Origin of the sequence: Nocardioides lianchengensis, assembly GCF_900101465.1 — a bacterium.
GTDB lineage: Bacteria > Actinomycetota > Actinomycetes > Propionibacteriales > Nocardioidaceae > Nocardioides > Nocardioides lianchengensis.
Genome location: NZ_FMZM01000001.1, coordinates 111,353 through 163,864, shown reverse-complemented (window position 1 = coordinate 163,864; position 52,512 = coordinate 111,353). Strand labels below are relative to the sequence as shown.

The following is a 52,512-nucleotide window of genomic DNA, read 5'->3' as shown; positions in this document are numbered from 1 at the left end:
CTGGGATCTGGGCAACGTCCTGATCGACTGGCAGCCGGCCGCGGCGATCGCGGCCGGCGTCGGCGCGGCGGAGGCGGCGCGCTTCCTGGCCGCCGACGACTTCGACTTCCTGGCCTACAACCACGTCCAGGACGCCGGTGGCCGCTGGGCCGACGCGGAGGCCTCGGTCGCCCGGACCCACCCGCACTGGGCCGCGCACGCGCGGGCCTACCGCGAGCACTTCCCGCTCTCGCTGGTCGGCGAGGTGGCGGGCACGGTCGACGTCGTACGCGCCCTGCACGCGGCGGGCGTCCCCCAGTGGGGGCTGACCAACTGGTCCGACGAGCTCTGGCCGCACGCGCCGGCGATGTTCGACTTCCTGGCCCTGCTCGACGGCATCGTCGTCTCCGGCACCGAGGGCGTCGCCAAGCCCGACCCGCGGGTCTTCGCCATCGTCGGCGAGCGCGCCAGCCTGCCGCTCGGCAACCTGGTCTTCGTCGACGACCGGGCCGACAACGTCGCCGCCGCGACCGCGCTCGGCATGCACGGCTTCCTCTTCACCGACGCCGTCGCGCTCCGCGCCGCACTGACCGCCCGCGGCCTGCCGGTCTGAGCCGCCCCGGGTCGCCCGAAGGGTCGCCCGCCGGCCGCCCACGATCGGCGCAATTGCGCTGGTTACGGGCCGGTAGCCGACCTACTCACCCGTAACCGGCGCATTTGCGCTGTTCGTGGGCTCGGGCCGGGGCAGGGCGGGCGATCAGCTCCGCCGCAGCACGACCCGTCGTACGTCGCGGGCGCCGCGGGCGGGGGTGACCACGACGTCGACCACCCGGGCGGTACGGCGCTTGCGGAAGGCCTTGCGACCCTTCTTGGTCAGCTTCACCGTCACGACCGTGACCGTGCCGGCGCGCAGCGCGGTCTTGCCCTGGGCGAGGACCGTGCGGCCGGAGCGCAGGACGACCGTCCCGGTGCCCGGCATGGACGAGACGACGCGGACGACGGCGACCTTGGCGGTCGCCCCGGCGGCGGCCAGGGCGGTGGCAGTGACGGCGCCGGGCTGGACGCTCATCGAGACCGAGGCGCTGTTGTTGGCCGGATTGGCGTCCTCGGAGGTCGAGGTGACCGTGGCGGTGTTGTCGACGACCACCGGGAGGTCGTGGCCGCGGACCTCCGGACCCGGCCGGTCGCCGAGGCACTCCAGATCGAGGAGCACCTGCTGGGCGCTGCCCGTGGTGTTGAGCAGCCGGAAGGCGCGGGCCTTCAGCCGCGGGTCGTTACCGAGGTGGACGACGCCGGCGGGCAGCGACCAGGTCGCGGTGATGCCCTTGGCCAGGTCGGAGCAGATGACCTGCTCCTCGACGACGGCGCCCGGCGGGACGGTGACGGTCCGGGCGACGTGCTGCAGCACCAGGTCGTGCCTGTGGCCGTCGGCCGCGGACACCTCGCGCCGCAGGCAGCGCATCGACGGGACGACGGTGGTCGCGTCGTCGAGGTCGAAGACGAACCGCCAGCCGGTCGCGCCCACGGGCTCGGACCCCGACCAGCGCGGAGCGTCGCCGGTGGTCGTGTAGCCCGGGACGATCGGGACGGTGCCGGTCGGGCAGGACAGGGTGGCGGTGCGCCGCCCCGCGGCCCAGGAGTACGACGCCGTCACGGGGTTGGTGTCCGCGTCCAGCGCGTGACGGTGGCCCTGGGTGACCTCGGTCGTCGGCGGCAGGCAGACGACGAACGCCTTGGCCTGGGCGCGGCCGGTGGCGTCGTTGCGCACGACCGCCTTCCAGGTGCCGAGGCCGGTGGACTCCTGACGCAGCACCCGGACGTCGGTGAGGGCGCCGGTGCCCTGGTCGACGTGGTCGACGCGGAGCTGGCCGTCACTGAGGATCGCGCCGGCCCTCGGGCAGCCGACCGACACCGTCCTCGTCTCCCCCGGCTCCAGGTCGACCTGCCACTCGTGCTTGGTCGGGGTGAGCTCGTGCAGCGCCCAGCGGTCGTCCGGAGCGCCCGCTCCGGCGACGGGGTCCGCGGTCACGGCGACGCCGTACGACCGCGACGCTCCCGGGGCGAGGGTGCCCGCGGCGCAGGTGACGGTGCGGGCGGCGATCGTGCAGCCGCTCGGCAGGGACTCGAGCGTGACGCCGGCGGGCAGCACGTCGCGGACGACGACCCCCGTCGCGGCGGCGGCGCCGAGGTTGCGGGCGGTCAGCGTGTAGGTGACCTGGTCGCCGCCGCGCGGGCTGGCGGTCGACACGGTCTTGGCGACGGAGACGTCGGAGCGCTGCTCGGGCGCCTCCGGCTCGGTGGGCGTGGACGTCGTCCCGGGCAGGCAGACGGTGGCGGGCAGGAAGGCGACGTGGGTCTCGTTGGGCGAGCGGAACGACTTCGCCACGACCTGCCCGACGAGGACGCCGAGCTGCACGGTGACGTCCGCACGGGGCGCGATCACGTGACCTCCGAAGTCGGAGCCCACGTCGAAGCGGAGGCTGGTGGCCTCCGGGAAGTTCCAGATGAACGGCCCGCGGGCCCGGACCCCCGCCGTGGTCGGCTGCGCGCCGCCCGGCGTGAGGGTCATCTTGCTGGTGATGCTGACGGAGGCGCCACGGACGTTGACGAGCACCGCGGCACCGGTCGGGACGTCGTACGCGATGGTCTTCGCGGCGGTCAGCTCGGCCTGGGTGAGCGTGAAGACGTTGAGCTTCGGGTCGGAGCCGCGCAGCACGATGATCCGGTTGACGACGTCGCTCTGCTCGACGAGCGTGCCGGTGGCCGCGGCGGCGCCCCACTGGGTGGAGGCCGCGCGCAGCTGGGCGAAGGCGGTGGCGAAGTCGATCGGGTTGGCGCTGAGGTAGCTGCCGCCGCTGTTGTGGTTGACGCCCGACTTCGGGACGACGTACGCGCTGCCCTTGTTGAGGTTGAACCACTCGCCGTGGCTGCCCGCGACGACCAGGGTCGGGACGGTCTTGGCCACGGTCAGGTCGGACCCGACCGTCATGCCGGTCGGGAGGTTGCCGCCGTAGGCGACCGAGCCCTCCGACTCCGAGGTGCGGTGGCCGTCGCCCTCGACGAACTCGGTCCAGCCGGTGGCCTGGCCAAGCGGGTGGACCGTGTCCACGCAGGCCGTCCCGGCCGAGGCCGGCACCCCGGTCACGGTCACCGTCAGTCCGGCCAGCGCGAGTGCCAGCGCCGCCAGTGCGGCGACGCGGACGCGTGCGATCCCTCCCACGACACAACCCCCCCAGTTCTCGTCGTCACCGTGACCCTGGCAGGGCCGCGAGCGCGCACGGAAGGGCTGTGGAGGAGCCGTTACCGGCCTGTGGGCGGACTGGTGGTGCCCCGTGGACCGGTCAGTTCACGGAGCGTTCGCGCCCCTCCCAGTACGGCGCCCGCAGCTCGCGCTTGAGGATCTTGCCGGTGGGGTTGCGGGGCAGCAGGTCGAGGACGTCGACCGACTTGGGGCACTTGTAGTGGGCGAGATGCTCGCGGCACCACGCGATCAGCTCGTCCTCGGTGGCGGAGGTGTCGGGCTTGAGCGCGACCACGGCCTTCACCGACTCGCCCCAGCGGTCGTCGGGGACGCCGATGATCGCCACCTCCATGACCGCCGGGTGCTCGGCGAGCACCCGCTCGATCTCGGGGCTGTAGATGTTCTCGCCGCCGCTGATGATCATGTCCTTGAGCCGGTCCTCGACGAAGACGTAGCCGCCGTCGTCGACCTTGCCCATGTCGCCGGTGCGGAACCAGCCGCCGTCGACCAGCACCTGCGCGGTCTCCTCGGGCTTGCCCAGGAACCCCTTCATGACCTGCTTCGAGCGCAGCCAGATCTCGCCGTGCTCGCCGACCGGCAGGTCCTCCAGGGTGCCGGGGTCGACGATCCGGACCTCGACCCCCGGGATCGGCCGGCCGGCGGAGACCAGCCGCTCGGGGTGGTCGGGGTCGCGGTGGTCCTCGGGCATCAGGTGGGTGGCGACGCCGGCCACCTCGGTGAGACCGTAGACCTGCACGAAGTCGGTGTCGGGCCAGGCCTCCATCGCGGCGCGCAGCAGCGGGAGCGGCATGGGCGAGGCGCCGTACGTGTAGGTCTTCAGGGCCCCGAAGAGCCGGACGGCGTCCGGCCCGGCCTGCAGGACCTGCGCGAGCACGGCCGGCACCAGGAAGGTGCGGTTGGCACCGTTCAGGATGGCCCCGGCCAGCGAGGCCCCGTCGGGCTCGCGGGTCATCACGCTCGCGACACCGTCGTGCATGCCGAGCAGGACGTACGACGAGCCGCCGACGTGGAACAGCGGCATCGCCACCATCATCTTGTCGTCGGCGTCCAGGGTGAGGCCCTCGTGGGAGCAGACGGTGTGCTCGACCATGTTGGTGTGGGTGAGCATCACGCCCTTGGGCCGCCCGGTGGTGCCGGAGGAGTACATCACCAGGCACACGTCGTCGGGCTCGACGTCGGCCGACCGCCCGACCGGGGTCGCCGCCGCGAGGAAGGCCTCGTAGGCGTCGCCCTCGGCGCCGTCGGGGGTCACCTCGATGATCGTCTCGACCTGCGTGAGCCGGTCCCGGATCCTCTCGATCGCGGGCACCAGCTCGGTGCCGACCACCAGGACCCGGGCCCCGCTGTCGTTGACCGCGTAGTCGATCTCGTCGCCGGCGAGACGCCAGTTGATGATCGCGTTGGCCGCGCCGAGCGACCCGGCGCCGAGGCTGATCTCAACGCAGGCGGGGTGGTTCTTGTCGAGGAACGCGACCACGTCGCCGCGGCCGATCCCGAGCGCCTGCAGCCCGCCCGCGGCCCGTCGTACGCGGTCGTCCCACTCGCGCCAGGTCCAGGTGCGGCCGAGGTAGGTGAGGCACTCGGCGTCGGGGCGGGTCGCGGCCCAGTGGGCCACGCGGTCGTCGACGAAGCGGGCGACCGGCGCGGCGCCGAAGGGGGTGTGGGTGGCGGCGTCGACGGCCTCGGGGGCGGCAGTGGCGTTCATGCGCCGATGGTGACCCACATCACAGGCGGGGGCAAGGGCGCTTCTTCGCGGTCTTCCAGCCCGGTCTCAGCATCATCACAGGCTTCCTGGTCACAGTCATGGGTATGAACGACCGCCACCACGACGACACCCAGCCGGTCTACCCCGGCACCCCGCAGGACCCCGCGACCGACACCGCGAACCACCCCGTGTTCGGTCCCCCGCCGCCGCCCCCGTCCTTCCCGCCCCCCGGCGCGACCTCGGGCCCGGCGCAGACCGAGGTCCTGGTGCAGCAGCCGCCCCAGCGCGGCCGCAAGGGCTTCGCGGCCGCCGTCGTCGCCGCCGCGCTCGTCGTGGGTGGCGCCGCCGGTGTCGGGGGCGCGGCCGCCTGGTCGGCCTTCGACGACGAGCCCGCGAGCGGGACGGCGTCCCCGTCGGGCCGCACCACCTCGCAGGTCGTCGACACCCCGGACGGCCCGGCCGCCGACGGCTCGGTCGAGTCGGTCGCCTCCTCGGTGCTGCCCTCGGTCGTCAAGATCAACGTCAGCGGCTCCGACGGCGCCGGGTCCGGCTCGGGCATCATCCTGAGCTCCGACGGTCAGATCCTCACCAACAACCACGTCGCGTCGCTCGCCGGCGAGGGCGGCAAGATCTCGGTCTCGTTCAACGACGGGACCAAGGCCGACGCCGAGGTGGTCGGCACCGACGCGCTGACCGACCTCGCGGTGATCCAGGCCCAGGACGTCGACGGCCTCACGCCGGCCACCCTGGGGTCCTCCGACGAGCTCGCCGTGGGCGAGGGCGTCGTGGCCATCGGCTCGCCGTTCGGCCTCGACGCGACCGTCACCAGCGGCATCGTCAGCGCGCTCAACCGACCGGTGGACGTGGGCTCCGACGGCAACGGCAACACCACGGCGTACCCCGCCATCCAGACCGACGCCGCGATCAACCCCGGCAACAGCGGTGGCGCCCTGGTCGACATGAACGGCCACGTGGTCGGGATCAACTCCTCGATCCAGTCCACCGCCTCGTCGTCCAGCCAGGAGAGCGGCTCGATCGGCCTGGGCTTCGCCATCCCGATCGACGACGCGATGCCGATCGTCGAGCAGATCATCGACGGCGAGACCCCGACCCACGCCCGGCTGGGCATCACGGTCTCGAACGTCGGCGCCGAGCAGGGTCAGGGCGGCGGGCTCCCGCAGCAGCAGTCGGAGGCCACCGTCGAGGGCGCCGAGATCCAGGAGATCGGTGACGGCTCCGCAGCCGGCAAGGCCGGCCTCGAAGGCGGCGACGTCATCACCAAGGTGGACGACCAGCTGGTCTCCAGCTCCGACGACCTGATCGCCACCATCCGGTCCTACCGGCCCGGCGACACCGTCACCATCACCTTCCAGCGCGACGGGTCCGAGAAGACCGCCGAGCTGAAGCTGGACTCCGACGGCTCGACCTCGCGGTCCTGACGTCGGGCTCTCCGGGGGGAGAGATCGGACCCCGTCACCGGTACGCCGGTGGCGGGGTCCGTGGCATTTCGGGACCGTCCGGGAGCAGGTCTCAGAGCCGCTTCTGGAACTCCGCCAGCCGGGCGACCGGCACGAAGCCGAGCCGGTCGTTGACGCCGATCATGTGGTCGTTGACCTCGGCGTTGTAGGTGACGACCTTCGCCAGGCCGGGGTGGCTCTCCTGCAGCAGCCGCAGGTTCGCCACCTTCAGCGCGAGCCCCAGCCGGTGGCCGCGGTGGTCGGCGCGCACCAGGGTGCCCCACTGGTAGGCGCGGTCGGACTCGTGCACGGTGACGGCCAGGTCGGTGTAGGCGACCACCTCGCCGTCGGCCGTGAGCGCGACGGTGTTGATCTTGGTGCGCCCCTGCTGGGCGACCACGGCCTCGCCCTCGCGCACCGCTGTGGCACTGGCCGCCTCGGGCTCCACGTCGAGCTCGCCGGTCGGGGCCTCGGTCATCAGGGTCGACGTGAGGTCGGCCCAGCCCTGCAGCAGCTCGTCGGGCACCGGGCCCACCCAGGACCGGAGCGTGTACGACGCGTGGTGCGGCGCCGCCTCCGCGGCCAGCCGGTCGAGCAGCCCGTCGGCCACCGGCAGCGCGAGCTCCCGCTGCACGTCGCCCAGGGCGAGCGCGTAGCCGGCGGTCCGCGCGAAGTCCGGCCCGGGCGCGCCCGCGCCGTCGGCGCCGGCGTCGTAGGCAAAGGCGGCCTCGCCGCCGAGGATCGTGCGGCCGTGCTCGCGGGCGACCTGCTCGAGATGGGCGACCATCGCCGAGCCGTGGCCGCGGCGCCGGTGGGCGGGCAGCACGTGGACGCTGAGCTCCGCCCGGTCGAGGTTGTCGAGCAGCGGGACCCGCATCCAGCCGGTGGCCACGACCTCGCCGTCCACCACCCCGCTCCAGCCGGCGTGCCAGGCGCGGCTGGTGCGCTCGCGCAGGAGGACCCGCACCTCCTCCAGCTGCCAGACGACGGCGTGCTCGCCCATCCCGTGCGCCTGGGCGACGGCGTACACGTGGTGCCAGGCCTGCACCGCCGGGGCGTCGTCGGGGTCGAGCTCGCGGATCTCGATCATCGCGCGCGCTGCACCCGGCCCTCGTCCCACACGGGCCCGTCCGACTCGTAGACCGCGCCGTCGGCGCCGTACACGAGGAACCGGTCGAAGCCGCGGGCGAACCAGCGGTCGTGGGTCACCGCCAGCACGGTGCCCTCGAACGCGGCCAGGCCCTCCTCCAGCGCCTCGGCGGACTGCACGTCGAGGTTGTCGGTGGGCTCGTCGAGGAGCAGCAGGGTCGCGCCGGAGAGCTCCAGCAGCAGGATCTGGAAGCGCGCCTGCTGACCGCCGCTGAGCGACTCGAACGGCTGCTCGCCGGCGTGCGCCAGCTCGTAGCGGTCCAGCACCCGCGCGGCCTGCTCGCGGCCCATGCCCTGCCGGCCGTCGGGGTGTCCGTCGCCGCGGTGCAGCACCTCCAGCAGCGTCCGGCCGATCAGCTCGGGGTGCTCGTGGGTCTGGACGAACCAGCCCGGACGCACGCGCGCGCCGAGCTTGGCCTTGCCGGTGTGCGGGACCGGGCGGATCTCGGCGTCACCGACGGGCCGGTGCTCGACGTCGGGGTCGCTGCCGCCGGCCGCGAGCAGCCGCAGGAAGTGGGACTTGCCCGATCCGTTCGAGCCGAGCACGGCCACGCGCTCGCCGTACCAGACCTCGAGGTCGAAGGGCTCCATCAGCCCGGTCAGCCCGAGGTCCTCGCAGACGACCGCGCGCTTGCCGGTGCGGCCGCCCTTGAGGCGCATCGACACCTGCTGCTCGCGCGGCTGCTCCATCGGCGGCCCGGCCTCCTCGAACTTGCGGAGCCGGGTCTGCGCGGCGCGGTACTGGCTCGACATCCCGTCGTTGTACTCGGACTTGATCTTCAGCCGGAGCACCAGCGCCTTGATCTTCGCGTGCTCCTCGTCCCAGCGCTTGCGCATCTCCTCGAAGCGGGCGAACCGGTCCTGGCGGGCCTCGTGGTACGACGCGAACCCGCCCGGATGGGTCCACACGGTGTTGCCCGCGGCGCCCAGCTCGACCGTCACCACACGGGTCGCGGTGTTGTTCAGCAGCTCCCGGTCGTGACTGATCATCAGGATCGTCTTGTCGGACTCGCGGACCCGCTGCTCCAGCCAGATCTTCCCCGGTACGTCAAGGTAGTTGTCCGGCTCGTCGAGCAGTAGCACCTGGTCGGGACCGCGGAGCAGGAACTCCAGCACCAGCCGCTTCTGCTCGCCGCCCGACAGCGTCGTCAGCTCGCGGTACTTGGCCCGGTCGTAGGGCAGCGCCAGCGCGGCGATGGTGCAGACGTCCCAGGTGACCTCGACGTCGTAGCCGCCGGCGTCGGCGTACTCCCCCAGCGCGGTGGCGTAGGCCATCTGGGTCTTCTCGTCGTCGCTGTCCATCAGCGCCAGCTCGAGTCGGTCGACCTCGGCGGCGGCCTCGCGCACCCGCGGCGGGGAGACGCTCAGCAGCAGGTCGGCCACCGTGGTGCTGCCGACCGCGACGTGCTGGCGCATGACGCCCAGACCGCCGCTGCGGGTCACCGCACCGGCGTGCGGCTGCAGGTCACCGGTGATGATGCGCAGCAGCGTCGTCTTGCCCGCCCCGTTGGCGCCGACCAGCGCGACCTTGGCCCCCTCGCCGACCCGGAACGAGACCTCGTCGAGCAGCACCCGCCCGTCGGGCAGCTCGTAGCGGACTCCTGCGACATCGACGTGACCCACGTCGAGGAATTGTCCGTCATCGGGGGGTTGCGGGCATCTTCTTTACGTCGTGGGGCGTTGTCCTGCTTCCCGGATCACCGGATTCGTGCGGCGCGCACATCGTGACAGTTGCACTGTCACGGCATGATGGGCGCGACACCCAGGGGAGGGGAGAAGCATGCAGCTGGAGCTGTCACCGGAGGACCAGGCGTTCCGCGAGGAGATGCGCGAGTTCTTCACGACGAAGTTCCCGCAGGAGATCCGCGACGCGGTCATCGCCGGGCGTGAGCTGACCAAGGACCAGATCGTCGAGAGCCAGCAGGTGCTCAACGCGGCCGGGCTCGCCGTACCCCACTGGCCCGAGGAGTACGGCGGCCGCGGCTGGTCCGACCTCCAGCGGCACCTGTGGAACGACGAGATGCAGGCGGCCGGCGTCCCGCTGCCGCTGGCGTTCAACGCCAACATGATCGGTCCGGTCCTCGCGCACTTCGCGTCGAAGGAGATCAAGGACCGGTTCCTGCCGCCGACGGCCAACCTCGACATCTGGTGGAGCCAGGGGTTCTCCGAGCCCGACGCCGGCTCCGACCTGGCCAGCCTGCGCACGACCGCGGTCCGCGACGGCGACGACTTCGTGGTCAACGGCCAGAAGACGTGGACCACGCTCGGCCAGTACGGCGACTGGATCTTCACCCTGGTCCGCACCGACCCGGAGGTGAAGAAGCAGGCCGGCATCTCGATGCTGCTGATCGACATGACCCTGCCCGGCGTCGAGGTCCGCCCGATCGAGCTGATCGACGGCGGCTTCGAGGTCAACGAGGTCTGGTTCACCGACGTCCGGGTCCCCGCCGACCTGCTGGTCGGCGAGCTCAACGGCGGCTGGACGATCGCCAAGTTCCTGCTCGGCAACGAGCGGGTCGGCGTCGCGCCGATCGGGACGACCAAGCGGGTGCTGGCCCAGGCCAAGCAGCTGGCCGGGCGCCAGCTGGAGGACCCGTTCACCCGGGCCCGGTTCGTCGAGCTCGAGAACGAGCTGCTCGCCCTGGAGCTGACCGCGCTGCGCGTGGTCGCGCACTCCGAGGGCGGCGAGCCGCACCCCGCCAGCTCCCTGCTGAAGCTGAAGGGCACCGAGATCCAGCAGGCCGTCAGCGAGCTGGTGCTCGACCTGGCCGGCCCGGCCGGCCTCGCGTCCGGCGGCGACAGCGGCGTGCCCGAGTGGGCCCGGCACGCGGCTCCGACGTACCTCAACCTCCGCAAGGCGTCGATCTACGGCGGGTCCAACGAGATCCAGCGCCAGATCATCGCCAAGACCATCCTGGGACTCTGACATGGACTTCACCTACGACGACGAGCAGGAAGCCCTGCGCGACGCCACCCGCGGCCTGCTGAAGAAGGCGTACGGCGACTACGAGGAGCGCCGGAAGGCGGTCGCGGAGGACCCCGGCTTCAGCGAGAAGGTCTGGGGCCAGCTGGCCGAGATGGGCCTGCTCGGGCTGCCCTTCGCCGAGGACGACGGCGGCGTCGGTGCCGGACCGGTCGAGATCGGGATCGTCGCCCACGAACTGGGCCGGGTGCTCGCGCCGGAGCCCTACCTCACCAGCGTGGTGCTGGCCGGTGGGCTGGTCTCCGCGGCCGGCACCCCCGAGCAGCGCCAGGAGGTGCTGGGCGCCCTGTCGGCCGGCGAGAGCGTGCTGGCCTTCGCCCACGACGAGGAGGGCAGCCGCTGGGCGCCCACCGCCACCGCCGTGACCGCCGCGCAGGACGGCGACGCCTGGACCCTGAGCGGCGTCAAGGAGCCGGTCCCCCACGGCGCCCGCGCCGACGTGCTCGTCGTCAGCGCCGCGCTGCCGGACGGCGGCACCGGCCTGTTCCTGGTCGACCCGACGGGTCTCGAGCGCACCGCCTACCCCACGTACGACGGGGGCCGCGCGGCGCGGATCGCCTTCGACGCGACCGCCGCGACCCCGCTCGGCACCCCGGGCCAGGACCTCGAGGCGACCATCGCCACCATCCAGGACATCGGCCGGATCATGGCCGGTCACGAGGCGCTCGGCGCGATGGAGGTCGCGCTGGCCACCACCACGTCGTACCTCACGAGCAGGAAGCAGTTCGGGGTCACGCTCAACACCTTCCAGGCCCTGACCTTCCGGGCGGCCGACATGTACGTCTCGCTGGAGCTCGCCTCGAGCCTCGTCCAGTGGGCGACGATGGTGCTCGGCACCGGCGACCCGGCCCGCGCGGCCGACGCCGCCGCCCGCGCGGCCCTCCAGGTCAGCCGGGCCGCCCGCCACGTCGGCCAGGAGGCGATCCAACTGCACGGCGGGATCGCGATGACGGCCGAGTACTCCGTGGGCAGCTACGCCGCCCGACTCTCGGCCCTCGACCACCTGCTCGGCGACGGTCAGCACCAGCTGTCCGTGCTCGCCGCGCGGGTGGAGGAGCACCCCGGACTCGACCCGCTCGCCACCGCCTGACCGGGAACGTAGGGCGAACTCTTAGACTCCTCCGCATGGTGCAGCAGGCCGAGGAGCCGAACGACGTCCTCGCCGAGGAGGGCCGCCCCGTCCCGGCCCGCGGCACCCGCCGGAAGGCGCGGATCGCCGCGATGGTCGGCTACGCCGTCCTCCTCGGCATCTGGATCGACCTGCTCGGCATCCCCAACGACACCCTGCAGGTCTTCCTGTGGCTGTGGCTCGGGACGATCGCGTGGAACATCGAGGCGGAGCCGCGCTACCACCTGTACTTCCTGCGCGACTGGTGGCTGCCGGTCGTCGGCCTGGTCATCTACTTCTACAGCCGCGGCCTCACCGACGAGCTCGGGCTGCCCGTGCACATCACGATGCCGATCCGCTTCGACGAGTGGCTCGGCGGCGGGATCACCCCGACCGAGCGGCTCCAGGACGCGTGGTGCGGAGACCCGTGCCTGAAGACCACCGAGGCCCGGTGGTACGACCTGTTCTTCACCACCGTCTACGCCACGCACTTCCTGACCGGGCTGACCATCGCCGCGGTGCTGTGGGTGCGCAACCGGCGCGACTGGATGATGTGGATGAGGCGCTACGTCGGCATCAACTTCGGCGCACTGGTCATCTACATCGTCTACCCGATGGCCCCGCCGTGGATGGCCTCCGAGCAGGGCTACATGGGCGACGTCACCCGGATCACCAGCCGCGGATGGTCCGACATCGGCCTGGAGCGGATCGACCTGATCCTGCACGGTGTCGGCAACCCGGTCGCGGCGATGCCGTCGCTGCACGCCGGCATCTCCTTCCTCGTCGCGATGTACGCCGTCCAGCGGCTGCGCACCCCATGGCGCTTCGCGCTGCTGCTCTACCCGCTGGCCATGTCCACGGCCCTCGTCTACTTCGCCGAGCACTACGTCATCGACGTGCTCGCGGGCGGCCTGCTGGCCTTCCTGGTGCTGGTCGCCGCGAACGCGTGGGAGCGCCGCCGGGCGGTCTAGCCGCCGTCGCCACCGCCCGGGGTGCAGGATGGCCCGCATGGACCTCGGACTCAGCCACGAGCAGGAGGCGTTCCGGGCGCTGGCCCGTGACTTCCTCGACCGCGAGGCGGTGCCCCACCGCACCCGCTGGGACCGCGACGAGCAGGTCGATCTCGACATCGTCCCGAAGCTCGCCGAGATCGGCTTCTTCGGCCTCACCATCCCCGAGGAGTACGGCGGCCTCGGCGGCGACTACCTGACCTACGTGCTGGGGATGGAGGAGCTCGGCCGCGCCGACTCCGCCCTGCGCGGGATCGTGTCGGTCTCCAACGGCCTCGTCGGCAAGTCGGTCCTCGGCTTCGGGACCGAGGAGCAGAAGCAGCGCTGGCTGCCCGGGATCGCCGACGGGACGATCCTCGGCTGCTTCGGGCTCACCGAGCCCGACACCGGCTCCGACGCCGGCAACCTGACCTCCCAGGCCCGCCGCGACGGCGACGACTGGCTGATCAGCGGCCAGAAGCTGTTCATCACCAACGGCACCTGGGCCCACGTCGCCCTGGTCTTCGCCCGTACCGGCGGACCCGGCCCGAAGGGCGTCAGCGCGTTCCTGGTCCCGACCGACTCCCCCGGCTTCGAGGCCCGCGAGATCACCGGCAAGCTCGGGCTGCGCGGACAGGCCACGGCCGAGCTCTTCCTCGCCGACGTCCGGGTCCCGGCCGACGCGCTGCTCGGCGAGGAGGGCCAGGGCTTCCGGATCGCCATGACCACCCTCGACAAGGGTCGGGTCTCCGTCGCCGCCGGGTGCGTGGGCATCGTCCAGGGCTGCCTGGAGACGACGGTCGAGTACGCCACGAGCCGCACCCAGTTCGGCCGCCCGATCGCCGGCTTCCAGCTGGTGCAGGACATGATCGCCGACATCTCCCTGGACGCCGACGCGGCCCGGCTGCTCGTCTGGCGGTGCGCCGACCTGATCGACCGCGGGCTGCCGTTCGGCGTGGCCGCGTCCAAGGCGAAGCTGTTCGCGTCCGAGGCCGCCGTACGCGCGGCCAACAACGCCATCCAGGTGCACGGCGGGGCCGGGTACGTCGACGAGTACCCCGCCCAGAAGTACCTCCGCGACGCACGGGTGATGACCCTCTACGAGGGCACCAGCCAGATCCAGAAGCTGCTCATCGGCCGCGCCGAGACCGGCATCAGCGCGTTCGTCTGACCACGTCCGGAACAGGGAGAGACATGACCGAGCTCGACCCCCGCCTCGACCCCGAGATCGCCGGGCTGCTGGCCTTCCTGGCCGCGGCCGGCACCCCACCGATGAGCGAGGGCACCCCCGCCCAGGCCCGGCAGGGCTTCCGCACCCTGGCCGTCGACCTGCGCGACCCGGCCTCGGTCCCCGACGTGGCGTCGGTGGTCGACACGACCGTGCCCGGCGGGGCCGGCGACCGGCCGGCCCGGGTCTACCGGCCGGCGGAGGGTCCGCTGCCGACCGTGGTGCTGCTGCACGGCGGCGGCTGGGTGATCGGCGACCTGGACACCCACGACGTGATGGCCCGCAGCATCGCCGCGCTGTGCGACTGCGTCGTGGTCTCGGTCGACTACCGGCTCGCGCCGGAGCACCCCTTCCCGGCCGCGGTCGACGACGCCCTCGCCGCCACCCGCTGGGCGGCCGCCCACCTCGACGAGCTCGGTGGGACCGACCGGCTCGGCGTGGCCGGCGACAGCGCGGGCGGCAACCTGGCCGCGGTGGTGGCGCAGACGCTGCGCGACGAAGGGACGCCCCTGGCCGCCCAGCTGCTCGTCTACCCCGGCACCGACTTCACCGCCGACTTCCCGTCGCGCACCGAGAACGCCGAGGGCTACTTCCTCGACCAGGCCACGATGCTCTGGTTCGCCGCCCAGTACGTCGGCGACGCCGCCCCGGACACGCTCGCCGACCCGCGGCTCTCCCCGCTGCACGGCCGCCTCGACGGGCTGGCCCCGGCCGTGGTGGCCGTGGCGCAGTTCGACCCGCTCCGCGACGAGGGGACGGCGTACGCCGAGGCGCTCCGCGGGGCCGGCGTCCCGGTCGAGCTGGCGTCGTTCGACGGGCTGATCCACGGCTTCGTCGACATGGGTCGCCACTCGAAGGCCGCTCAGGCCGCGGTCGAGGAGACCTGTCGGCTCTTCCGGGGCCTGCTGCACGGCTGAGAGGGTCCTCTAGGCTCAACGCGTGCGTCTGACTCGGAGCCTCCCCGCCGCCCTGCTGGTCCTCACGCTGCCGCTCGCCGGCTGCTCGGACGGGGACCCGGGCGACGACCCGTCGGCCGCGGACTCGAGCAGCGCCGCCCCCTCCGAGCCGTCCGAGCCGTCCGACGAGCCCACGGACGAGTCGAGCGAGGAGCCGACCGACGAGCCCGTCTCCGGCGACGCCCAGCCGGTCGAGACCGACCAGGTGGCCTTCGAGGTGCCCGCGGACTGGGAGGTCGTCGATCCCGACGAGTTCACCGGCGACAAGGACGGCGGCGCCATCGAGGACGACCCCGCCGGTGGTGAGCTCACCGACCGGCTCGGCATCAGCGGCGACCAGCTGCTGCAGATGATGGGGCAGGCCGACGTGATCGTGCTGAGCGGCGCCGGCTCGGTCGACGGGTTCATCGACAACCTCAACGTCCTGCACTACCCCGGGCCGCTGCCGACCACCCCGGAGCTGCAGTCCCAGCTCGCCGAGCAGTACGCCAACCTGGGCGCCGACGACCCGCAGTTCAGCACCGCGCAGACCGGGGCCGGCGAGGCGGTGCTGGTCGAGTACGTCCTGCCGTTGCAGGGCCGGGAGGTCCAGGGCCGGGCGATCGCCGTCCAGAGCGGCTCCGACGTCGTCTCGATCACCGTGTCCGCGCGCGACGCCGACCTCGCGACCCGGGTCGCCGAGCAGGTCGTGGCCAGCCTCAGCGCCGTCGGCTGACCACTCGGCGCGGGGAAACTGGCGCGCGCCGGAGCCCGTCGGGCGCGGAGAATCGCCCCGTGGGCGAGGAGCGGTGGACCGACGAGGCGTGGCGGGCGGCCGCGCACGGGTGGATCGAGCAGCGGCTGACCGGCCTCGGCCTGACCCGCACCGGCGAGGTCGAGCAGCCGCACGTCGCACCGTGGTCGACCGTGCTGCGGGTCCCGACCGACGCCGGCGCCGTCTTCTTCAAGGCCAACGACGACCAGCTCCGCCACGAGGCCGCGCTGGTCGGGCTGCTGGCCTCCCGGGTGCCCGAGCGGGTGCCGCCGCTGCTGGCCGTCGACGTCGACCGCGGCTGGATGCTGATGTCCGACGCCGGCGAGACCCTGCGCGAGGTCGTCCCCCGCGAGCGGAGCCTGGATCGCTGGTACGACGCCCTCGACGCCGTCGCCCGGATCCAGCTCGCGGTCGAGGACGACGTCGAGGACCTGCTCGCGCTGGGCGTGCCCGACCACCGGCTGGCCGGCGTCCCCGCGGGCTACGCCCGGCTGATGGACGAGATCGACGCGGAGCCGCGCTTCCGCCGGGCCCAGGGGTACGTCGAGGAGCTGTGCGCCGAGCTCGCGTCGTACGGCGTCCCCGACACGGTCCAGCACGACGACCTGCACGACGCGCAGGTGTTCGTGCAGGGTGACCGGCAGCTGGTGATGGACTGGGGCGACGCGTGCGTCTCCCAGCCGTTCTGCGTGCTGTCGGTGGCGCTCGAGGGCGTGATCGCGTGGGGTGTCGACGACGTGGAGGACTCGGTCGACACGACGCCGTTCCGCGACGCCTACCTGGCGCCGTGGGCCGAGCGGCTGCCGGGCGTCGACCTGGCCGCGGCCGTCGTACCCGCCCTGCGGCTGGGGTGGGCGGTGCGCGCGGTCAACGGGCACGTGCCCGAGGATGGGGACCGGACGCTCACGCGTCTGCGGATGTTCCTCGACGGACGGGTGTGAACGTGGACCGGCTGGCCCTGCTGCGGACCGCGACCGAGCGGTTCGCGACCGTGCTCGACGACGGCGACCTCGCCGCCCCGGTGCCGGCCTGCCCGGGCTGGACGCTCGCCGACCTGGCCGAGCACGTCGGCGGCGTGCACCAGTGGGCCGCGCACGCGGTCGTGCACGGCACGCCCGATGGCCCCGAGGGTCCGGCGCCGGCGACCGGGGTCGCGGACTGGTACCGCGCCCAGGCCGCCCACCTGGTCGAGGTGCTCGCCGAGCGGCCCGCCGACGCCCCGGCCTGGACGTTCGGCCCCGAGCCGCAGGTCGCGGAGTTCTGGCAGCGTCGGCAGGTGCACGAGGTCGAGATGCACACGTGGGACGCCCTGGCCTCCCAGGGCCGCCGGCTCGCGTTCGAGCCCGGGCTCGCGTGGGACGGCGTCGACGAGGTCGCGACCGTCTTCTACCCGCGCCAGGTCCGGCTCGGCCGCACCGACCCGCTCCCCCGCACCCTGAGACTGACCGCGACCGACCTCGGACGCTCGCTCGACCTGGGCGAGGGCGACCCGGTCGAGGTCGCCGCCCCGGCGGAGGACCTGCTGCTCCTGCTCTGGCACCGCGCCGCGCCCGCGTCGTACGGCGTGCCGCCGGAGGCGGTCCCGCTGCTGGCGCAGGCACTCACCCCGTGACCCCCAGCGAGACGAGCAGCGCCTCGACCCGGCCGCGGATCTCGTCGCGGATCGGCCGCACCGCCTCGAGGCCCTGACCGGCCGGGTCCTCGAGCACCCAGTCCTCGTAGCGCGTGCCGGGGAAGAACGGGCACGCGTCGCCGCAGCCCATCGTCACCACGACGTCGGCGACCCGGACCGCGTCGTCCGTGAGCACCCGCGGCCGGGCGGTGGCGAGATCGATCCCCTCCTCGGCCATCGCGGCCACCGCCGCCGGGTTGACGGTGTCGGCGGGCTGCGAGCCCGCCGAGAGCACCTCGACCCGGTCGCCGGCCAGGTGCCGCAGGTAGCCAGCGGCCATCTGCGAGCGCCCCGCGTTGTGGACGCAGACGAAGAGCACGGTGGGCTTCATGCGGTGACCTCCCGGTCGAGGGCGAGGAACGCGACGAGGGCGGCAGCGGCCGCCCCGGCGATCAACTGGACGGCGACGAACGCCGGGACGGAGCCGGGCGCGATGCCGGCGAAGGTGTCGGAGAGCATGCGGGCCACGGTCACCGCGGGGTTGGCGAAGCTCGTCGAGCTCGTGAACCAGTACGCCGCGGCGATGTAGCCACCGACCGCGAGCGCGACCACCTCCACCCGGCCGGCCCGAAGGCTCCCGACCACCACCAGCACCAGGCCCACCGTCGCCACCGCCTCGGCGAGCAGCAGGTGCGCACCGTCGCGCTCGGTGCTGGCGATGCTCACCGGCGCGAGGTCGAACATCAGGTTGGCCAGCACCGCGCCCAGCGCACCGCCGGCCACCTGCGCGGCCACCAGTGTGAAAGCGGTCCGCGAGCCGATCCGGCCGAGCAGCCGCTCGACCAGGGTCACCACCGGGTTGAACGAGGCGGAGACGGGCTGCAGGGCCAGGACGAGCGCCACCAGGACCGCGCCGGTGGCGAGGCTGTTCTCCAGCAGCTGCAGGCCGGGCTCGCCCGGCGAGAGCCGGGTGGCGGCGATCCCGGAGCCGACGACGGCGGCCACCAGGAACGCCGTACCCACGAGCTCGGCGACGCTACGACGCAGCAGCGTCACCGACCGACCCCGCCCAGCAGCGCCGCCAGGTCGGCCAGCACCTGCGGCCGCACCCGGTAGTAGACCCAGACCCCCCGCTTCTCGCGGTCGAGGAGACCGACGTCGTGCAGGACCTTGAGGTGGTGGCTGATGGTCGGCTGCGAGAGGTCGAAGGCGTCGCCCAGATCGCAGACGCAGGCCTCGCCGTCCGTGTGCGAGCCGACCAGGGACAGCAGCCGCAGTCGCACCGGGTCGGCCAGTGCCTTCAGCAGCGGCGCGATCCGGGCTGCGTCGTCCGCCCCCAGGGGGTCGCGGACGATCGGCGAGCAGCAGGCGACCGCATCGACCGGCGTCATCTCGAGCGCAGACTTCGACATGCATCGATATTGACAGAGATCGATGTCAAGGGTCAAATATCGACATCCGTCTATCTCTACCTCCCGGAGGCTCCCGTGTCCCGCATCCAGCTCGCCCTCAACGTCGACGACCTCGAGGCGTCGGTCGACTTCTACCGCCGCCTGCTCGGCGTGGAGCCGGCCAAGCGCAAGCCCGGCTACGCCAACTTCGCCGTGGCCGAGCCGCCGCTGAAGCTCGTCCTCGTCGAGAACCCCGGCGCCGGCGGCAGCCTCAACCACCTGGGCGTCGAGGTCGCCGACGTCGACACCGTCGACGCCGAGCTCACCCGCCTGGGGGCGGCCGGGCTCGCCTCGACCGAGGAGCGCGACGTCACCTGCTGCTACGCGAAGCAGGACAAGTTCTGGGTCGAGGGCGCGCCCGACGGCGAGCGGTGGGAGGTCTACACCAAGCTCGCCGACGCCGAGACCGTCGCCGGCGAACCTGCGTGCTGCTGAACGACGTCAGCCCCGCCGCGTCTCGAGCACCCGGAAGCCCTTCGCACTGGCCAGCCGGGTGGTCGGGAACCCCTGCTCGCCGAGCCAGCGCTGCAGCGAGTCGGCGCCGAGGTTCTTGCCGACCACCATCACCGCCCGCCCGCCGGGCGCGAGCCGGGGCAGCCAGGTCAGCAGCAGCTCGTGCAGCGCGTCCTTGCCGATCCGGATCGGCGGGTTCGACCAGATCTCGTCGTACGACGCGTCCGCGGCGACGCCGTCCGGGGTAACCGCGGTGTAGCGGTCGGCGATCCCGAGCGCGGCCGCGTTCTCGTTGGCCAGCAGCACCGCCCGCTCGTTGACGTCGACCGCAGTCACCACCGACCCGGGGACCGCGACCGCGACGGCCAGGCCGATGACGCCGTACCCGCAGCCGAGGTCGAGGACCCGCCCGGGTGCCGGCGGCTCGGTCTCGCGGAACAGCACCGCCGTCCCGATGTCGACCCGGCCCTGGGCGAACACGCCGGACCCGCTCGCCAACTCCAGGTCGTGCCCCCAGACCGGCGCGCTCACCGGCGCGCGCTTGAAGGCGACCGTCGGGTCGGCGCTGAAGTAGTGCTCGTCGCTCATGTCCTCTTGGCCCTCGTCAGCTGGTTGCGGGCGGCCAGCTCGTCGTCCACGGGATAGGCCACCTCCTCCAGGGTCAGCCCGTGCGCGTGCAGCACCGCGACCGCCGGGTCGCGCCGCTGCGCGTGCAGCATCTCCGCCGCCCACTCCACAGGCTTGCGCCCCTCGCCGACCGCCACCAGGCAGCCGACCAGCGCGCGCACCATGCTGTGGCAGAAAGCGTCGGCGCGCACGGTCCCGACCAGCAGTCCGCCGTGGGTGCGCGTCCAGGTCAGGTCGAGCAGGGTGCGGATCGTGGTCGCGCCCTCCCGCTGCTTGCAGAACGACGCGAAGTCCTGCTGGCCGACCAGCGTCGCCGACGCCTGGTTCATCAGCTCCTCGTCGAGCGGGCGCGGCCAGGCCAGCACGTGGGAGCGGGTCAGCGGGTCGAGCAGGTCGGATCGGTCGGCGATGCGGTAGGCGTAGCGCCGCCACAGGGCCGAGAACCGGGCGTCGAAGCCGTCCGCGGCGACCGCGGCCCGTCGTACCCGGACGTCGGGCGGGAGGACGCCGTTGAGCCGGCGGACCAGCCGGTCGAGGTCCGGCTCCTCGGCGAGGTCGACGTGCACGACCTGCCCCCGCGCGTGGACGCCGGCGTCGGTCCGCCCGGCGCAGACCAGGTCGACCCGGTCGACGCGCAGCACGGTCGCGAGCGCCGACCCCAGCGTCTCCTGCACCGTCCGCAGCCCGGGCTGCGTCGCCCAGCCACGGAAGTCCGTGCCGTCGTAGGCGAGGTCGATCCGGATCCGCACCCTCCCATCCTTCCGTATGCCTCACTAGGCTGGGAGCGTGCCCGTCTCCCCCTCCATCGTGCTCGTGTCGGAGCACCACCTCGACGACCTCCGCGGCTCGTTCCGCCGCTACGAGCACGAGTACGACGTCCGCTGCACCCGCTCGTGCGCCGAGGCCGACGCCGAGGCCGAGGCCGTCGTCGAGGCCGGCGGCACGGTCGCCCTGTTCGTCTCCGACTCGGTGCTGCCCGACTGTCACGTGCTGGAGGGCTTCCACCGCTGGCGGGCCCGGGTCCCGAACGCGCGCCGGATCATCGCCGCCCACTGGGACCGGTTCATCGCCGACGCTCCCGGCCTGCGTGCCGGCATGGCCAAGGGCAAGTACGACGCCTACCTGCTGATGCCCCGCGGGACCCGGGACGAGGAGTTCCACAACGCAGTCACCGACCTGCTCAGCGACTGGGGCTCGACCATCGCCGACCCCGAGGTGGTCTCGGCCAAGATCGTCACACCCGTGCCGGGCCCCGAGACGCTGGCCATCCACGACTTCTACGACCGGATCGGCATGCCGGTCCGGGTCTACCACCCCGACGAGCTGGCCGAGCACCGGCTGGACCTCGGGATCCCCGAGGACCCGACGTACCCCGTCGTCTGGGCCTCGAACCGCCCGCTCATCGAGGCTGCGACGGTCCGCAAGGTCGCCATGAGCATGTACGGCGCCCCCAGCGACCTCGAGGTCGTCGACGGCACGGTCGACGTGGCCGTGGTCGGCGGTGGGCCCGCGGGCCTCGCGGCCGCCGTCTACGCGACCTCGGAGGGCCTCTCCTGCGTGGTGCTGGAGTCCGAGGCGCTCGGCGGCCAGGCCGGCACCAGCTCGATGATCCGCAACTACCTCGGCTTCCCACGCGGCATCTCGGGCATGCGGCTGGCCCAGCGCGCGCGCAACCAGGCGCTGCGCTTCGGCACCCAGTTCGTCACCGGCTGGTCGGTCGACGAGCTGGTCCCCGGCCGCGACGGCGCACCCCACCGGCTGTGCACCGAGGGCGGCGACATCCGGGCCCGCGCAGTGGTGATCGCCAGCGGCGTGGCCTACCGCAAGCTCCGGGTCGAGCCGCTGGAGCAGCTGGTCGGCAACGGCGTCTTCTACGGCGCCGCCATGACCGCCGCCCGCGAGATGGAGGACCAGGACGTCTTCGTGGTCGGTGGCGGCAACTCCGCCGGCCAGGCCGCCGTCCACCTCTCGCGCTTCGCGCGCTCGGTCACCATCCTGGTCCGGCGTCCCTCGCTCGAGGAGACCATGTCGCAGTACCTCGTCGGCGAGATCGAGTACAACCCCCGCATCAGCGTCCAGACCTGCACCCGCGTCGTCGACGGCGGCGGCGACGCCCACCTGCAGTGGCTGTGCCTGGAGGACACCCGCACCGGCGAGCGCACGAGACGCGACGCGTACGGCCTGTTCCTGCTCCTGGGCGCCGAGCCCACCTGCACCTGGGTCCCGCCCCAGGTCTCCCTCGACGAGAACGGCTTCGTCCTCACCGGCCGCGACGTCCCGCGCGACCACTGGGTCGACGGCGTCCCCCCGGCCGACCTGGCCACCACCGTCCCCGGGGTGTTCGCCGCCGGCGACGTCCGCTCCGGCTCGATGAAGCGCGTCGCCGCCGCCAGCGGCGAGGGCGCCAGCGTGGTCTCCCTCGTCCACAAGTTCCTCGCCCCGCCGGAGGACTGAGAAGGCGCGGACGGTGGGGTAGTCCGACACAGGAGGGTTGCCTACCCGTCAGTAACCAACCCTCGCGTGACGGACTACCCCACCGGCTACCCCAGCTCGTTCCGGTACGGCGGGTCCGCGCCGGGGCGGGCCACCACCAGGGCGGCGGCCCGGGCCGCGTGCTGCAGCAGCGCGGCGCGGTCGAGGTCGCGGAGGTCCGCGAGGGCGACCCGGCCCTCCGGACCGAGCAGCCCGCGGGCCCACAACCCGTCGATCAGCGCCGCACCGAAGGTGTCCCCGGCCCCGATCGTGTCCACGACGACGGCGGTCTGCGCCGGCACGTCCACGACCCCGTCGGCCGCCACCCAGGTCGACCCGTCGGCGCCCCGGGTGATCACGACCGCCACCGGCCCCAGGTCGAGCAGCCGCCGCGCGGCCGAGACCGGGTCGGCGCCCGGATGCAGGGCGAGCAGGTCCTCGTCGCTGGCCTTGACCAGGTCGGCCCGGGCGACGACCGCCTCGACGGCCGCCCGCCACTCCGATCCGGTGCCGGTGATCGCGGGGCGGGCGTTGACGTCGTACGTCACGAGCGCGTGGGGGCGCATCCGGTCCAGCAGCTCGACCACCTGGGTGGCACCGGGCGCCAGCACCGCCCCGATCGAGCAGGCGTGCACCGCCAGCGGCCGCGGCTCGTCCGGCACCTCGCCGAGCCGCCACGCCAGGTCGAACTCATAGCTCGCCGACCCGTCCTCGGCCAGCGTGGCCTGCGCGGTCGCGGTCCGCTCGATCACCTCGGGGTCCGAGGCCAGTCGTACGCCGTCGCGACCGATGTGGGCGGCCACGATGCCGCCGTACCGGTCGTCGGCGATCGCCGTCGCGAACCGGACCGGCCGCCCGAGACGGGCCAGCGCGACGGCCACGTTGGCCGCGCTCCCGCCCGCGTGCTCGACCACCGACCCGTCGGCCCGTCGTACGACGTCGACGAGCGACTCCCCCACCACCAGCACGTCCGGCTCCATGCTCCTCACCCTAGGGTGAGGAGGGTGCAGGTGAACCCGCTGGACCCCGGCAGTGCGACGCCCCCGTTCGAGCAGCTGCGCACCCAGCTCGCCGCCCGCGTCGCCTCCGGCGACCTCCCGGCCGGCACCAAGCTGCCGACCGTGCGCGCCCTGGCCGCCGACCTCGGCGTCGCCAACGGCACCGTCGCCCGAGCCTACCGGGAGCTCGAGGTCGACGGGGTGCTGGTCACCGAGGGCCGCCGCGGGACCTTCGTCGCGACCACCGCGGCCACCACCGACGACGCCGCGCTCCGCGCCGCCCGGGAGTACGCCGGCGTCGCGCGGCGCCTCGGCCTCACCCGGCCCGAGGCGATCCGTCTGCTCGACGACGCCTGGTAGCCGCGGTGGCATGATCGAGCCATGCCGGACACCTCGGAACGCCGTGCCCCCCAGACCACCGTGAGCTGGGTGGCGGTCTCCGACGTCGTCATCGGCCTCGTCGTCCTGATCGCGGGTCTGGCCCAGGACTCGACCCCGCTGGCCATCGGCGGCGGGGTGCTGCTGATGGTCGGCGTGGGCGTGCTGAGCACCGCCTCGATGCTCCGCAACCGCCCCTCCCAGCCGTGAGCGCGCGCTACGTCGTCTACGGCACCGGTGCCGTCGGCGGGGTGATCGGCGCCAACCTGCACCTGGCCGACCTGCCCCTCACCCTCGTCGCCCGCGGGCCGCACCTCGACCGGATCCGCTCCGGCGGGCTGGTCCTCGACCGCGGCGACGGCCGCCAGGTCGTCCGGGCACCGGCCGTCGGGTCGGCCGCGGAGGTCGACTGGTCCGAACCCGCGGTGGTGCTGCTGGCTGTGAAGGGTCACCAGACCGCGGCCGCGCTCGACGACCTGGCCGCGCACGCGCCGCCCACCACGGTCGTGGTCTCCGCCCAGAACGGCGTCGCGAACGAGGTGGCGATCCTGCGCCGGTTCGCGGCGACGTACTCGCTGTGCGTGATGCTGCCCTCGACCCACCTTGAGCCGGGTGAGGTCATCCAGAAGTGCTGGCCGGTCCCGGGGATCCTCGACATCGGCCGGATCCCGCACGGGGTGGACGACACCTGCGAGGCGGTCGCGGCCGACCTGCGCGCGGCGGGGTTCGAGTCGGTGCCGCGGGCCCAGATCATGGCCTGGAAGCACCGCAAGCTGCTGATGAACGTCGGCAATGCCGTCGACGCGACCTGTGCCCGGGGCGAGTCGGCCGACGACCTCCGGGAGCGGGCCCGGGCGGAGGGCGAGCTGGTGCTCCGCGTGGCGGGGGTGCCCCTGGTCAGCGCCGAGGAGGACGTCGAGCGCCGCGGCGACGTGCTGCGACCGCGCACCGACCTGCCGGCGGACCTCGGCGGCTCGACGTGGCAGAGCGTCTCGCGCGGCGCGCGCGTCACGGAGGTCGACCACCTGGCCGGCGAGATCGTGCTGCTCGGCCGCTTGCACGGCGTCCCGACGCCGGTCAACGAGCTGCTGCAGCGCACGGCCCACGAGCACGCCCGGGCTGGGGCCGCGCCGCGCTCCCTCGACGCCGCCGACCTGCTGGCGCAACTGGCCTGAGACGCGGACCGGCCCGCCACCCCAAGGGGATGGCGGGCCGGTCCGGTGCTGCTGGGTGCGATCAGGCCTTGGACTCGTCCTCGGACTCGCCCTCGGTCGCGTCGGCCTCGGGGGCCTCCTCGACGGGGGTCTCCTCGGCGACGACGCTCTCCTCGGGCGACGCCTCCTCGGTCTGCGCGGTCGGCGCGTCCTCGGCGACGGTCTCCTCGGCAGGAGCCTCCTCGACCGGGGCAGCGGCGGCCGGAGCGGCCTTCGTCTTCGGGGCCGACGGGGCGTAGGCCTCGGTCACCAGCTCGATGACCGCCATGGGGGCGTTGTCGCCCTTGCGGGGACCGACCTTGGTGATGCGGGTGTAGCCACCGGGGCGCTCCGAGAAGGTCGGCGCGATCTCGGTGAAGAGCGTGTGCACGACACCCTTGTCACGGATGGTCTTGAGGACCTCGCGACGGTTGTGCAGGTCGCCCTTCTTGGCCTTGGTGATCAGCTTCTCCGCGTGCGGACGCAGCGCACGCGCCTTCGCCTCGGTCGTGGTGATCCGGCCGTGCTCGAAGAGCTGGGTGGCCAGGTTCGCCAGGATCAGGCGCTGGTGCGACGGGCTGCCGCCGAGGCGGGGACCCTTGGTGGGCTTCGGCATGGTGTTCTCTCTTCTCCCGAGCCGTACGAGGTACTCGGATAGATGTTTCAGTGAGGTACCCGCCCGGCGGTGGTGACGGTTTCGGCCGTCACCACCGTCGGGGTCTGGGGCGGAGCCCCAGTCGGGCTAGTACGGGCGAGGCCCGTGCGATCAGTACTGCTCGTCCTCGACGAAGGCGTCGTCGTCGTCATCGCCGTACGCCGCGAGAGCAGCGTGCGGGTCGAAGCCGGGCGCGCTGTCCTTGAGGGACAGGCCCATCTCGACCAGCTTGGCCTTGACCTCGTCGATCGACTTCGCGCCGAAGTTGCGGATGTCGAGCAGGTCCTGCTCCGAGCGGCTGATGAGCTCACCCACGGTGTGGATGCCCTCGCGCTTGAGGCAGTTGTAGGAGCGGACGGTCAGCTGCAGGTCCTCGACCGGGAGGGCGAGGTCGGCAGCGAGCTGCTCGTCGACGGGCGACGGGCCGATGTCGATGCCCTCGGCCTCGACGTTCAGCTCGCGCGCCAGGCCGAACAGCTCGACCAGGGTCTTGCCGGCCGAGGCGATCGCGTCGCGGGGACGGATCGACGGCTTGGTCTCGACGTCGATGACCAGCTTGTCGAAGTCGGTGCGCTGCTCGACACGGGTCGCCTCGACCTTGTAGGTCACCTTCAGCACGGGGCTGTAGATCGAGTCGACCGGCATCCGGCCGATCTCGTTGTCGGCGCCCTTGTTCTGGACGGCCGAGACGTAGCCGCGGCCACGCTCGACGACGAGCTCCATCTCCAGCTTGCCCTTGTCGGACAGGGTGGCGAGCTTCAGCTCCGGGTTGTGCACCTCCACGCCGGCGGGCGGCGTGATGTCGGCGCCGGTGACGTCACCGGCGCCGGACTTGCGCAGGTACATCGTGACGGGCTCGTCGTGCTCCGAGGAGACGACGAGGCCCTTCAGGTTGAGGATGACCTCGGTGATGTCCTCCTTGACCCCCTCGATGGTCGAGAACTCGTGGAGGACGCCGTCGACCTTGATGCTCGTGACCGAGGCACCGGGGATCGACGACAGGAGGGTACGACGCAGCGAGTTGCCGAGGGTGTAGCCGAAGCCGGGCTCCAGGGGCTCGATCACGAACCGCGAGCGGAACTCGTCGACGGTCTCTTCCGACAGGGTGGGGCGCTGTGCGATGAGCACTGATTCTTTCCTTTCCGGGCCCACCCGCTATTTGACGGGCCCGAACATGCTGGCGTGACGGAAGGATGGTGCCGAAGGCTCCGACCCGAGACCCGGGGGTCTGGGGGCGGAGCCGACAGCGGGGGCCACGGGGGCGGAGCCCCCGTGTGGTTACTTCTTCGAGTAGTACTCGACGATGAGCTGCTCCTGGACCGGGAGGTCGATCTGGGCCCGGGTGGGGAGCTGGTGCACGAGGACGCGCATCCGGTTCGGCAGCGCCTCCAGCCACGCCGGGACGACGCGCTCGCCGTGGGTCTCGCGAGCCACGATGAACGGGGTCGTCTCGAGCGACTTCTCACGCACGTCGATGATGTCGTGCGCGGTCACCTGGAAGGACGGGATGTCGACCTTCTTGCCGTTGACCAGGAAGTGACCGTGGGTCACCAGCTGGCGGGCGTGGCGACGCGTCCGGGCGAAGCCGGCGCGGTAGACCACGTTGTCGAGGCGGCACTCGAGGAGCTGCAGCAGGTTGTCACCGGTCTTGCCGGCGCGCCGCGAAGCCTCGACGTAGTAGTTGTGGAACTGACGCTCCAGGACGCCGTAGGTGAAGCGGGCCTTCTGCTTCTCCTGCAGCTGCGAGCGGTACTCGCTCTCCTTGATGCGCGCACGGCCGTGCTGGCCGGGGGCGTAGGGACGGCGCTCGAACGCGGCGTCCCCACCGACGAGGTCGACGCCGAGACGGCGCGACTTGCGGGTCATGGGGCCGGTGTAACGGGCCATTACGTAAGTCTCCTATTCCGTTCGGGCGGTCAGACGCGCCGGCGCTTGGGCGGGCGGCAACCGTTGTGGGGCGTGGGCGTGACGTCCTGGATGGTGCCGACCTCGAGGCCGATCGCACCCAGGGACCGGATCGCCGTCTCGCGGCCCGAGCCCGGGCCCTTGACGAAGACGTCGATCTTCTTCATGCCGTGCTCCATCGCCCGGCGACCAGCAGCCTCGGCGGCCATCTGCGCGGCGAACGGGGTGGACTTGCGCGAGCCCTTGAAGCCGACGGTGCCGGCCGAGGCCCACGAGATCACCGCACCGGTCGGGTCGGTGATCGTGACGATCGTGTTGTTGAACGTGCTCTTGATGTGGGCTTCGCCCTGAGCGACGTTCTTCTTCTCCTTGCGACGCACCTTCTTGGCGCCGGCCGCAGTGCGGCTCTTGGGAGGCATGCAGTTATCTCCTGAGGTTCTGGTCTGAAAGAGCTCTGTGAACGAGGATCAGCGCGAGGACGCGCAGATCACTTCGCCTTCTTCTTGCCGGCAACCGTGCGCTTCGGACCCTTGCGGGTGCGCGCGTTGGTCTTGGTGCGCTGACCGCGGACCGGGAGGCCCATGCGGTGGCGGCGACCCTGGTAGCTGCCGATCTCGATCTTGCGGCGGATGTCAGCCTGGACCTCGCGACGGAGGTCACCCTCGATCTTGAAGTTGGCTTCGATCTCGTCACGGAGCTTGACCAGCTCCTCGTCACCCAGCTGGTGGACGCGGAGGTCGGGGCTGACCCCGGTGGCCTCCAGCAGCTGCTGGGCGCGGGTACGGCCGATGCCGTAGATGTAGGTGAGTGCGATCTCGATGCGCTTGTCGCGCGGGAGGTCAACACCGACGAGGCGTGCCATGTGGCGTTCCTTCTCTGGTTCACAACGGTTTCGTTCGTGTCGCGTCCCGGCTCCGCCGGGCTCCGGCCGCTGCTCCGGAGGTGGTTCGCCGGCCCTGTCGCCAGGGACCGACTAAGCGATCACGTTGAGGTGTGTGCAGTTGTGGTGGTGCGGTTCTGCTGGGTCTCAATACGCCCGCTCGTTCCTCACGGGCTACTCGACCTTGGTCGCGAGCGACCTAACCCTGGCGCTGCTTGTGGCGCGGGTTCTCGCAGATCACCATGACGCGGCCGTGGCGACGGATCACCTTGCACTTGTCACAGATGGGCTTGACGCTGGGGTTGACCTTCACGAGGAGGTCCTCTCGATTTCTCGGCTGCTGCTACTTGTAGCGGTATACGATCCGACCTCGGGTGAGGTCGTACGGCGAGAGCTCCACCACCACGCGGTCCTCGGGGAGGATCCGGATGTAGTGCTGGCGCATCTTGCCGCTGATGTGGGCGAGAACCTTGTGGCCGTTGCTCAGCTCGACGCGGAACATGGCATTAGGCAGGGCTTCCGTAATGGTGCCCTCGAGCTCGATCACGCCTTCTTTCTTCGGCATGTCCTCCACAATCTGTCGCTTGGATGTCTACCGTTTGCTGCACCGGGACCGGCACGGACCGGTCACGGCTGGCCCGGGAACCTCCACCCGCGGACGGGCGGTGGACCTCGTGCAGCCGCCCCCTGGTTCTCTTCCCAGGCACGCAGCGGACGGCTCTTCCGAGCTGTTCACTGGTGTTCCGGGCAGCCGCGAGGCACCACAGGGCAGACCCACGTTGGGCCGACACGCCAGTTTAGTCAAAACCTGACGAGAATCACTAATTGCTGCGGCTCAGCCCACCAGGAGGCGCAGGGTCTCCTCGCGTGCGGGGCTGGTGCCGGGCTCGGTGCCGGCGGCGGCACCGGCCACCGAGTTGACCATCACCTCGTCGACGTCGTACGACGCGGCGAGGTCCGCGATGCGGGTGCGGGCCTCCGCGGGGGTTCCGATCACCCACCGCTCGGCCATCGCGTCGATGCTCGCCCACTGCGCGTCGCTGAGCTCGGCCTGCTCGGCCTCCTCGACGCTGACCTGCGGGCCGAGCGGCTGCCCGCTGCGCAGCGCCAGCATCATCTGCAGCTGGGGCAGGGCGCGACGACGGGCCTCGGCCGCGTCCGCGGCGACCGATGCGTTGACGGTCAGGAAGGTGCGCGGCGCGGCCAGCTCGGGTGAGGGCCGGAAGCGCGAGCGGTAGAGCGCCAGGGCCTCGCCGGTCCCATTGCCCGAGAAGTGGTGGGCGAAGACGTACGGCATCCCCTTCTCCGCGGCGAGCAGCGCCGAGTAGTCGGAGGAGCCGAGCAGCCAGATCTGTGGCACCGAGCGGGCCGCGGGCGTGGCTCGCAGCACGTGGGTGCGGCCCTGGACGGCCAGGCCGACACCGTCCGGCTCCATCATGGCGAGCACGTTCTCGACGTACTCGGGGAAGCGGCTGACCGCCTCGTCGGTGACCCCGCCGGCGCCGTGCCGCAGCGCCCAGCCGGTCACCGGGTCGGTGCCGGGGGCGCGGCCGATGCCGAGGTCGATCCGTCCGGGGTAGGCGGCCTCGAGGAGCGCGAACTGCTCGGCGACGACGAGGGGGGCGTGGTTGGGCAGCATCACGCCGCCCGAGCCCACCCGCAGTCGCCGGGTGGCGCCGGCGACCATCCCGATCAGCACGGGCGGGTTGGTCGCGGCGACGGCCGGCATGTTGTGGTGCTCGGCCAGCCAGTAGCGCCGGTAGCCCAGGTCGTCGGCCACCCGGGCCAGCGCGAGGGTGGCCGCGATGGCGTCGGCGGTGTCCTGGTCGCTGCGGACCGGCACCAGGTCCAGGACGGAGAGGGTCGGGAGGTCGCTCATCGACGACCCAACCCCCTCCGGTCCACGGCTATTCCGTGATCACACGGCCGCGGGGTCGTCCTCGCGGTCCTTCTTGTCCTTGATCAGGCTGGCCACGGTCGTGAGCACGAGGGTCACGATGATGACGCCCAGGCTGAGCAGCGACGAGATGTCCGGGACGTCGAAGTGCTCGCCGCCGTTGAGGAAGCCCAGCTCGTTCTCGTGCATCGCGTGCAGGACCAGCTTGACGCCGATGAACGCCAGGATGAAGGCCAGGCCCAGGGACAGGTAGACCAGGCGCTCGAGCAGACCACCGAGCAGGAAGTACAGCTGCCGCAGGCCCATGAGCGCGAACACGTTCGCGGTGAAGACGAGGTAGGGCTCCTGGGTGATGCCGAAGATCGCCGGGATCGAGTCGAGCGCGAAGAGCAGGTCGGTGGTGCCGAGCGCGATGATCACGATCAGCATCGGCGAGATCACCCGGACGCCGTTCTCGTGGTACCAGAGCTTGAGGCCCTCGAAGCGCTCCCCCACGTTGAGGTGGGACTGCGCGAACCGGACGATCCGGTTCTCCTCCGGGTGCTCCTCGTCGTGGCTGCGGTACGACTTCACCAGGCTGACGGCCGTGTAGACCAGGAACGCGCCGAAGATGTAGAAGACCCAGCTGAAGTTGTTGATCAGCTGGTAGCCCAGCGCGATGAAGATGCCGCGGAAGATCAGCGCCAGGATGATGCCCACCATCAGCGCCTCCTGCTGGTACTCGCGCGGGACCTTCAGCGCGGCCATCAGGATGATGAAGACGAACAGGTTGTCGATCGAGAGGCTGTACTCGGTCAGCCAGCCGGCGTAGAACTCGATGCCGTAGTCGTGGCCGTGGAAGAGCAGCACCCACACCCCGAAGGCGACCGCGGCGCCGACGTACACGCTCAGCGCGATCGCGCACTCGCGCAGCGAGGGCTCGTGCGGGTCGCGGGCGATGATGACGACGTCGAAGAGCAGCACGGCCACCGTGACGGCGATCGTGATGCCCCATTCGAGGGCGGATACGTCCACAGGTGTTCCTCCAGGTCAGGGGACGGCGGTTGGCGCCTGAGGTCTCTTCCGCCACGACGCGCGCGGCCCACGACCCCGGACCGGCGTTCGTGCCGGACGTGCTGACGATGTCGTGACGAAGGAATACTCCCCTCCTGCGGCGCTCATCCTCGCACGGTCGTCGACCGCTCCGCGCCACGGCTCGTCCCGTGGGCCACGACCCGGAAGTCTCCGACTGACATGTCCGGTACCCCGTCCCTACCCTCCAGACATGACCGGACTGGTGGGCGCCGACACCGACGAGCTCCGCGCGCTCGCCACGGACCTCCGCGCCGGGGCCGACGAGCTCCGTGACCTGACCGCCCAGCTGGCCCGCGGGCTCGACGCCGCCCACGAGTGGCAGGGCGCGGACGCGGCCCGGTGCAAGGACGAGTGGGCGGGCTTCGCCTCGATGCAGCTGGCCGGCGTCTCGTCCGCGCTGGAGACGGCCGGCGACCTGCTCGAGGCGAACGCCGTCGAGCAGGACCGGGCGAGCGGCGAGACCCGGCACGCCGGCTGGGGCTGGGCCGTGCTCGACTTCGTGGCGGACGCCTTCCCGCTCGGCAAGGCCCTGTGGGACACGAAGGGCGTCCTGGAGAAGGGGGCGCTGCTCGCCGCCTTCGTCCGCGCGCTGCAGCTGCCCGCCACCGGGTTCGCGGCGCTGAGCCGGTTCGAGGCGGTCCGGGACGCGATGGCCGCCCTCAACGGGAAGCTGACCGGCGGCCTCGGGCGGTTCCTGCTCCCGGTCACGGTCTACAGCGGGTTGAAGGACGCGATCACCGGGCACGGCTACAGCGGCTGGCGCGAGTGGGGAGCCCGCGGGTTCGGCGCGATCGGCGCGGCGAGCGCCGGGGTGCTCATCGCCGGCGCCGTCGGCCTGGTCTCGGCGCCCGTCGTCCTGACCGCCGCCGGCGTGGGGGCCGTCGCCTACTCCGTGTGGAGCCTCGGCAACTCCGCTTGGGACAACCGCCAGCAGATCGGCGGGTTCCTCTCCCGCCTGGCCCACGGGACCTGGGCGCCCGACGGCTGGGCCCGGGCCCAGGTCGACGGAGCCCTCGACTGGGCCCGTCGACAGCTCGCCCCCACGCGCCTACCGGCAGGAGCAGGTTCATGACCGTCACGGACGTCGACGTCCGCACCCTCGAGGTGCTCACCGACGAGGAGCTCAGCGTCCTCACGAGCGGGCCCGGCGTCGTGGTGACCCCCTACCTCGACACGGTGCCGGACGCGGCCCTCGACGCGGTCCGCCGTACGGCGTTCCGCGGACTGGTCTCCCGCGGTCTCGTCGACACCCCGGACCCGTCCGCGGCCGACCGGGCCGCGGGCGAGGTGCTGGTGCGCGAGGACGTCAGGTCGACCGTCACCCTGCGCGAGGCGGCGCGCACGGTCGTCGCGGTGGCGCGCACCGCGACCGGTCGCCAGGACTTCTGGTACGCCCACGTCGTGCACGAGGTGGTGCTGCTGGAGGAGGTCGGACCCGACGGGCTGCACCGCTTCGCCCTGGCCCGGGCCGCCGATCTCCCCGAGCTGCTGGTGGCCGCGGCGATCGCGCCCGGAGCGGCCGACGGCACGGGAGAACCGGTCCACCTCGACGCCGAGGTCGATGCGGAGGCCCCGCCGGAGCTCGCCGTACGCCTGGGCGAGGCGCACCTGCGGGCCGACGTCGTCAAGGTGGAGGCGGGTCCGGTCGGCTCGCCCGCTCGCAGCCACCGGCCGGTGCTCACCGGCGTCTGGACCGGCTCGAAGGGCAGCTGGTCGGTGCTCGCCGATCCCGCGACGGCGTCCGTCTCGGCCCACCCTCGGCGGGTCGAGGAGCTGGCCGAGCGGCTGCGCGATCTGGCCCGCGAGGCCGTGGAGGAGCAGGAGGGGGTCTTCGCGTGATCGGCATGAACACCGAGGTGGTCCACGAGCTCGCCGTGCAGATGGCGACCGTGGCCGACCGGATCCGGGCCTTGGAGACCAGGCTGAGCACCCGACTCGCGGCGACCGACTGGGTCGGGCGCGACCGGGAGCGCTTCGACGCCCAGTGGCAGGCCGACCACGTGCGCGCGCTGCGCGAGGCCGCCGGCGCCCTGGAGGACGCCTCGCGGCTGGCCGCGGACAACGCCCGCGAGCAGGACCGCGCCAGCGCCTGAGCGAGCGTCAGTCGCCCAGCGGCCCGAATGGGACGCCGAGAGTGGCGAGCGCCTGCTCGCCACCGTCGAGCGCGGTCAGCACCCAGGTGCCGGCGTCGGTCAGCACGAACGTGTTCTCGAAGTGCGCGGCCCAGCTGCCGTCCGTCGTGACGACCGTCCAGTCGTCGTCGAGGACGTCGGTCCGTTTGCCCCCCAGGGTGACCATCGGCTCCACGGCCAGGGCCAGACCCTGGACCAGGCGCGGGCCGCGGCCCGGCTTGCCGACGTTCGGCACGTTCGGCGGCAGGTGCATCGCCGAGCCGATCCCGTGGCCGACGTAGTCCTCGAGGATGCCGTAGGAACCGGCACCCCGGACGTGCTTCTCGACCGCGTGCGAGATGTCGGTGACCCGACCGCCCACGCGGGCGGCGCCGATCCCGTGCCACATGGCGGCCTCGGTGACCGCCATCAGCTCGGTGACCTCCTCGGGCACCTCACCGACCGCGACGGTCAGGGCCGCGTCGCCGTGCCAGCCGTCGACGATCGCGCCGCAGTCGATCGAGATGACGTCCCCGGCCGCCAGGACCCGGGACCCGGGGATGCCGTGCACGACCTCGTCGTTGACCGAGGCGCAGATCGACGCGGGGAACCCGTGGTAGCCCAGGAACGACGGCGTGGCCCCGGAGGACCGGATGTTGTCCTCCGCGATCGCGTCGAGCTCGGCCGTGCTGATCCCCGGCCGTACGGCGGCGCGCAACAGCTCCAGCGTCCGGCCGACCACGAGGCCGGCCTGCCGCATCAGGAGCACCTGGTCCGGCGTCTTGATCTCCAGACCGCGGTCGAGAAATCCCATACCTGTTCTCCGTCAGTCATCCGGTCTCGACACGGCGGTCGCGACTTCGTTCCTCAGTCGCGCGTCTTGCTCGACCACCATCAGCGGAGCCGCTGGCGCGTCTCCGCTCAGCTCTCCGGGAGGACGTCCAGTGCCTCGAAGATGCGCTTGGTGACGTCGTCGACCTCGCCCATGCCGTCGATCTCCTGCAGCAGCCCGCGCTCGCGGTAGACCTCGATCAGCGGCTCGGTCTGCTCGGCGTACAGCTCCTGGCGACGACGGATGACGTCCTCGGTGTCGTCGGTGCGACCCTCGACCTGGGCCCGCTGCAGCAGCCGGCTGACGATCTCGTCCTGGTCGACCGTGAGCACCACGACCGCGTCCAGCGCGTGCCCGGTGAACTTGATCATCCCGTCGAGCTCCTCGACCTGCGCGAGGGTGCGGGGATAGCCATCGAGCAGGAAGCCGGGTACGGCGTCCTCCTCGTCGATCCGGTTGCGGACCATGAGGTTGGTGACCTCGTCGGGGACGTACTCCCCCGCGTCCATGAACCGCTTGGCCTCCAGGCCCAGCGGCGTGCCCTGCGAGACGTTGGCCCGGAAGATGTCGCCCGTCGACACCGCCGGGATCCCGAAGTGCTCGGCGATGAACTTCGCCTGCGTGCCCTTTCCCGCTCCCGGCGGGCCCATGATGATCAGTCGCATTTAGCGGAGGAATCCTTCGTAGTTGCGCTGCTGGAGCTGGCTCTCGATCTGCTTCACCGTGTCCAGCGCGACGCCCACCATGATCAGGATCGAGGTGCCACCGAAGGGGAAGTTCTGGTTCGCATCGATGAGAACCAGCGCGATCAACGGGATCAGCGAGATGAGCCCGAGGTAGAGCGCGCCCGGCAGGGTGATGCGGGACAGGACGTAGGACAGGTAGTCCTCGGTCGGCTTGCCCGCCCGGATCCCGGGGATGAAGCCGCCGTACTTCTTCATGTTGTCGGCCACCTCTTGCGGGTTGAAGGTGATCGACACGTAGAAGTAGGTGAAGAAGATGATGAGCAGGAAGAAGACCGCCATGTAGAGCGGGTGCGAGCCGTCGACGAAGTAGTCGTTGAGCCAGCCGACCCACTTCGAGCTGCTGGTGTTGTTGAACTGCACCGCCATGGCCGGCAGGTAGAGCAGCGACGAGGCGAAGATGACCGGGATGATGCCGGCCTGGTTCACCTTGAGCGGGATGTACGTCGAGCTGCCGCCGAACATCTTGCGGCCGACCATCCGGCGCGCGTACTGCACCGGGATCCGGCGCTGGGCCTGCTCGATGAAGATGACCGCCGCGACGATCACCAGACCGATGGCCATGACGACCCCGAAGGTCCACCAGCCCTGGGACTTCTGGACCGCCCACAGGGCGGTCGGGAAGGTGGCGACGACCTGCGTGAAGATCAGGATCGACATGCCGTTGCCGACGCCGCGGTCGGTGATCAGCTCACCGAGCCACATGATCACGGCCGTGCCGGCGGTCATCGTGACCACGAGGACCAGGAAGGTCGCGGTGCCGTCGTCGTGCAGCAGCGGCTGGTTGCAGTTCTGCAGCAGGTTGCCGGAGCGCGCCAGGGCGACGATGCCGGTCGCCTGGAGCAGCGCGAGGCCCAACGTCAGGTATCGGGTGTACTGCGTGATCTTCGTCTGGCCCGCCTGGCCCTCCTTCTTCAGCGCTTCGAGCCGCGGGATGACCACGACGAGCAGCTGCAGGATGATGCTGGCGGTGATGTACGGCATGATGCCGAGCGCGAAGATCGTCAGCTGGAGCAGTGCTCCACCTGAGAACAGGTTGATCAGGCTGTAGAGGCTCGAGTCCTCCAGCTGGTTGAGGCACGTGTCGACGTTCGCGACGTGCACGCCTGGAGCGGGGATCTGCGAACCGGCCCGGAAGATCACGATGATCAGCAGGACGAACAGCAGCTTGCGCCGCAGGTCCGGCGTCCGGAAAGCGTTGGCGAATGCGCCTAGCACGAGACGATCCTCTTTCTCCTGTGCAGAAAATCAGGGTGTCCGCAGACAGCGCCCAGAAACCCCGGGAAGCCTAACAGGGGTACCGGGCCGCCGCGGTGGCGACGTCGGAATGACGGGCCGGGAACAGCAACGGGCGCGGCACGGCTGCGAAAGTGCAGCCACGCCGCGCCCGTCAGCACAACGAATCAGACGAGGGTGGTGGTTCCGCCCGCGGCCTCGATCTTCTCCTTCGCCGAGGCGGAGACCGCCTGGACGCTGACGTCGACCTTCACGGTCAGGTCGCCCTGGCCGAGAACCTTGACGGGCTGGCCCTTGCGGACCGCACCCCGAGCCACGAGCTCCTCGACGGTGACTGCGCCACCGTCGGGGAACAGCGAGCTGATCCGGTCGAGGTTGACGACCTGGAACTCCACCTTGAACGGGTTCTTGAACCCCTTCAGCTTGGGGAGCCGCATGTGGATCGGCATCTGGCCACCCTCGAAGGCGACCGGAACCTGGTAGCGGGCCTTGGTGCCCTTGGTACCGCGACCCGACGTCTTGCCCTTGGAGCCCTCACCGCGACCCACACGGGTCTTCGCGGTCTTGGCACCGGGCGCGGGGCGCAGGTGGTGCAGCTTGAGCGTCATGTCACTCCACCTCCTCGACCGTCACCAGGTGACGGACGGTGTTGACCATGCCGCGGATCTCCGGCCGGTCCTCCTTGACGACGACGTCGCCGATGCGCTTGAGACCGAGCGTGCGCAGGGTCTCGCGCTGGTTCCGCTTCAGGCCCACGAGACCGCGGTCCTGACGCACCTTCAGCTGAGCCATCAGGAGACACCCCCCGCAGGGGCGACGACCTCGGCGCGCGCCTTCAGCAGCGCGGCCGGGGCGACGGACTCGACGGGCAGGCCACGACGAGCCGCGACCTGCTCCGGCTGCTCCAGCATGCGCAGCGCCTCGACGGTCGCGTGCACGATGTTGATCTGGTTCGACGACCCGAGCGACTTGCTCAGGATGTCGTGGATGCCGGCGCACTCCAGCACCGCACGCACCGGGCCACCGGCGATGACGCCGGTACCGGGAGCGGCCGGGCGCAGCATGACCACGCCGGCGGCCTTCTCACCCTGGACCGGGTGCGGGATGGTGCCCTGGATGCGGGGGACGCGGAAGAAAGCCTTCTTCGCCTCCTCGACACCCTTGGCGATCGCCGCGGGAACTTCCTTGGCCTTGCCGTAGCCGACGCCGACCAGACCTTCACCGTCACCGACGACCACGAGGGCGGTGAAGCTGAAGCGACGACCACCCTTCACGACCTTGGCGACACGGTTGATCGCAACGACGCGCTCGATGTAGGCGGTCTTGTCAGCAGCCTGGCCGCCGCGACGGTCGTCGCGACCCCCCTGGCGCCCGCCACCGCGCTGTCCGCGCTGGGCTCCGCTCATGAGACTTTTCCTCTTCTCTTTCTGGCTCTTGCGATCAGAAGGTCAGGCCGCCCGAGCGGGCGCCGTCCGCCAGGGCCGCGACGCGACCGTGGTACTTGTTGCCGGCACGGTCGAAGACCACGCCGTCGATCCCGGCAGCCTTGGCGCGCTCGGCGACGAGCTCGCCCACGCGCTTGGCCTTGGCGGTCTTGTCGCCGTCGGTCGAGCGCAGGTCGGCCTCCATGGTGGAGGCGTAGGCCAGCGTCTTGCCGACCAGGTCGTCGACGACCTGGACGGTGATGTGCTTGGCGCTGCGGGTCACGACCAGGCGCGGACGCTCGGGAGTGCCGGCGACCTTCTTGCGGCCCCGCACCTGACGGCGCAGGCGCGAGCGCACGCGCGACGCGGTGTGCTTGTTGTTCTTCAGCGAGATCGCCATGTCACTTACCAGCCTTTCCGACCTTGCGGCGGATGTGCTCGCCGGAGTAACGGACGCCCTTGCCCTTGTAGGGCTCCGGCTTGCGCAGCTTGCGGATCTTGGCGGCCACCTCGCCGACGAGCTGCTTGTCGATGCCGAGCACACCGAGCTTGGTGGGGCTCTCGACGGCGAAGGTGATGCCCTCCGGCGCGTCGAAGATGATCGGGTGGGAGTACCCGAGCTGGAACTCCAGCTGGGTGGGGCCCTTGGACAGGACGCGGTAACCGACGCCGACGATCTCGAGCTTCTTCTCGTAACCGTCCGTCACCCCCACGACCATGTTGTTGACCAGCGTGCGGGTCAGGCCGTGGAGCGACTTGCTGATGCGCTCCTCGTCGGGACGCTTGACGTCGAGGACGCCATCGGACTTCTCGACGGTGATCGGGGAGGCCACGGTGTGGGACAGGGTGCCCTTGGGCCCCTTGACCGTCACCAGCTGGCCCTCGATCGCCACGTCGACGCCCGAGGGCACCGCGACGGGGAGCTTGCCAATGCGCGACATGCTGTTGTTACTCCTTCGCAGTTCTCGTCGTCACCAGACGTAGGCGAGGACTTCCCCACCCACGCCCTTCTGGTTCGCCTGGCGGTCGGTCAGCAGGCCCTGGCTGGTCGAGATGATCGCGACCCCCAGACCGCCGAGCACCTTCGGGAGACCCGTGTGCTTGGCGTAGACCCGCAGGCCCGGCTTGCTGATGCGGCGAACGCCGGCGATGGAGCGCTCGCGGTTGCGGCCGTACTTCAGGGTGATGGTCAGCGTCTTGCCGACCTCGCCCTCGGCGGGCTCCGCCACGTCGTACGACGTGATGTAACCCTCCTGCTTCAGGATGTCGGCGACACCCTGCTTGAGCTTGCTGTACGGCATGGAAACCGCGTCGTGGTACGCCTGGTTGGCGTTGCGCAGACGAGTGAGCATGTCTGCGATCGGGTCAGTCATCGTCATGGAAGGTCGTTCTCTCTCTTCTGTGGTTTCGCTCGTCGCAGGGACGGGCGACCTTCAGCGGTCGTGGGTCCTGGAACTCACCAGGAGGACTTGGTGACGCCGGGCAGCTCGCCGCGGTGCGCCATCTCGCGCAGGCAGATCCGGCACAGGCCGAACTTCCGGTAGACGGCCTTGGGCCGGCCGCAGCGCTGGCAGCGGGTGTAGCCGCGGACCGCGAACTTCGGCTTCTTAGCGGCCTTGACCTTCAGAGCGGTCTTCGCCATGTCAGTTCTCCTTGAACGGGAAGCCGAGCTGCTTGAGCAGCGCGCGGCCCTGGTCGTCGTTGGTGGCCGTGGTCACGATGGTGATGTCCATGCCGCGCGACCGGTCGATCCGGTCCTGGTCGATCTCGTGGAACATGACCTGCTCGGTCAGACCGAAGGTGTAGTTGCCACGACCGTCGAACTGGCCGGGGTTGAGGCCGCGGAAGTCGCGGATCCGGGGCAGCGCCAGCGACAGCAGGCGGTCCAGGAACTCCCACATCCGGTCGCCGCGCAGCGTGGTGTGCGCACCGATCGGCATGCCCTCGCGGAGCTTGAACTGCGCGATGGACTTGCGGGCCTTGGTCACCAGCGGCTTCTGGCCGGTGATCGCGGTGAGGTCCTTGACCGCACCCTCGATCAGCTTGGAGTCGCGAGCCGCCTCGCCGACGCCCATGTTCACCACGATCTTCACCAGGCCGGGGACCTGCATGACGTTCGGGATCTCGAACTCGGACTTCAGCGCGGGGAGGATCTCCTCGCGGTAGCGGGTCTTGAGACGCGGCGTGACGGCCGCGGACGCGGTGGTCTGGGTCTCGGTCATCAGATTTCCTTGCCGGTCTTGCGCGAGATGCGGACGCTGCGCGTCGCGGAGTACGTCGAGCCGTCCGGGCGCCGCTTGGTGACCTCGTCACGGCGGAAGCCGATCCGGGTCACGCCGTCGCCCTCGACGAGCATGACGTTGGAGACGTGGATCGGCGCCTCGGCGGTGATGATGCCGCCGGTGGTGCCGGCGCGACCGCCCTGGTTGACGACCTTGGTGTGCCGCTTGACGCGGTTGACGCCCTCGACGATCACCCGCTGCTCCTCGCGGAGCACCTGGATGACCTTGCCCTCGGCGCCCTTGTCCTTGCCGGCGATCACCTTGACGGTGTCGCCCTTCTTGATGTTCAGCGACTTGGTCATCACAGCACCTCCGGCGCCAGCGAGATGATCTTCATGAACTTCTTCTCGCGCAGCTCGCGGCCGACGGGGCCGAAGATGCGCGTGCCGCGCGGCTCGCCGTCGTTCTTGAGGATGACGGCGGCGTTCTCGTCGAAGCGGATGTACGAACCGTCGGCACGACGGCGCTCCTTGACGGTGCGCACGATGACGGCCTTGACGACGTCACCCTTCTTGACGTTGCCACCGGGGATCGCGTCCTTGACGGTGGCGACGATGACGTCACCGATACCGGCGTAGCGCCGACCCGAGCCACCGAGAACACGGATGCAAAGGATCTCCTTCGCACCGGTGTTGTCGGCGACCTTGAGTCGCGACTCCTGCTGAATCACTGTTCTCTCCTTGTCGAGCCGGTTCTCGTCCCCTCACGGGAGACGAGCCTGGCCGAACGGTGTTGGGTGGAGGGCTGGGCCCTCCGGATCACTTGGCCTTCTCGATGACCTGGACGACGCGCCAGCGCTTGGTGGCGGACAGCGGGCGGGTCTCCATGAGGAGGACCCGGTCGCCGATGCCGCACTCGTTGGCCTCGTCGTGCGCCTTGAGCTTGCTCGTGCGGCGCAGGACCTTGCCGTACAGGGCGTGCTTCACGCGGTCCTCGACGGACACGACGACGGTCTTGTCCATCTTGTCGCTGACGACCAGGCCCTCGCGGACCTTGCGCGCGTTGCGCTCGGTGGTCGGGGTCTGCTCGCTCATGCGGCACCATCCTCGTCGTTCGAGCCCGGGGCGGTCCGGATGCCGAGCTCGCGCTCACGCACCACGGTGTAGATCCGGGCGATGTCCTTCTTGACCGTGCGGAGCCGGCCGTGGCTCTCCAGCTGGCCGGTGGCCGCCTGGAAGCGGAGGTTGAAGAGCTCCTCCTTGGCCTCGCGCAGCTTGGCCTCGAGGTCGATGTCGTTCATCTCGTCGAGCTCGTGAGCAGTCGTCGCCATCAGAATTCACCTGCCTCACGGGTGATGAACCGGCACTTCATGGGGAGCTTGTGCATCGCGCGGCGCATGGCCTCGCGGGCGGTGAGCTCGTCCACACCGGAGAGTTCGAACATGACACGGCCGGGCTTGACGTTCGCGACCCACCACTCGGGCGAGCCCTTGCCGGAACCCATCCGGGTCTCGGCGGGCTTCTTGGTCAGCGGGCGGTCGGGGTAGATGTTGATCCACACCTTGCCGCCACGCTTGATGTGACGGGTCATCGCGATACGCGCCGACTCGATCTGGCGGTTGGTCACGTAGTGGCCCTCGACCGCCTGGATGCCGAAGTCGCCGAAGGCGAGCTTCGTGCCACCCTTGGCCGCACCGGTCCGCTTGGGGTGGTGCTGCTTGCGGTGCTTGACACGACGGGGCATCAACATGGTCAGGCCTCCTTCGGGGCTTCAGCGGCGGGAGCCGCGGCCTCGGCCGGAGCGTCGGCAGCGGGAGCGGCGTCGCCACGGTCCGAACGGGTCGGACGGTCGCCACGCGAGCCACGGGTCGGACGGTCGGCGCCGCGAGCACCGCCGCGAGCACCGTCGCGGCCACCGCGACCGGGGACACCGGCGCGGGCAGCGGCCTGGGCCTGGCGCTCGGCACGGGTGCCGGCGACCTCGCCCTTGTAGATCCAGACCTTCACGCCGATGCGGCCGAAGGTGGTCTTGGCCTCGTAGAAGCCGTAGTCGATGTCGGCCCGCAGGGTGTGCAGCGGCACGCGGCCCTCGCGGTAGAACTCGGTGCGCGACATCTCGGCGCCGTTGAGCCGGCCGGAGCACTGGATCCGGATGCCCTTGGCACCGGAGCGCATCGAGGTCTGCATCGCCTTGCGCATCGCGCGACGGAACTGCACGCGACCGGCGAGCTGCTCGGCGACACCCTGGGCGACCAGCTGCGCGTCGATCTCGGGGTTCTTGACCTCGAGGATGTTCAGCTGGACCTGCTTGCCGGTGAGCTTCTCGAGCTCGCCGCGGATGCGGTCGGCCTCGGCGCCACGGCGACCGATGACGATGCCCGGACGCGCGGTGTGGATGTCGACGCGGACCCGGTCACGGGTGCGCTCGATCTCGACCTTCGCGATGCCGGCCCGCTCCATGCCCTTGCTGAGCAGCTTGCGGATGGCGACGTCCTCGCCGACGTACGACTTGTAGAGCTTGTCGGCGTACCACCGCGACTTGTGGTCGGTGGAGATGCCGAGGCGGAACCCGTTCGGGTTGATCTTCTGTCCCATATCAGGCCTTCCGTCCCTTCTTCTCGGCGACCACGGCGGCCGGCTGCACGACCAGCGTGATGTGGCTGGTGCGCTTGTTGATGCGGGTCGCGCGGCCCTGGGCCCGGGGGCGCCAGCGCTTCATCGTCGGACCCTCGTCGACCTGGGCACCGGCGACCACGAGGTCACCGGCGTCGAGGCCCTCGGTCGTCGTCGCGTTGGCGACGGCGCTCTCAAGGACCTTGTAGACGGTCTCGGAGGCGGCCTGCGGCGCGAACTGCAGGAGCGAGAGGGCCTCGTCCACGGGCAGGCCGCGGACCAGGTCGACGACGCGACGGGCCTTCATCGGGGTGATCCGCGCGAAGCGGGCGGTCGCGAAGGCTCCCGGCTGGTCGCCGAGCAGCGTCTCGCGGCGGGCGCTGGTGCGCTGACGCTCGGTCGTGCTCATCGGCGACGTCCCTTCCGGTCTTCCTTCACGTGCCCGCGGTAGGTGCGGGTCGGGGCGAACTCGCCCAGCTTGTGGCCGACCATCGAGTCGGTCACGAACACCGGGACGTGCTTGCGGCCGTCGTGCACGGCGATGGTGTGGCCGATCATGTCGGGGATGATCATGGAGCGGCGCGACCACGTCTTGATGACGTTGTGGGAACCCTTGGCGTTCTCCGCGTCCACCTTCTTCTGAAGGTGGTCGTCGATGAAGGGGCCCTTCTTCAGGCTGCGAGGCATCTCAGTTACTTCCTACCCTTGCCGGACTTGCGGCGACGGATGATCTGGGAGTCGGAGGCCTTGCGCTTGCGCGTGCGGCCCTCGGGCTTGCCCCACGGGGAGACCGGGTGACGGCCACCGGAGGTCTTGCCCTCGCCACCACCGTGCGGGTGGTCGACCGGGTTCATGACGACACCGCGGACGGTCGGGCGCTTGCCCTTCCAACGCATCCGGCCGGCCTTGCCCCAGTTGATGTTCGACTGCTCGGCGTTGCCGACCTCGCCGATCGTGGCGCGGCAGCGCACGTCGACGAAGCGCATCTCGCCCGAGGGCAGACGCAGCGTGGCGCGGCTGCCCTCACGGGCGACCAGCTGGGCGCTGTTGCCGGCGGAGCGGGCCATCTTGGCACCGCCGCCCGGCCGCAGCTCCACGCAGTGGATGGTCGAACCGACGGGGATGTTGCGCAGCGGCAGGTTGTTGCCCGGCTTGATGTCGGCGTTCGGGCCCGACTCGACCGGCGTGCCCTGCTCCAGGCCCTTCGGCGCGACGATGTAGCGCTTCTCGCCGTCGGCGTAGTGCAGGAGCGCGATGCGCGCGGTGCGGTTCGGGTCGTACTCGATGTGCGCGACCTTGGCCGGCACGCCGTCCTTGTCGTAGCGACGGAAGTCGATGATGCGGTAGGCACGCTTGTGACCGCCGCCCTGGTGCCGGGTGGTGATCCGGCCCTGGTTGTTGCGGCCGCCCTTCTTGGGCAGCGGACGCGTCAGCGACTTCTCCGGCGTGGTCCGGGTGATCTCGACGAAGTCGGCCACCGAGGAGCCACGACGGCCCGGGGTGGTCGGCTTGTACTTGCGGATAGCCATATCTCAGTCCTCGTGATCTCAGAGCCCGGTCAGGAGACCGGACCTCCGAAGATGTCGATGCGGTGGCCCTCGGCGAGCGAGACGATCGCGCGCTTGGTGTCCTTGCGCTTGCCGAGCCCGTTGCGGGTACGGCGCGTCTTGCCGACGCGGTTGATCGTGTTCACCGAGGTGACCTTGACGCCGAAGACCTTCTCGACCGCGATCTTGATCTCGGTCTTGTTGGCGTCGGGACGCACGATGAAGGTGTACTTGTTGGCGTCGAGGAGGCTGTAGCTCTTCTCGGACACGACCGGCGCGATCAGGATGTCGCGGTGGTCCTTGTGCAGGGTGCTCACTTGGAGACCTCCTTGGCGGTACCGCTCACGAACGCGTCGTAGGCGCCCTTGCTGAAGACGATGTCGTCAGCCGCGAGCACGTCGTAGGTGTTGAGCTGGTCGACGGCCACCAGGTGGACCTCCTGCGCGTTGCGCAGGGAGAGCCAGGTGACGGTGTCGGTGCGCTCCAGCACGACCAGGAAGTTGACGCGGTCGGCCAGGCCGGCGAGCGCGGCCAGCGCGGCCTTGGTCGACGGCGCGTCGCCGGAGACCAGGGCGTCGACGACGTGGATGCGCTCGTTGCGGGCCCGGTCGGAGAGGGCACCGCGCAGGGCGGCGGCCTTCATCTTCTTGGGGGTGCGCTGGTCGTAGTCACGCGGCTTGGGGCCGTGGACGACGCCACCACCGGCGAACTGCGGCGCGCGGGTCGAGCCCTGGCGGGCGCGGCCGGTGCCCTTCTGCTTGTAGGGCTTGCGGCCACCACCGCGGACCTCGCCGCGACGCTTGGTGGAGTGCGTGCCCTGACGAGCGGCAGCCTGCTGGGCCACGACGACCTGGTGGATCAGCGGCACGTTGACGGCCACGTCGAAGATCTCGGCGGGCAGCTCGACCTTGACGGTCTTCGCGGTGCTCTTGGTAGCCATGCTCAGGCCTCCTGAGTCTTCTTGGCGGCCGAGCGCAGGACCACGAGCCCACCCTTGGGGCCGGGAACGGCGCCCTTGAGGAGGATCAGGCCACGCTCGACGTCGACGGCGTGCACGGTGATGTTCTGCGTGGTGACGGTGTCGTTGCCCATCCGGCCGGCCATCCGGACACCCTTGAACACGCGACCGGGGGTCGCGCAGGCGCCGATCGAGCCGGGCTTGCGGTGGTTGCGGTGAGCACCGTGCGAGGCCGAGACACCGGCGAAGCCGTGGCGCTTCATGACGCCGGCGAAGCCCTTGCCCTTGCTGGTGCCGGTCACGTCGATCTCCTCGCCGGCGGCGAAGGTGTCGACGGGCAGCTCCTGGCCCACGGTGTACTCGGTCGCGGCGGTCGTCCGGATCTCGACCACGTGGCGGCGCGGCGTGACGCCGGCCTTCTCGAAGTGGCCGGTCTCGGGCTTGGTGACCTTGCGGGCCTCGATCTCGCCGAAGCCGATCTGGACGGCGTTGTAGCCGTCGACCTCGGGCGTGCGCACCTGCGTCACGACGTTGGTGCCGGCGGCGATCACGGTCACGGGGACGACGCGGTTGTTCTCGTCCCACAGCTGGGTCATGCCGAGCTTGGTGCCCAGCAGCCCCTTCGCGTTGCGTTCGAAAGTCATGTCCTCAGACCTCAGAGCTTGATCTCGATGTCGACGCCGGCAGGCAGGTCGAGCCGCATCAGCGAGTCGACCGTCTTCGGCGTGGGGTCGATGATGTCGATGAGGCGCTTGTGGGTGCGCATCTCGAAGTGCTCGCGGGAGTCCTTGTACTTGTGGGGCGAGCGGATGACGCAGTACACGTTCTTCTCGGTCGGCAGCGGCACCGGGCCGGCGACCTTGGCACCCGTGCGGGTGACCGTGTCCACGATCTTGCGCGCCGAGGTGTCGATCACCTCGTGGTCATAGGCCTTGAGCCTGATGCGGATCTTCTGTCCCGCCATAGGTCTCTCTCGTCCTTACTTCTCAGCTGCCGCGTGCTTGTCCAGGACGTCCTCCGGCTGAGTAGGTCCTGCCCTGCTGCTCGCCACCCTGCTCCGACCCCCGCGGTCGGGCGTGTCGCGGCCCTGAGGCGCAACACAGGACCGGGATCCTGAGCTTGGTTGTGTGTGGCCCTCGACGGTGTGTCGAGATGATCGGGTCTCCCCTCTGCATCACTGCAGAGCCGGTGCGGACGCACACCAGACCACCGAGGATCTCCAAGTTGGAGAGGGAGACGCGATTCAGTAGTCAAGATGTGCCGCACCCCGGTGACCCACCGGAGCAACCGGACTATCTTGGCAGACATCCCCAGCAGCGCCAAATTCGGCGGCTCGTGCCCCTGACCGGGGCCGTCGGTGTCGGCTACTGTCCGACCATGCAGAACGAGAACACGTTCTATTCCGACGCGGGATCCGCTGGTCAGAGCGTACCCGTCGTCGTCTGGGGCACGGGGAACATGGGCCGCGCGTCGATCCGGGCCGTGGCCGCCCACCCGGGCCTCGAGCTCGTCGGCGCGCTGGTGGCCAATCCCGACAAGGTCGGCCGCGATGCGGGTGAGCTCGCGGGCCTCGACCGGCCCCTCGGCGTACCGGCCACTGCGGACGTCGACACCGCGCTCGCCGCTCTCGGGGGTGGGGGCGCCGTGGCCTACATGGCGTCGGGCGACGTCCGACCCGACGAGGCGCTCGCCGACGTGGCCCGCGCCCTGGCCGCCGGCGCGGTCGTGGTGACCCCGGCCGTCTACGCGCTCTACGACCAGCGCAACGCCCCTGCCGCGATGCGGGAGCCGCTGCTGGCCGCGGCCCGCGCGGGACGTTCGGCCCTCTTCGTCAGCGGGGTCGATCCCGGCTGGGGCAACGACCTGCTGCCGGTGCTCGTCAGCTCCCTCGCCGGGACCATCGACCAGGTCCGCTGCCAGGAGATCTTCGACTACGCGACGTACGACGCCCCCGACGCGGTGCGCTTCCTGGTCGGGATGGGCGAGCCGATGGACTACGAGCCGCCGATGGTCGCCGCCGGGGTGCCGACGATGGTCTGGGGCGGCCAGGTGCGGATGATCGCGCGGGCACTCGGCGTCGAGCTCGACGAGATCCGCGAGACGCTCGACCGCCGGGCCCTCGACGCCGACGTCACCAACCAGATGGGCACCTTCGTCGCCGGGAGCCAGGGCGCGCTGCGCTTCGAGGTGCAGGGGGTCGTCGGCGGCGAGCCGCTCATCGTCGTCGAGCACGTCACCCGGATCACCCCCGGCGTCGCCCCCGACTGGCCCGTCCCGCCCGACGGCGGCGACGGCGCGCACAAGGTGGTGATCGAGGGTCGGCCGCGCATCGAGGTCAGCCTCGAGGCCACCGACGAGTTCGTCGACGGCATCGGCAACCGCGCCGCCGGCGGCAACGCGACCGCCGCCAACCGGCTGGTGAACGCCATCCCGTGGCTGCTCACCGCCGAGCCCGGCCTGTACGACGGGCTCGACGTACCGCTCGCTCCACCCACCGGCCGCCTCGGCCGCACGACCCCTGCATCCATCGGAAGGTGACCTCATGATCGTCGACATCCCCGAGGGCAAGGACCCCCTCATGTACGTCTGGGGCCAGATGGTCCCCGGCATCGGCCCCGCCGCGGCGACGTTCTCCCAGGCCGTCTACGAGCACGGCACCATCGAGCTGCGCACGTTCGAGGCCGCCCGGCTGCGCACCGCCCAGATCAACGGCTGCCTGTTCTGCCAGGACTGGCGCACCGAGCGCGACGGCGTGAAGGTCGAGGACGGCTTCGACGAGGCCGTCACCGCCTGGCGCACCAGCCCGGCCCTCGACGAGCGCGCCCGGCTCGCCGCGGAGTACGCCGAGCGGTACGCGCTCGACCACCACGGCCTGGACGACGGCTTCTGGACCCGGATGAAGGCGGCCTACTCCGACCGCGAGATCGTCGAGCTGTCGATGTGCCTCGGTTCCTGGATCGCCTTCGGGCGGCTCAACCGGGTGCTGGGTCTCGACGAGGCGTGCGTGCTGCCGGACCACCTGTCGAAGCGCTGACGCGGGCGGCGCGCCCGCCTGACAGGATGGGCGCGCCGGAGACCGGAGCGGAAACGGGAGTTCAGATGTCGGGCCACGAGAGCTACCCGCCCCCGGGCTCGCAGCCACCACCGCCGCCGGGCTGGCAGCAGCCGCCCCCGCAGGCACCGCAGGCACCGCCTGGGTGGCAGCAGCAGCCCCCGGCCGGGTGGCCGCCGCCGTACCCCGCCCCGCCGTCCGGTCCCTGGCCGCCCGCGGCGAGCATGCTCGGGGCCGCCCACAAGCCGGGCGCGATCCCGCTGCGCCCGCTCGGGCTCGGCGACGTGTATGACGGCGCCTTCAAGATCATTCGCTACAACCCGAAGGCCACGGCCGGGGTCGCGGTGCTGGTCACCGTGGTGAGCACGGTGCTCACGCTGCTGACCGTGGCGGCCCTGCTCGCCCTCGGGGCGACGTTCACCCGGTCCACCGCGTTCTCCGGGTCGAGCGGGGACTCGCTCACCGACACCTACGGAGGGACGGCGCAGTTCCTCTCCACCACGGTCCTGCCGATGCTCCTGCAGTCCCTCGGGACGCTGGTGGTGTCCGGCACGGTGGCGCACGTGGTGCTGGCGGCCGCGACCGGGCGAAGGATGACGATCGGCCAGGCCTGGGCCGCCACGCAGGGACGGCGCTGGCGCCTGGTCGGGCTGACCCTGCTCCTGGGTCTGCTGACCGTGCTGCTCGTCGGGGCCTACGCCGCGTCGTGGCTGCTCGTCGACGGCCTGGCCGCACGCGTCCTCTACGGGCTGGTCGGCGGTCCGCTCTTCGTGGGCCTGATGTGGTGGTTCTGGATCCGGGTCTACTACCTGCCCGTGCCCGCGCTGATGCTGGAGGACGTGGGCGTGCTCGGTGCGATCCGGCGCGGCCACGGCCTGACCCGTCGCGCGTTCTGGCGCACCTTCGGGATCGCCCTGCTCACCATCGTCGTGACGGGCGTGGCCGCGTCGATGCTCGCGGTGCCCTTCCTCATCCTCGGCGAGGTGGCGGCCGCGTTCGTCGACGGCTCGGCGGGCGTGCTGGCCGTCGAGGCCACGACGGGGCTGAGCACGATCGTGGCCTCGGCCTTCGTCACCCCGTTCACGGCCGCGGTGGCGACGCTGCAGTACGTCGACCTCCGGATGCGCAAGGAGGCGTTCGACGTCGAGCTGCTCGGCATGGCGGGGATCGTCGAGCGGTGAGCCCGCTGCTCCGGATGCCGCTGTCCGACCCTCCGCTCGTCCCCTCGCCCGACGACGCCCGTGCGCGGCTCCGGGAGGAGCTGGTCCGCCCGGAGTACCACGACCGGAACGTGCTGCAGCAGATCCTCGACGCGGTCGGGCGGTGGTTCGACGACACCGTCGATGCGGCGAGTGGGGCTCCCCCGCTCAGCACCGCCGCGGCGCTCCTGGTCGCGGTGCTGCTCCTGGTCGGCCTCGGTCTGCTGGTGTCGCGGGTCCGGTCCGCGCCGCGGGCGGAACGGGCCGGCGCGGTGCTCGGCGACGAGGCCGTCTCGTCGGCGGAGCTGCGGGCCCGGGCCCGGGCCGCCATGGCCGAGGAGCGGTACGAGGACGCGGTGGTCGAGGGCTTCCGCGCCCTGACCGTCGGCCAGGTCGAGCAGGGCCGGCTCGACGACCGACCCGGCGCGACCGCCCACGAGGTCGCGGCGGCCCTGGCGTCCGACCGCCCGGACCTGCGGGAGCGGGTGATCGCCGGTGCCGGCATCTTCGACCAGGTCAGGTACGGCGACCGCCGCGCCACCCGCGAGCAGGCCGCCGGTGTCCTCGCCCTCGACGACGCGCTCGAGGGGGTCCGGTGAGCACCCTCGTCGCCACCGGCCGTCGGCACCGGTCGAGCCTGCTGGTCGCGGTCGTGCTGCTGCTCGGCGTCGTCGCTGCGGTCGTGCTCGGCGGTCCGGCCAGCACGACCGATCCGCTCGATCCCGACAATCCGGCACCCGACGGTGCCCGGGCGGTGGCCCGGGTGCTGGCGGACGAGGGGGTCGACGTCGACGTGGCCCGTGGCGCCGACGCCCTCGAGGCGGCGACGGTGGACGAGGCCACGACAGTGCTCGTCACCCGACCCGACCTGCTCGGCGACTCGACCGTCGAGCAGCTGCTCGACCACGGGGCACCGGCCGCGCAGGTCGTCGTCGTCGGCGCCGCGCCGGGAGCAGCCGGAGCACTCGGGGTCGGCGCGCCGTCGTCGGTGGCGCTGGGCGACGGGCGGGCTGCCGACTGCTCGGACCCGCTGGTCGGCGACCTCGAGATCGCCGTCGACCAGGCGCTCGCCTACCCCGGTCCGGGCTGCTTCGCCGACGACGAGGGCGCGGTCCTGGTCGACGGTCCGGGCAACCTCGTGCTCCTCGGCGCCGACGAGGCCCTGACCAACGACCAGGTGCTGCGTGCCGACAACGCGGCGCTCGCGCTCCGCCTGCTCGGCCAGGAGGAGCGCCTGGTCTGGTACGTCCCCGACCTGGCCGACCTCACCGGCTCCGACGGGGTCAGCGCCGCCAGCCTCGTACCCCGCTGGATCGGGCCCGGTCTGCTCCTGCTGACCCTGGTCGTCGGCTCGCTGATGCTCTGGCGGGGCCGACGGCTGGGCCGGCTGGCGGTCGAGCCGCTGCCGGTCGTGGTGACCGCGGCCGAGACCACCCGCAGCCAGGGTCGGCTCTACCGGCGCAGCGGCGACCGGGGCCACGCCGCGGCCGCGCTGCGGGCCGGCGCCCGGACCCGGCTGGCCGAGCGGCTCGCCCTGGGGACCGGCACCGCGCCCGCGGACCTGGTGCGCGCGGTCGCCGTACGCACGGGGCGGGCGGAGCCCGACGTGCACGCCCTCCTCGGCCCGGACGCTGCTGCGCCGGGCCACGACAAGGACCTGATCGCCCTGGCCACCGAGCTGGCCGCACTCGAGGAAGAGGTACGACGAGGATGACCGAGAACCCCTTCGCCGACGCCGGCGCGCGCGACCGGCTGGTCGCTGTCCGGGCCGAGGTGGCCAAGGCGGTGGTCGGCCAGGACGCCGCCGTCTCCGGGCTGCTGGTCGCGCTGCTGTGCGGTGGCCACGTGCTGATGGAGGGGGTGCCCGGCACGGCCAAGACGCTGCTGGTGCGGACCCTCGCCGGCGCGCTCGACGTCGGGACCCGGCGGGTGCAGTTCACCCCGGACCTGATGCCGGGCGACATCACAGGCTCGATGGTGATCGACTCCCACGCGGGCGAGCTCAGCTTCCGCGAGGGCCCGGTGTTCACCAACCTGCTCCTGGCCGACGAGATCAACCGGACCCCGCCGAAGACCCAGTCGGCGCTGCTGGAGGCGATGGAGGAGGGGCAGGTGTCGGTCGACGGCGTCTCGCACCCTCTCCCCCGGCCGTTCCTGGTGGCCGCGACCCAGAACCCGGTCGAGTACGAGGGCACCTACCCGCTCCCCGAGGCCCAGCTGGACCGGTTCCTGCTGAAGGTCGTGCTGCCGATCCCGCCGCGGGCCGACGAGCTGGAGATCCTGCGCCGGCACGCGGACGGGTTCGACCCGCGCGACGTGGCCGCCGCGGGGGTCACGGCGGTCGCCGGGCCGGACGACATCGCCGCCGGGCAGGCCGCCGTACGACGGGTGCAGGTCTCGCCGGAGGTCGCCGGCTACATCGTCGACATCGCCCGCGCCACCCGCGAGTCGCCGTCACTCAGCCTCGGCGTGAGCCCGCGCGGCGCCACCGCGCTGCTCCGAGCGTCGCGGGCCTGGGCCTGGCTGACCGGCCGCGACTTCGTCACCCCCGACGACGTGAAGGCGCTCGCCCACGCCACCCTCGTGCACCGCCTCGCGCTGCGGCCCGAGGCCGAGCTCGAGGGGGTCGACGTCGCGCAGGTGCTGGCCTCGGCCCTGGGCTCCGTCCCGGTCCCCCGCTAGCCGTGGCGATCTCCGGCCGCGTGCCGCTGCTCCTGCTGCTGGGCCTGGTCCCGGTGGTGCTGCGGCCTGCCGCCAGCACGGTGTGGCTCTGGCTGGCTGCGGTCGCGCTGGTCGTGGTGGCCGACGTGCTGCTCGCGCCGAGGCCGGTCCGGCTGCAGGTCGAGCGGCGGCCGGTCGGAGCGGTCCGGATCGGCGAGCCCGCCGAGTCGCAGGTACGGCTGGCCAACGACGGCACGCGCCGGGTCCGGGCGCTCGTCCGGGACGCCTGGCAGCCGACCGCCGGCGCGAGCGCGAACCGGCACCGGGTCTCGCTCGGGCCCGGTGAGGCGACCGTGCTGCGCACCCCGCTCCTCCCCCGCCGGCGCGGTGACCTGCGGGCCCTCGGGGTGACCGTCCGCGCGCACGGTCCGCTGCGGCTCGCCGCGCGGCAGGCGACCCTCGACGCGCCGGGGCACGTGCGGTCCCTGCCGGCCTTCCCGTCCCGCCGGCACCTGCCCTCGCGGCTCGCCCGATTGCGGGAGCTCGACGGGCGCGCGGCCGTGCGGGTGCGCGGGCAGGGGACGGAGTTCGACTCGCTGCGGGAGTACGTCCGCGGCGACGACGTCCGCTCGATCGACTGGCGCGCGTCGGCCCGCAACCGCAACGTCGTGGTCCGGACCTGGCAGCCCGAGCGGGATCGCCGGGTGGTGCTCGTGCTCGACACGTCGCGGACCTCGGCCGGCCGGGTCG

The 52,512-nt window shown here is 71.6% G+C and carries 68 protein-coding genes (2 of these 68 only partly in view); 25 read left to right on the top strand and 43 right to left on the bottom strand.

Annotated elements, in window-relative coordinates:
* Positions 1 to 592, top strand: partial view of an HAD-IA family hydrolase gene (locus BLT76_RS00920; RefSeq protein ID WP_090849832.1) — the 3' portion only. The gene continues 53 nt to the left of window position 1, outside the view; the window shows 592 of its 645 coding nt (coding positions 54-645); its start codon lies off the left edge, out of view; it ends in the stop codon at positions 590 to 592.
* A gap of 144 nt (positions 593 to 736) precedes the next feature.
* Here the strand turns inward: BLT76_RS00920 and BLT76_RS00915 are convergent, their stop codons facing one another.
* Entirely contained in the window at positions 737 to 3,199 is a 2,463-nt protein-coding gene (locus BLT76_RS00915) for a choice-of-anchor A family protein (protein WP_090849830.1), read from the bottom strand.
* 121 nt (positions 3,200 to 3,320) lie between these two features.
* Positions 3,321 to 4,946, bottom strand: coding sequence for a long-chain-fatty-acid--CoA ligase (locus BLT76_RS00910; RefSeq protein WP_090849828.1), 1,626 nt, complete (start codon positions 4,944 to 4,946; stop codon positions 3,321 to 3,323).
* A gap of 104 nt (positions 4,947 to 5,050) precedes the next feature.
* On the opposite strand from BLT76_RS00910, the gene BLT76_RS00905 reads away from it, so the two are divergent.
* Positions 5,051 to 6,385, top strand: coding sequence for a S1C family serine protease (locus BLT76_RS00905; RefSeq protein WP_090849826.1), 1,335 nt, complete (start codon positions 5,051 to 5,053; stop codon positions 6,383 to 6,385).
* A gap of 91 nt (positions 6,386 to 6,476) precedes the next feature.
* On the opposite strand, the gene BLT76_RS00900 is transcribed toward BLT76_RS00905, so the two are convergent.
* On the bottom strand, positions 6,477 to 7,493 hold the full coding sequence (locus tag BLT76_RS00900) for a GNAT family N-acetyltransferase (RefSeq protein ID WP_090849824.1): 1,017 nt from the start codon (positions 7,491 to 7,493) through the stop codon (positions 6,477 to 6,479).
* Complete coding sequence (locus BLT76_RS00895) at positions 7,490 to 9,175, bottom strand: ABC-F family ATP-binding cassette domain-containing protein (RefSeq protein WP_090849822.1); 1,686 nt, start codon at positions 9,173 to 9,175, stop codon at positions 7,490 to 7,492. The genes BLT76_RS00900 and BLT76_RS00895 overlap by 4 nt, the downstream gene beginning before the upstream one ends.
* A 157-nt stretch (positions 9,176 to 9,332) precedes the next feature.
* On the opposite strand from BLT76_RS00895, the gene BLT76_RS00890 reads away from it, so the two are divergent.
* From BLT76_RS00890 to BLT76_RS00860, 8 genes are read left to right on the top strand one after another with little or no spacing between them, the layout of a single operon-like run.
* Positions 9,333 to 10,478, top strand: coding sequence for an acyl-CoA dehydrogenase family protein (locus tag BLT76_RS00890; protein ID WP_090849820.1), 1,146 nt, complete (start codon positions 9,333 to 9,335; stop codon positions 10,476 to 10,478).
* Between the two features lies 1 nt (position 10,479).
* Positions 10,480 to 11,625, top strand: a complete 1,146-nt coding sequence (locus tag BLT76_RS00885) for an acyl-CoA dehydrogenase family protein (RefSeq protein ID WP_090849818.1) — start codon at positions 10,480 to 10,482, stop codon at positions 11,623 to 11,625.
* A 35-nt stretch (positions 11,626 to 11,660) separates the two neighbouring features.
* A complete protein-coding gene (locus BLT76_RS00880) occupies positions 11,661 to 12,614 on the top strand; it encodes a phosphatase PAP2 family protein (protein ID WP_090849816.1) in 954 nt (317 codons plus the stop codon).
* A 37-nt stretch (positions 12,615 to 12,651) separates the two neighbouring features.
* Entirely contained in the window at positions 12,652 to 13,803 is a 1,152-nt protein-coding gene (locus BLT76_RS00875; RefSeq protein ID WP_090849814.1) for an acyl-CoA dehydrogenase family protein, read from the top strand.
* 23 nt (positions 13,804 to 13,826) lie between these two features.
* A complete protein-coding gene (locus BLT76_RS00870; RefSeq protein ID WP_090849812.1) occupies positions 13,827 to 14,777 on the top strand; it encodes an alpha/beta hydrolase in 951 nt (316 codons plus the stop codon).
* Between the two features lie 22 nt (positions 14,778 to 14,799).
* The gene (locus BLT76_RS00865; RefSeq protein ID WP_090849810.1) at positions 14,800 to 15,531 is read left to right on the top strand and encodes a hypothetical protein; all 732 of its coding nucleotides are present in this window, start codon (positions 14,800 to 14,802) and stop codon (positions 15,529 to 15,531) included.
* Between the two features lie 59 nt (positions 15,532 to 15,590).
* Entirely contained in the window at positions 15,591 to 16,511 is a 921-nt protein-coding gene (locus BLT76_RS25535; RefSeq protein WP_170866890.1) for a phosphotransferase family protein, read from the top strand.
* Positions 16,512 to 16,513: 2 nt separating this feature from the next.
* On the top strand, positions 16,514 to 17,182 hold the full coding sequence (locus BLT76_RS00860; RefSeq protein WP_170866889.1) for a maleylpyruvate isomerase family mycothiol-dependent enzyme: 669 nt from the start codon (positions 16,514 to 16,516) through the stop codon (positions 17,180 to 17,182).
* Here BLT76_RS00860 and BLT76_RS00855 read toward each other — a convergent pair.
* Genes BLT76_RS00855 through BLT76_RS00845 form a run of 3 tightly spaced genes read right to left on the bottom strand, consistent with a single transcriptional unit; the run spans position 17,172 to position 18,594 of the window.
* Entirely contained in the window at positions 17,172 to 17,573 is a 402-nt protein-coding gene (locus BLT76_RS00855) for an arsenate reductase ArsC (protein ID WP_090849806.1), read from the bottom strand. The genes BLT76_RS00860 and BLT76_RS00855 overlap by 11 nt on opposite strands.
* A complete protein-coding gene (locus tag BLT76_RS00850; RefSeq protein ID WP_090849804.1) occupies positions 17,570 to 18,238 on the bottom strand; it encodes an aquaporin in 669 nt (222 codons plus the stop codon). The genes BLT76_RS00855 and BLT76_RS00850 overlap by 4 nt, the downstream gene beginning before the upstream one ends.
* Positions 18,235 to 18,594 (bottom strand): ArsR/SmtB family transcription factor, encoded by a 360-nt coding sequence (locus BLT76_RS00845; protein WP_090849802.1) that lies wholly within the window; start codon positions 18,592 to 18,594, stop codon positions 18,235 to 18,237. Before BLT76_RS00845 ends, BLT76_RS00850 begins: the two co-directional genes overlap by 4 nt.
* 75 nt (positions 18,595 to 18,669) lie before the next feature.
* Between BLT76_RS00845 and BLT76_RS00840 the strand changes: the two genes are divergently transcribed.
* Positions 18,670 to 19,068 (top strand): ArsI/CadI family heavy metal resistance metalloenzyme, encoded by a 399-nt coding sequence (locus BLT76_RS00840; protein WP_090849800.1) that lies wholly within the window; start codon positions 18,670 to 18,672, stop codon positions 19,066 to 19,068.
* Positions 19,069 to 19,074: 6 nt separating this feature from the next.
* Here the strand turns inward: BLT76_RS00840 and BLT76_RS00835 are convergent, their stop codons facing one another.
* Together BLT76_RS00835 and truA are read right to left on the bottom strand one after the other, a co-directional pair.
* Positions 19,075 to 19,674, bottom strand: coding sequence for a class I SAM-dependent methyltransferase (locus BLT76_RS00835; RefSeq protein ID WP_090849798.1), 600 nt, complete (start codon positions 19,672 to 19,674; stop codon positions 19,075 to 19,077).
* Positions 19,671 to 20,462: a tRNA pseudouridine(38-40) synthase TruA gene (truA, locus tag BLT76_RS00830; RefSeq protein WP_090849796.1), complete on the bottom strand. Its 792-nt coding sequence runs from the start codon at positions 20,460 to 20,462 to the stop codon at positions 19,671 to 19,673. The genes BLT76_RS00835 and truA overlap by 4 nt, the downstream gene beginning before the upstream one ends.
* A gap of 37 nt (positions 20,463 to 20,499) precedes the next feature.
* Between truA and BLT76_RS00825 the strand changes: the two genes are divergently transcribed.
* Positions 20,500 to 22,167, top strand: a complete 1,668-nt coding sequence (locus BLT76_RS00825) for an NAD(P)/FAD-dependent oxidoreductase (protein ID WP_090849793.1) — start codon at positions 20,500 to 20,502, stop codon at positions 22,165 to 22,167.
* 86 nt (positions 22,168 to 22,253) lie between these two features.
* On the opposite strand, the gene BLT76_RS00820 is transcribed toward BLT76_RS00825, so the two are convergent.
* Positions 22,254 to 23,165, bottom strand: coding sequence for a PfkB family carbohydrate kinase (locus tag BLT76_RS00820; protein ID WP_090849791.1), 912 nt, complete (start codon positions 23,163 to 23,165; stop codon positions 22,254 to 22,256).
* Positions 23,166 to 23,195: 30 nt separating this feature from the next.
* Between BLT76_RS00820 and BLT76_RS00815 the strand changes: the two genes are divergently transcribed.
* Genes BLT76_RS00815 through BLT76_RS00805 form a run of 3 tightly spaced genes read left to right on the top strand, consistent with a single transcriptional unit; the run spans position 23,196 to position 24,736 of the window.
* A complete protein-coding gene (locus BLT76_RS00815) occupies positions 23,196 to 23,543 on the top strand; it encodes a GntR family transcriptional regulator (RefSeq protein WP_373367001.1) in 348 nt (115 codons plus the stop codon).
* Between the two features lie 21 nt (positions 23,544 to 23,564).
* Positions 23,565 to 23,771, top strand: coding sequence for a hypothetical protein (locus tag BLT76_RS00810; protein WP_090849787.1), 207 nt, complete (start codon positions 23,565 to 23,567; stop codon positions 23,769 to 23,771).
* The gene (locus BLT76_RS00805; RefSeq protein ID WP_090849785.1) at positions 23,768 to 24,736 is read left to right on the top strand and encodes a ketopantoate reductase family protein; all 969 of its coding nucleotides are present in this window, start codon (positions 23,768 to 23,770) and stop codon (positions 24,734 to 24,736) included. Before BLT76_RS00810 ends, BLT76_RS00805 begins: the two co-directional genes overlap by 4 nt.
* A gap of 61 nt (positions 24,737 to 24,797) precedes the next feature.
* Here BLT76_RS00805 and rplQ read toward each other — a convergent pair whose 3' ends face one another.
* From rplQ to BLT76_RS00760, 9 genes are all read right to left on the bottom strand, one after another.
* Positions 24,798 to 25,370, bottom strand: coding sequence for a 50S ribosomal protein L17 (rplQ, locus tag BLT76_RS00800; protein ID WP_090849783.1), 573 nt, complete (start codon positions 25,368 to 25,370; stop codon positions 24,798 to 24,800).
* Positions 25,371 to 25,520: 150 nt separating this feature from the next.
* Complete coding sequence (locus tag BLT76_RS00795; RefSeq protein WP_090849781.1) at positions 25,521 to 26,537, bottom strand: DNA-directed RNA polymerase subunit alpha; 1,017 nt, start codon at positions 26,535 to 26,537, stop codon at positions 25,521 to 25,523.
* Between the two features lie 150 nt (positions 26,538 to 26,687).
* A complete protein-coding gene (rpsD, locus tag BLT76_RS00790) occupies positions 26,688 to 27,296 on the bottom strand; it encodes a 30S ribosomal protein S4 (protein ID WP_090849779.1) in 609 nt (202 codons plus the stop codon).
* 29 nt (positions 27,297 to 27,325) lie between these two features.
* On the bottom strand, positions 27,326 to 27,733 hold the full coding sequence (rpsK, locus tag BLT76_RS00785; RefSeq protein ID WP_090849777.1) for a 30S ribosomal protein S11: 408 nt from the start codon (positions 27,731 to 27,733) through the stop codon (positions 27,326 to 27,328).
* Between the two features lie 68 nt (positions 27,734 to 27,801).
* On the bottom strand, positions 27,802 to 28,176 hold the full coding sequence (gene rpsM, locus BLT76_RS00780; protein WP_090849774.1) for a 30S ribosomal protein S13: 375 nt from the start codon (positions 28,174 to 28,176) through the stop codon (positions 27,802 to 27,804).
* Between the two features lie 217 nt (positions 28,177 to 28,393).
* Positions 28,394 to 28,507, bottom strand: a complete 114-nt coding sequence (gene rpmJ, locus BLT76_RS00775; protein ID WP_004008316.1) for a 50S ribosomal protein L36 — start codon at positions 28,505 to 28,507, stop codon at positions 28,394 to 28,396.
* Positions 28,508 to 28,537: 30 nt separating this feature from the next.
* On the bottom strand, positions 28,538 to 28,759 hold the full coding sequence (gene infA, locus BLT76_RS00770) for a translation initiation factor IF-1 (protein WP_026145687.1): 222 nt from the start codon (positions 28,757 to 28,759) through the stop codon (positions 28,538 to 28,540).
* A 270-nt stretch (positions 28,760 to 29,029) separates the two neighbouring features.
* Positions 29,030 to 30,073, bottom strand: coding sequence for an LLM class flavin-dependent oxidoreductase (locus BLT76_RS00765; RefSeq protein WP_090849772.1), 1,044 nt, complete (start codon positions 30,071 to 30,073; stop codon positions 29,030 to 29,032).
* A gap of 39 nt (positions 30,074 to 30,112) precedes the next feature.
* The gene (locus BLT76_RS00760) at positions 30,113 to 31,105 is read right to left on the bottom strand and encodes a TerC family protein (RefSeq protein WP_090849770.1); all 993 of its coding nucleotides are present in this window, start codon (positions 31,103 to 31,105) and stop codon (positions 30,113 to 30,115) included.
* Positions 31,106 to 31,355: 250 nt separating this feature from the next.
* On the opposite strand from BLT76_RS00760, the gene BLT76_RS00755 reads away from it, so the two are divergent.
* The 3 genes from BLT76_RS00755 to BLT76_RS00745 are packed head-to-tail and all read left to right on the top strand — an operon-like array spanning position 31,356 to position 33,258.
* Positions 31,356 to 32,237, top strand: coding sequence for a WXG100 family type VII secretion target (locus BLT76_RS00755; protein WP_090849768.1), 882 nt, complete (start codon positions 31,356 to 31,358; stop codon positions 32,235 to 32,237).
* Positions 32,234 to 33,004: a hypothetical protein gene (locus tag BLT76_RS00750; RefSeq protein WP_090849766.1), complete on the top strand. Its 771-nt coding sequence runs from the start codon at positions 32,234 to 32,236 to the stop codon at positions 33,002 to 33,004. The genes BLT76_RS00755 and BLT76_RS00750 overlap by 4 nt, the downstream gene beginning before the upstream one ends.
* 5 nt (positions 33,005 to 33,009) lie before the next feature.
* Positions 33,010 to 33,258 (top strand): hypothetical protein, encoded by a 249-nt coding sequence (locus BLT76_RS00745; protein ID WP_139175363.1) that lies wholly within the window; start codon positions 33,010 to 33,012, stop codon positions 33,256 to 33,258.
* 7 nt (positions 33,259 to 33,265) lie between these two features.
* Here the strand turns inward: BLT76_RS00745 and map are convergent, their stop codons facing one another.
* The 24 genes from map to rpsJ all read right to left on the bottom strand — a co-directional run bounded on the left by map (position 33,266) and on the right by rpsJ (position 45,814).
* Entirely contained in the window at positions 33,266 to 34,090 is an 825-nt protein-coding gene (map, locus tag BLT76_RS00740) for a type I methionyl aminopeptidase (RefSeq protein ID WP_090849762.1), read from the bottom strand.
* A 107-nt stretch (positions 34,091 to 34,197) separates the two neighbouring features.
* Entirely contained in the window at positions 34,198 to 34,773 is a 576-nt protein-coding gene (locus BLT76_RS00735; protein ID WP_090849760.1) for an adenylate kinase, read from the bottom strand.
* Entirely contained in the window at positions 34,774 to 36,069 is a 1,296-nt protein-coding gene (secY, locus tag BLT76_RS00730; RefSeq protein ID WP_090849758.1) for a preprotein translocase subunit SecY, read from the bottom strand.
* A 185-nt stretch (positions 36,070 to 36,254) separates the two neighbouring features.
* Complete coding sequence (gene rplO / locus BLT76_RS00725; RefSeq protein WP_090849756.1) at positions 36,255 to 36,695, bottom strand: 50S ribosomal protein L15; 441 nt, start codon at positions 36,693 to 36,695, stop codon at positions 36,255 to 36,257.
* A 1-nt stretch (position 36,696) separates the two neighbouring features.
* Positions 36,697 to 36,879, bottom strand: coding sequence for a 50S ribosomal protein L30 (gene rpmD / locus BLT76_RS00720; protein ID WP_090849754.1), 183 nt, complete (start codon positions 36,877 to 36,879; stop codon positions 36,697 to 36,699).
* Complete coding sequence (gene rpsE / locus BLT76_RS00715; RefSeq protein ID WP_090849752.1) at positions 36,879 to 37,493, bottom strand: 30S ribosomal protein S5; 615 nt, start codon at positions 37,491 to 37,493, stop codon at positions 36,879 to 36,881. Before rpsE ends, rpmD begins: the two co-directional genes overlap by 1 nt.
* 34 nt (positions 37,494 to 37,527) lie before the next feature.
* Positions 37,528 to 37,911 (bottom strand): 50S ribosomal protein L18, encoded by a 384-nt coding sequence (rplR, locus tag BLT76_RS00710; RefSeq protein ID WP_090849750.1) that lies wholly within the window; start codon positions 37,909 to 37,911, stop codon positions 37,528 to 37,530.
* A 1-nt stretch (position 37,912) separates the two neighbouring features.
* Positions 37,913 to 38,452 carry a 50S ribosomal protein L6 gene (gene rplF, locus BLT76_RS00705; RefSeq protein WP_090849748.1) on the bottom strand — a complete coding sequence of 180 codons (540 nt, stop codon included), beginning with the start codon at positions 38,450 to 38,452 and terminating at the stop codon, positions 37,913 to 37,915.
* A 30-nt stretch (positions 38,453 to 38,482) separates the two neighbouring features.
* The gene (gene rpsH, locus BLT76_RS00700) at positions 38,483 to 38,890 is read right to left on the bottom strand and encodes a 30S ribosomal protein S8 (RefSeq protein WP_056151934.1); all 408 of its coding nucleotides are present in this window, start codon (positions 38,888 to 38,890) and stop codon (positions 38,483 to 38,485) included.
* 77 nt (positions 38,891 to 38,967) lie between these two features.
* Positions 38,968 to 39,153 carry a type Z 30S ribosomal protein S14 gene (locus tag BLT76_RS00695; protein ID WP_090849746.1) on the bottom strand — a complete coding sequence of 62 codons (186 nt, stop codon included), beginning with the start codon at positions 39,151 to 39,153 and terminating at the stop codon, positions 38,968 to 38,970.
* A gap of 1 nt (position 39,154) precedes the next feature.
* Complete coding sequence (gene rplE / locus BLT76_RS00690; protein WP_090849744.1) at positions 39,155 to 39,733, bottom strand: 50S ribosomal protein L5; 579 nt, start codon at positions 39,731 to 39,733, stop codon at positions 39,155 to 39,157.
* Positions 39,733 to 40,095 carry a 50S ribosomal protein L24 gene (rplX, locus tag BLT76_RS00685; RefSeq protein ID WP_090849742.1) on the bottom strand — a complete coding sequence of 121 codons (363 nt, stop codon included), beginning with the start codon at positions 40,093 to 40,095 and terminating at the stop codon, positions 39,733 to 39,735. The genes rplE and rplX overlap by 1 nt, the downstream gene beginning before the upstream one ends.
* Positions 40,095 to 40,463, bottom strand: coding sequence for a 50S ribosomal protein L14 (gene rplN / locus BLT76_RS00680; RefSeq protein WP_090849740.1), 369 nt, complete (start codon positions 40,461 to 40,463; stop codon positions 40,095 to 40,097). The genes rplX and rplN overlap by 1 nt, the downstream gene beginning before the upstream one ends.
* 88 nt (positions 40,464 to 40,551) lie before the next feature.
* Positions 40,552 to 40,827 (bottom strand): 30S ribosomal protein S17, encoded by a 276-nt coding sequence (rpsQ, locus tag BLT76_RS00675; protein WP_090849738.1) that lies wholly within the window; start codon positions 40,825 to 40,827, stop codon positions 40,552 to 40,554.
* Positions 40,824 to 41,063, bottom strand: a complete 240-nt coding sequence (gene rpmC / locus BLT76_RS00670) for a 50S ribosomal protein L29 (protein WP_090849736.1) — start codon at positions 41,061 to 41,063, stop codon at positions 40,824 to 40,826. Before rpmC ends, rpsQ begins: the two co-directional genes overlap by 4 nt.
* A complete protein-coding gene (rplP, locus tag BLT76_RS00665; RefSeq protein WP_090849734.1) occupies positions 41,063 to 41,482 on the bottom strand; it encodes a 50S ribosomal protein L16 in 420 nt (139 codons plus the stop codon). Before rplP ends, rpmC begins: the two co-directional genes overlap by 1 nt.
* A 2-nt stretch (positions 41,483 to 41,484) precedes the next feature.
* Positions 41,485 to 42,327, bottom strand: a complete 843-nt coding sequence (gene rpsC / locus BLT76_RS00660) for a 30S ribosomal protein S3 (protein ID WP_090849732.1) — start codon at positions 42,325 to 42,327, stop codon at positions 41,485 to 41,487.
* Position 42,328: 1 nt separating this feature from the next.
* Entirely contained in the window at positions 42,329 to 42,754 is a 426-nt protein-coding gene (rplV, locus tag BLT76_RS00655) for a 50S ribosomal protein L22 (RefSeq protein WP_090849730.1), read from the bottom strand.
* Positions 42,751 to 43,032 (bottom strand): 30S ribosomal protein S19, encoded by a 282-nt coding sequence (rpsS, locus tag BLT76_RS00650; RefSeq protein ID WP_090849727.1) that lies wholly within the window; start codon positions 43,030 to 43,032, stop codon positions 42,751 to 42,753. Before rpsS ends, rplV begins: the two co-directional genes overlap by 4 nt.
* 5 nt (positions 43,033 to 43,037) lie before the next feature.
* Complete coding sequence (rplB, locus tag BLT76_RS00645) at positions 43,038 to 43,874, bottom strand: 50S ribosomal protein L2 (protein ID WP_090849725.1); 837 nt, start codon at positions 43,872 to 43,874, stop codon at positions 43,038 to 43,040.
* A 29-nt stretch (positions 43,875 to 43,903) separates the two neighbouring features.
* Positions 43,904 to 44,209 carry a 50S ribosomal protein L23 gene (gene rplW / locus BLT76_RS00640; protein ID WP_090849723.1) on the bottom strand — a complete coding sequence of 102 codons (306 nt, stop codon included), beginning with the start codon at positions 44,207 to 44,209 and terminating at the stop codon, positions 43,904 to 43,906.
* Positions 44,206 to 44,832, bottom strand: a complete 627-nt coding sequence (gene rplD / locus BLT76_RS00635) for a 50S ribosomal protein L4 (protein WP_090849721.1) — start codon at positions 44,830 to 44,832, stop codon at positions 44,206 to 44,208. The genes rplW and rplD overlap by 4 nt, the downstream gene beginning before the upstream one ends.
* A 2-nt stretch (positions 44,833 to 44,834) precedes the next feature.
* Complete coding sequence (rplC, locus tag BLT76_RS00630; RefSeq protein WP_090849720.1) at positions 44,835 to 45,494, bottom strand: 50S ribosomal protein L3; 660 nt, start codon at positions 45,492 to 45,494, stop codon at positions 44,835 to 44,837.
* Between the two features lie 11 nt (positions 45,495 to 45,505).
* Positions 45,506 to 45,814 carry a 30S ribosomal protein S10 gene (rpsJ, locus tag BLT76_RS00625; RefSeq protein ID WP_008360994.1) on the bottom strand — a complete coding sequence of 103 codons (309 nt, stop codon included), beginning with the start codon at positions 45,812 to 45,814 and terminating at the stop codon, positions 45,506 to 45,508.
* A gap of 413 nt (positions 45,815 to 46,227) precedes the next feature.
* Between rpsJ and BLT76_RS00620 the strand changes: the two genes are divergently transcribed.
* The 7 genes from BLT76_RS00620 to BLT76_RS00590 all read left to right on the top strand — a co-directional run.
* On the top strand, positions 46,228 to 47,388 hold the full coding sequence (locus BLT76_RS00620) for an NAD(P)H-dependent amine dehydrogenase family protein (RefSeq protein WP_090849718.1): 1,161 nt from the start codon (positions 46,228 to 46,230) through the stop codon (positions 47,386 to 47,388).
* Between the two features lie 4 nt (positions 47,389 to 47,392).
* A complete protein-coding gene (locus tag BLT76_RS00615; RefSeq protein ID WP_090849716.1) occupies positions 47,393 to 47,884 on the top strand; it encodes a carboxymuconolactone decarboxylase family protein in 492 nt (163 codons plus the stop codon).
* Between the two features lie 65 nt (positions 47,885 to 47,949).
* On the top strand, positions 47,950 to 49,083 hold the full coding sequence (locus tag BLT76_RS00610) for a hypothetical protein (protein ID WP_170866888.1): 1,134 nt from the start codon (positions 47,950 to 47,952) through the stop codon (positions 49,081 to 49,083).
* Positions 49,080 to 49,700, top strand: a complete 621-nt coding sequence (locus tag BLT76_RS00605; protein ID WP_090849712.1) for a DUF4129 domain-containing protein — start codon at positions 49,080 to 49,082, stop codon at positions 49,698 to 49,700. The genes BLT76_RS00610 and BLT76_RS00605 overlap by 4 nt, the downstream gene beginning before the upstream one ends.
* The gene (locus tag BLT76_RS00600) at positions 49,697 to 50,815 is read left to right on the top strand and encodes a DUF4350 domain-containing protein (protein ID WP_090849710.1); all 1,119 of its coding nucleotides are present in this window, start codon (positions 49,697 to 49,699) and stop codon (positions 50,813 to 50,815) included. Before BLT76_RS00605 ends, BLT76_RS00600 begins: the two co-directional genes overlap by 4 nt.
* Positions 50,812 to 51,783 carry an AAA family ATPase gene (locus tag BLT76_RS00595; RefSeq protein WP_090849708.1) on the top strand — a complete coding sequence of 324 codons (972 nt, stop codon included), beginning with the start codon at positions 50,812 to 50,814 and terminating at the stop codon, positions 51,781 to 51,783. The genes BLT76_RS00600 and BLT76_RS00595 overlap by 4 nt, the downstream gene beginning before the upstream one ends.
* A gap of 2 nt (positions 51,784 to 51,785) precedes the next feature.
* Positions 51,786 to 52,512: the 5' portion of a DUF58 domain-containing protein gene (locus tag BLT76_RS00590; protein WP_090849706.1), read on the top strand. Its footprint extends 566 nt past the window's final position; only the first 727 of its 1,293 coding nucleotides appear in the window; the start codon lies at positions 51,786 to 51,788; its stop codon lies off the right edge, out of view.

What these genes read in the sequence shown, in the direction of transcription:
- BLT76_RS00735 (WP_090849760.1), bottom strand. Translation starts at nt 34,773, where the DNA reads ATGCGACTGATCATCATGGGCCCGCCGGGAGCGGGAAAGGGCACGCAG.
- rpsD (WP_090849779.1), bottom strand. Translation starts at nt 27,296, where the DNA reads ATGGCCCGTTACACCGGCCCCATGACCCGCAAGTCGCGCCGTCTCGGC.
- BLT76_RS00890 (WP_090849820.1), top strand. Translation starts at nt 9,333, where the DNA reads ATGCAGCTGGAGCTGTCACCGGAGGACCAGGCGTTCCGCGAGGAGATG.
- rpsE (WP_090849752.1), bottom strand. Translation starts at nt 37,493, where the DNA reads ATGAGCGGAGCCCAGCGCGGACAGCGCGGTGGCGGGCGCCAGGGGGGT.
- rpmD (WP_090849754.1), bottom strand. Translation starts at nt 36,879, where the DNA reads ATGGCTCAGCTGAAGGTGCGTCAGGACCGCGGTCTCGTGGGCCTGAAG.
- rpsQ (WP_090849738.1), bottom strand. Translation starts at nt 40,827, where the DNA reads ATGAGCGAGCAGACCCCGACCACCGAGCGCAACGCGCGCAAGGTCCGC.
- BLT76_RS00870 (WP_090849812.1), top strand. Translation starts at nt 13,827, where the DNA reads ATGACCGAGCTCGACCCCCGCCTCGACCCCGAGATCGCCGGGCTGCTG.
- BLT76_RS00900 (WP_090849824.1), bottom strand. Translation starts at nt 7,493, where the DNA reads ATGATCGAGATCCGCGAGCTCGACCCCGACGACGCCCCGGCGGTGCAG.
- BLT76_RS00885 (WP_090849818.1), top strand. Translation starts at nt 10,480, where the DNA reads ATGGACTTCACCTACGACGACGAGCAGGAAGCCCTGCGCGACGCCACC.
- BLT76_RS00910 (WP_090849828.1), bottom strand. Translation starts at nt 4,946, where the DNA reads ATGAACGCCACTGCCGCCCCCGAGGCCGTCGACGCCGCCACCCACACC.
- BLT76_RS00620 (WP_090849718.1), top strand. Translation starts at nt 46,228, where the DNA reads ATGCAGAACGAGAACACGTTCTATTCCGACGCGGGATCCGCTGGTCAG.
- rplE (WP_090849744.1), bottom strand. Translation starts at nt 39,733, where the DNA reads ATGACCGAGACCCAGACCACCGCGTCCGCGGCCGTCACGCCGCGTCTC.
- rpsM (WP_090849774.1), bottom strand. Translation starts at nt 28,176, where the DNA reads ATGGCACGCCTCGTCGGTGTTGACCTCCCGCGCGACAAGCGCATCGAG.
- BLT76_RS00610 (WP_170866888.1), top strand. Translation starts at nt 47,950, where the DNA reads ATGTCGGGCCACGAGAGCTACCCGCCCCCGGGCTCGCAGCCACCACCG.
- rpmC (WP_090849736.1), bottom strand. Translation starts at nt 41,063, where the DNA reads ATGGCGACGACTGCTCACGAGCTCGACGAGATGAACGACATCGACCTC.
- rpsJ (WP_008360994.1), bottom strand. Translation starts at nt 45,814, where the DNA reads ATGGCGGGACAGAAGATCCGCATCAGGCTCAAGGCCTATGACCACGAG.
- rpsK (WP_090849777.1), bottom strand. Translation starts at nt 27,733, where the DNA reads ATGCCTCCCAAGAGCCGCACTGCGGCCGGCGCCAAGAAGGTGCGTCGC.
- BLT76_RS00875 (WP_090849814.1), top strand. Translation starts at nt 12,652, where the DNA reads ATGGACCTCGGACTCAGCCACGAGCAGGAGGCGTTCCGGGCGCTGGCC.
- BLT76_RS00835 (WP_090849798.1), bottom strand. Translation starts at nt 19,674, where the DNA reads ATGAGCGACGAGCACTACTTCAGCGCCGACCCGACGGTCGCCTTCAAG.
- BLT76_RS00810 (WP_090849787.1), top strand. Translation starts at nt 23,565, where the DNA reads ATGCCGGACACCTCGGAACGCCGTGCCCCCCAGACCACCGTGAGCTGG.
- rpsC (WP_090849732.1), bottom strand. Translation starts at nt 42,327, where the DNA reads ATGGGACAGAAGATCAACCCGAACGGGTTCCGCCTCGGCATCTCCACC.
- BLT76_RS00615 (WP_090849716.1), top strand. Translation starts at nt 47,393, where the DNA reads ATGATCGTCGACATCCCCGAGGGCAAGGACCCCCTCATGTACGTCTGG.
- BLT76_RS00695 (WP_090849746.1), bottom strand. Translation starts at nt 39,153, where the DNA reads ATGGCGAAGACCGCTCTGAAGGTCAAGGCCGCTAAGAAGCCGAAGTTC.
- rplP (WP_090849734.1), bottom strand. Translation starts at nt 41,482, where the DNA reads ATGTTGATGCCCCGTCGTGTCAAGCACCGCAAGCAGCACCACCCCAAG.
- BLT76_RS00745 (WP_139175363.1), top strand. Translation starts at nt 33,010, where the DNA reads ATGAACACCGAGGTGGTCCACGAGCTCGCCGTGCAGATGGCGACCGTG.
- BLT76_RS00755 (WP_090849768.1), top strand. Translation starts at nt 31,356, where the DNA reads ATGACCGGACTGGTGGGCGCCGACACCGACGAGCTCCGCGCGCTCGCC.
- rplF (WP_090849748.1), bottom strand. Translation starts at nt 38,452, where the DNA reads ATGTCGCGCATTGGCAAGCTCCCCGTCGCGGTGCCCTCGGGCGTCGAC.
- BLT76_RS00905 (WP_090849826.1), top strand. Translation starts at nt 5,051, where the DNA reads ATGAACGACCGCCACCACGACGACACCCAGCCGGTCTACCCCGGCACC.
- rplX (WP_090849742.1), bottom strand. Translation starts at nt 40,095, where the DNA reads ATGACCAAGTCGCTGAACATCAAGAAGGGCGACACCGTCAAGGTGATC.
- BLT76_RS00750 (WP_090849766.1), top strand. Translation starts at nt 32,234, where the DNA reads ATGACCGTCACGGACGTCGACGTCCGCACCCTCGAGGTGCTCACCGAC.
- BLT76_RS00765 (WP_090849772.1), bottom strand. Translation starts at nt 30,073, where the DNA reads ATGAGCGACCTCCCGACCCTCTCCGTCCTGGACCTGGTGCCGGTCCGC.
- rplQ (WP_090849783.1), bottom strand. Translation starts at nt 25,370, where the DNA reads ATGCCGAAGCCCACCAAGGGTCCCCGCCTCGGCGGCAGCCCGTCGCAC.
- map (WP_090849762.1), bottom strand. Translation starts at nt 34,090, where the DNA reads ATGGGATTTCTCGACCGCGGTCTGGAGATCAAGACGCCGGACCAGGTG.
- rplD (WP_090849721.1), bottom strand. Translation starts at nt 44,832, where the DNA reads ATGGCTACCAAGAGCACCGCGAAGACCGTCAAGGTCGAGCTGCCCGCC.
- BLT76_RS00880 (WP_090849816.1), top strand. Translation starts at nt 11,661, where the DNA reads ATGGTGCAGCAGGCCGAGGAGCCGAACGACGTCCTCGCCGAGGAGGGC.
- BLT76_RS00855 (WP_090849806.1), bottom strand. Translation starts at nt 17,573, where the DNA reads ATGAAGCCCACCGTGCTCTTCGTCTGCGTCCACAACGCGGGGCGCTCG.
- rpsS (WP_090849727.1), bottom strand. Translation starts at nt 43,032, where the DNA reads ATGCCTCGCAGCCTGAAGAAGGGCCCCTTCATCGACGACCACCTTCAG.
- rplV (WP_090849730.1), bottom strand. Translation starts at nt 42,754, where the DNA reads ATGAGCACGACCGAGCGTCAGCGCACCAGCGCCCGCCGCGAGACGCTG.
- BLT76_RS00595 (WP_090849708.1), top strand. Translation starts at nt 50,812, where the DNA reads ATGACCGAGAACCCCTTCGCCGACGCCGGCGCGCGCGACCGGCTGGTC.
- BLT76_RS00820 (WP_090849791.1), bottom strand. Translation starts at nt 23,165, where the DNA reads ATGGAGCCGGACGTGCTGGTGGTGGGGGAGTCGCTCGTCGACGTCGTA.
- rplR (WP_090849750.1), bottom strand. Translation starts at nt 37,911, where the DNA reads ATGGCGATCTCGCTGAAGAACAACAAGCACACCGCGTCGCGCGTGCGC.
- infA (WP_026145687.1), bottom strand. Translation starts at nt 28,759, where the DNA reads ATGCCGAAGAAAGAAGGCGTGATCGAGCTCGAGGGCACCATTACGGAA.
- BLT76_RS00845 (WP_090849802.1), bottom strand. Translation starts at nt 18,594, where the DNA reads ATGTCGAAGTCTGCGCTCGAGATGACGCCGGTCGATGCGGTCGCCTGC.
- rpsH (WP_056151934.1), bottom strand. Translation starts at nt 38,890, where the DNA reads ATGACGATGACTGACCCGATCGCAGACATGCTCACTCGTCTGCGCAAC.
- rplC (WP_090849720.1), bottom strand. Translation starts at nt 45,494, where the DNA reads ATGACTTTCGAACGCAACGCGAAGGGGCTGCTGGGCACCAAGCTCGGC.
- rplB (WP_090849725.1), bottom strand. Translation starts at nt 43,874, where the DNA reads ATGGCTATCCGCAAGTACAAGCCGACCACCCCGGGCCGTCGTGGCTCC.
- rplO (WP_090849756.1), bottom strand. Translation starts at nt 36,695, where the DNA reads ATGACGCTCAAGCTGCACCACCTGCGCCCCGCGCCCGGTGCCAAGACC.